This window comes from Stenotrophomonas sp. AS012628 (assembly GCF_010608305.1).
GTDB classification, from domain to species: domain Bacteria; phylum Pseudomonadota; class Gammaproteobacteria; order Xanthomonadales; family Xanthomonadaceae; genus Stenotrophomonas; species Stenotrophomonas geniculata.
Map to the genome: position 1 here is coordinate 57672 of NZ_VMBJ01000011.1, position 44350 is coordinate 102021.

A 44350-nucleotide genomic window follows, 5' to 3' on the forward strand; every position below is an offset into this window, starting at 1 on the left:
GTAGCTGTCCAGCGCCGGGTCGTCCTTCAGGTACAGCTCCTGCTTGCCCTGCTTGATCTTGTACAGCGGCGGCAGGCCGATGTAGACGTAACCGCGCTCGATCAGCTCCGGCATCTGACGGTAGAAGAACGTCAGCAGCAGGGTGCGGATGTGGGCGCCGTCGACGTCGGCGTCGGTCATGATGATGATCTTGTGGTACCGCAGCTTGTCCGGGTTGTACTCGTCACGGCCGATGCCGGTGCCCAGCGCGGTGATCAGCGTACCGACCTGGTCGGAGGACAGCATGCGGTCGAAGCGCGCGCGTTCCACGTTGAGGATCTTGCCGCGCAGCGGCAGCACCGCCTGGTTCTTGCGGTTGCGGCCCTGCTTGGCCGAGCCACCTGCCGAGTCACCCTCGACGATGAACAGTTCGGACAGTGCCGGATCCTTTTCCTGGCAGTCGGCCAGCTTGCCCGGCAGGCCAGCGATATCCAGCGCACCCTTGCGGCGGGTCAGGTCGCGGGCCTTGCGCGCAGCTTCACGTGCACGGGCGGCATCGACGATCTTGCCGGCGATCGCCTTGGCTTCGTTCGGGTTTTCCTGCAGGAACTCTTCCAGGCGCGCACCGAAGGCATTTTCCACCGCCGGACGCACGTCGGAGCTGACCAGCTTTTCCTTGGTCTGGCTGGAGAAGCTCGGGTCCGGCACCTTCACCGACAGCACCGCGATCATGCCTTCGCGCATGTCGTCGCCGGTCAGGTTGATCTTGGCCTGCTTGGCGATGCCGTTCTGCTCGATGTAGTTGTTGAGCACCCGGGTCAACGCACCGCGGAAACCGGCCAGGTGGGTACCGCCGTCCTTCTGCGGAATGTTGTTGGTGAAGCAGTACATCGTCTCCTGATAGGAGTCGGTCCACTGCAGCGCCACGTCCACCACGATGCCGTTGTGCTCGCCGGTGACCGAGATGACGTTCGGGTGCAGCGGAGTCTTCAGCTGGGCCAGATGCTCCACGAAGCTGCGGATGCCGCCCTCGTAGTGGAAATCATCGCGACGGCCATCACCACGCTCGTCGGCAAGGACGATCTTGACGCCGGAGTTCAGGAACGACAGCTCGCGCAGGCGGCGGGCCAGGATGTCGTAGTGGAACTCCACGTTGTCGTGGAAGGCGACGGTGGACGGCCAGAAACGCACGGTGGTGCCACGCTTGGTGGTGGCTTCCAGCTTGGCCAGCGCGGTCACGGCTGCGCCGTTGCTGAATTCCTGCTGGTAATGGGAGCCGTTCTGGAACACGTCCACCAGCAGCTTCTGCGACAGCGCGTTGACCACGCTGACGCCGACGCCGTGCAGGCCGCCCGAAACCTTGTAGCTGTTGTCGTCGAACTTGCCGCCCGCGTGCAGGACGGTCATGACCACTTCGGCCGCAGACACTTCGCGGCCGAGCTTGGCGCTCATCTGCTCGTGCTTGCCGGTCGGAATGCCGCGGCCGTTGTCGGACACCGAGACCGAGCCGTCGGCGTGGATCGTCACTGCAACATGGTCGGCGTGGCCGGCCAGCGCTTCGTCGATCGAGTTGTCGACGACCTCGAACACCATGTGGTGCAGACCGGTACCGTCATGCACGTCGCCGATGTACATGCCTGGACGCTTGCGGACAGCCTCCAGGCCTTCCAGGGCGGTAATGCTGTTGGCGTCGTAATTGCCGTTGTTTGCCGGGGTGTTCTGTTCGTCGCTCATTGCGCTTGCCGTAGGCTCCGCAGGTCGGCCACCGCTTGGGGCGATGCGCCGAGAATGAAAGGATTCCAACCCGAATTATACCAGCCGGGGTCGAGCGGCCCTGGTGTGCCCACTATGGCACAGCCACGATCTGTGCATGTTCCACGTGGAACCGGGCGATGTGGGTCAGTTCCTGCAGCGCCGCCGGGGTTTCGGTGGCGGTGATGAAGATCTGTGCCGGGCCATTGAGCAGGCGCTCCAATACCCGCGCCTGGTGGGTGCGATCCAGTTCCGAAGCCAGATCATCCAGCGCGATCACCGGCCATTCGCCGCGCTGTTCCGCATAGTCCTCGGCCTGTGCCAGCAGGCACGCCAATGCCGTCAGCTTGGCCTGGCCGCGGGACAGTGCATCACGCCCCGGAATGCTGTGGAAATCCACACTCCAGTCCGCCCGGTGCGGGCCGACCGAGGTATACCCGGCCTGCCGGTCACGTTCCCGGGCCAGAAGCAAGGCATCGGCCAAGGGGAGCTCATGCCGCCGCCATCCAGGACTCAGGTCCAGTCCGTGGATGCCCAGTTGCGGCGCCAGGCTGGCGGCCAAAGCCACAGTGCGCTGCTGCAGACGCTCCAGGTAGTGCTGGCGGCGGCTGGTCAGCGGTTCTCCGGCCTCGGCCAGCTCGTGATCCCAGGTATCGAGCATCCGCGACGGCCCGCCCTGCTTGAGCAGGGCGTTGCGCTGCTTCAGCGCCCGGGAGTAGCGGCGCCACAAGGACAGAAAATCCGGTTCCACGTGGAACAAGCCCCAATCGAGGAAGCGGCGGCGGGGTTCGCCACCACCACTGACCAGTGCATGGCTCCCGGGCTCGAACGTCACCACGGCCAGTGCTGCGCAGAGATTACCCAGCTGCGCGACATCTTCGCCGTCCAATCGCCCCTTCCAATCCTGGCCACTGTGGCGCAGCCCGGCTTTTCGGCGGTGCGGCGGGTGATTGGCACGCTGTTCGTCCCATTCCACGAAGATTTCCAGCGCTTCCTGGCCCTGACGCACCAGACCGTCGCGCACTCGACCACGGAAGCTGCGCCCATAGGCCATCAGGTGCAGGGCTTCGAGCACGCTGGTCTTGCCGGCACCGTTGTCGCCGGTCAGCAGGTTCAATCCCGGCTGGGGCGACAGGTCCACCGCACTGAAGCGACGCAGTTGATGCAAGGCGAGGCGGCGGATCTGCATGGGGCGCGAAAGACCATCCGCACGAGGCGGTAGAGGGGCAGGGAATCCATCAGCTTACTGCATCGGTCAAGCCGGGCGCGGGGGCAGGCCGGTCGAGCCGAAGGTGCAGCTTCTGCACCCATCGATGGACGCGTTCCACGTGGAATGCGGGTGACGCGCCCGTTCCGGGCAGGAACGGCCCGAAATTTCTTCAAATCTGCGCGGGGTTCCAGAGTCAAGGCCCTCAGATTTCGCCGATTTCATGAGCACTGCAGGGCCATCGCGGGACACCTCGCGGGTGGTTCCGACGGATGACCCCGCCGATTCCTTCAAATCTGCGATCCGATGCCTTGGAGGGTTCCACAGATTTCAAGAAATCCAGGACGCTAGTTCCACACTGTCCACAGGAGGCATGTATGACTTATACACAAGGTATGGGCAATCTGTGGATAAAAAAGTCCTTTTGCTAAGCGCTGAAAACTATCCACAGGTTCCCCCCCAGCCCGAGGGCCCTCTATACAGGGGGTTTCAGGCTCATAAATCCCTTTAAAAACAAACAGATAATGTATTTCTCCACGAAATCTGGCTCTACCATCACCACCATGCTTTAGATTTATACCCAGATTTAGAAGCTAGGATTGCCCAAGTGTGCCCCCGAGCCGGCCAGTGGACAGTGCCGCTTGCAGAAGCGAAGGACCTCCTCCCGGGGAAGATGATCTGCTGCTTCCACCATTGAAGATCAGGACAACGAAGTGGGACATGCGAAGCGCTCGCTGCCAGAACCCAGATCGCATGGAGCCCGACGAGCACTGCAAGACGAATTCCCAACGTCCTGGATTCCGAGTTGCTTCGAGCAAGCGAGATCGAGTTGGTGTGGGGCCGAGCAGGGCACCTCCAGGATTTCTACGATCCGTTTCGACAATGCTCCACGTGGAACATAAAAAAACGCCCGGGAGGTCCCGGGCGCTTCTGGGTTCCACGTGAAACAGCGTTTCCGTCAGAGACGCAGCGGCATCACCACGTGGCGCGACTTCTCGCTGCTGGATTCACGCACCAGCGCCGAGGAGTTGGAGTCGCGCAGCTGGATGATCACTTCCTCGTCGCGCAGGGCGGAGAGGGCATCCAACAGGTAGTTCACGTTGAAGCCGATGGCCAGATCGCTGACCGTGGTGTCGGCCTCGATCTCTTCCTGGGCTTCTTCCTGTTCCGGGTTGTGCGCGCTGATCTTCAGGTTGCCCGGCGAGACTTCCACGCGAATGCCGCGGTACTTCTCGTTGGACAGGATCGCGGCGCGCTGCAGCGAGGCACGCAGTGCTTCACGATCCACCTTCACTTCGCGGTCGGCACCGATCGGGATCACCGCTTCGTAGTCCGGGAAACGGCCATCGATCAGCTTCGACGTGAAGGTGACATCGTCGCGCTTGACGCGGACGTGGCTGCGGCCGACTTCCAGCTCGATCTCGCGATCGCCGCTTTCCAGCAGGCGCTGCAGCTCGGTCACGCCCTTGCGCGGCACGATGATCTGGCGCTTCGAACCGCTGGGCTTGGCCAGGTCGGTTTCGCAAAGGGCCAGACGGTGGCCGTCGGTGGCAACGGTGCGCAGTGCATCGCCACGCAGGTCGAACAGCAGACCGTTGAGGTAGTAGCGCACGTCCTGCTGGGCCATCGCGAACGCGGTGCGCTCGATCAGCTCCTTCAGGGTCGCTTCGCCGATGGCCACGCGCTCGGTGGCTTCCACTTCGTCCACCGACGGGAAGTCATTGGACGGCAGGGTGGCCAGGGTGAAGCGGCTGCGACCGGCCTGCACGGTGATCTTGTCACCGGTCTGCGAGACGGTAATCCGGCTGCCGTCGGGCAGGGCGCGGATGATCTCGAACAGCTTGCGGGCGGGAATGGTGGTTTCGCCGTCCTGGGCGTCTTCAACCGCGATCCGCGACACCATCTCCACTTCCAGGTCGGTACCGGTCAGCGACAGCTGGCCGTTCTGCACCTGGACCAGGAAATTGGCCAGAACCGGAAGGGTCTGGCGGCGTTCGACCACGTTGACGACCTGTGCCAACGGCTTGAGAAAGGCTTCGCGCTGCAGTGTGAAACGCATGTGGTTCCGTGCCCCTATGCTTTAAAAAAATGTGGAATAAATCAAAAGCTTGGTGGTGCTGGTAGAGACAGAATCGCTGGAAAACAACGCTAAGTCTTTGTAAATAAAAGAATTTCAGACCTCGAAACCCTCTGTATTACCGACCCCCAGGGGGTGGGGAAAGCTGTGGATAAATTCGGAGCGATTTCAAACGCCATTTTTATCCACAACGTGTCCCGCGCTTGCTACCGGATTCTGCACCGTTTTGTGCGATGACGCCTCATCGGCATCCGTGCATCATTCGCTCAGCTTCCGGATCAGCTTGTCCCAGTCCTCGCGGAGCTTGCCGTCGGTTTCCATCAGGGTCCGGATCTGGCGGCAGGCATGCAGCACCGTGGTGTGATCGCGACCGGCAAAGGCGTCGCCGATCTCGGGCAAGCTGTGCTCGGTCAGTTCCTTGGTCAGGGCCATGGCGACCTGGCGCGGACGTGCCAGCGAACGGGTCCGACGCTTCGACAGCAGATCCTTGATCTGCAGCCCGTAGTAGTCGGCCACGGTTTTCTGGATGTTGGGAATGCTGATCGCCTGCTGCTGGGCGCGCAGCAGGTCGCGCAGGGTTTCCTGGGCGAATTCGGTGGTGATCGCGCGGCCGGTGAAATTGGCGCGGGCGGTCAGGGTATTCAGCGCACCCTCGAGGTCGCGCACGTTGGAGCGCATCTTCTTGGCGATCAGGAACGCAACATCATCGGGAATCTCGGCACCGCGTTCGCGTGCCTTGGCCAGCACGATCGCGGCGCGGGTCTCGAAGTCCGGCGGTTCGATCGCGACCGACAGGCCCCAGGCAAGCCGCGACTTCAGGCGCGCTTCCAGGCCCTCGACTTCGCGCGGATAGCGGTCACAGGTCAGGATGATCTGCTGCTTGCCATCGAACAACGCGTTGAAGGTGTGGAAGAACTCTTCCTGGGTGCGGTCCTTGCCGGCGAAGAACTGGATGTCATCGATCAGCAGCGCGTCGACCTGCTGGAACTGGCGCTTGAACTGATCCATGGTCTTTTCCTGCAGGGCCCGGATCATCGCGCTGAAGAACTGTTCAGAACGCAGGTACAGCACCTTCGCGCCCGGATTGGCCTGGCGCATGGCGTTGCCGGCAGCGAACATCAGGTGCGTCTTGCCCAGGCCGGTGCCTCCGTACAGCAGCAGCGGATTGTGCGCGCGGTCGCCCGGCTTCTGCGCTGCCTGGAAGGCGGCGGCCAGGCCCAGCTGGTTGCTGCGGCCTTCCACGAAGTTGGCGAACGTGTAGTGATTGTCCAGGTTGCCGGCGAAGGGCACCTGCGGTTCGCTGGACACATGCGCCGATGACGCGGAAACCGGCGCGTTCTGCGCCTCCACAGGGCGCGGGCGCGAGCCGATTTCAAGAAAAACGTCGCTGAAGCCGGCGAAATGCGCCAGCAGTTCGCGGATCCGGGCCAGATACAGCTCGCGGACCTGGTCGACGATGAAGGCATTCGGTGCATACAGCACCAGGCTGTCCACGCGCAGATCGGCCTGCAGCGGCTTCAACCAGGTATGAACGTCTTCCGGCGGGAACTCCGCTTCGAGGCGCTCGAGACTACGGGACCAAGCATCCATCAGCAATAATCGTCCGGTGGCCGGGGCATGGACGCGACAAGGCGCCCAAACACAGGCCGGAAAGGGGGGAAATGGATGGCTCAGACTACCACCGAGCGCCCGCCTTCGGAATGCTTGTCCCCTACTTATTCACAAAAACATCCACAGCTATTGCACAGCCCAGTGAATTCGCGTAGCTGCCAGGGGTTGACTTGGGGCGGGGTACCTCTCTAGAATTTCCGGTTCTTTCCGTCCCATTCATACGAGAGGCCCCCAATGGCCACGAAGCGCACCTACCAGCCCAGCAACCTCAAGCGTAAGCGCGACCACGGCTTCCGTGCCCGTATGAAGACCGCTGACGGCCGCAAGATCCTGTCGCGTCGCCGCGCCAAGGGCCGCAAAGTCCTGAGCGCCTGATTGCCATGCCGCACATCGCGGCAGACGCAATCCCTTCGACAGTGAATACTGCAGACCCGCGCAAGCGATTCCCTCGCTCTGCGCGGGTTCGCACGCGTGCCGAATACTCAACGGTCTTCAACGGCGCCCGCCGTGTGTCCGATCCGCTGATGACCCTGCACTGGCTGCCGGCTGACCGGCCGGCCAGGCTGGGTCTGGCGGTTTCCCGCAAGGTTGATCCGAACGCCGTTGGGCGTAACCGGATCAAGCGCGTCCTGCGCGACATCCTGCGTCAGACACGTACCGACATCCAGCCAGGCGACTTTGTCGTCGTGGCTCGTAGTGCTGCGCGTTCCGCCAGCAACGACGAGATCCGCCAGGCCTTCCTGCGCCTGCTGCGTCGCCTGCGTGCATTGCCCACGCCGGGCGTGGACGGCACAATGCCGCCGCCTGATGGCATCGCAACTCCTTCTTTGACCGAGCCGGCATCGCGTCCCGGCCCCGCCGAGCCTGTCCGCTGATGAACCAGACCCGCGTATTCCTCATTTTTGCCTGGCTGATGGTGGCCGTGCTGCTGTGGATGGAGTGGAGCCGTGAAAAGGCTGCTCCGACCCCGGCACCGACGACCACGTCGGCCCCGGCCGCTGCACAGAGCGTTCCGGGCGCAACCCCGGGCGCCATCCCCAGCGCCCAGGTTCCGGGTGCGCCCGGCCAGGCCGCCGTGCAGGCGCAGGCCAGCGCCACCCCGGCCAGCCAGCGCGTGACCGTCACCACCGACGTCCTGCGCCTGGTGCTCGATGGCGGCCGCGTGCTCGACGCCGAGCTGCTGCAGTTCCCGCAGACCAAGGACGAAGGCAGCCCGCCGGTCCGCCTGCTGACCGAAGACCCCGCGCATCCGTACAGCGCGATCAGTGGCTGGGCCAGCGAAGACAAGAACACCCCGGTCCCCGGCGCTGACGGCTTCAAGCTGGTGGGTGACACCAAGGACTTCGTGCTGGCCAAGGGCCAGAACGAGCTGCAGATCCCGTTTGTGTGGACCGCCGACAACGGCGTGACCATCAAGCGCACCCTGACCGTCTCGCGCAACGAGTACGCCGTGCGCTTCAAGGACGAAGTCAGCAACACTGGTGCCGCTCCCTGGAACGGCTACGTCTACCGCACCCTGGACCGCACCCCGACCATCCTGTCGCGGAGCATGACCAACCCGGATTCCTTCAGCTTCAACGGTGCCACCTGGTACGACAACGACAAGAAGTACCAGCGTCGTGCGTTCAAGGACTACCTGGAAGACGGCACGCTGAACCAGAACATCACCGGTGGCTGGCTGGCGATGCTGCAGCACCACTTCTTCACTGCCTGGATCCCGCAGAAGGACCAGACCGCACACTACGTGCTGTCGCAGGTGGCCGGTCGTGACCTGATCGAGGCGCGTGGCCCGGCCTTCACCGTGGCCCCGGGCCAGTCCACCAGCACCGAAGCCCGCCTGTGGGTCGGCCCGAAGCTGGTCAACCTGATCGCCAAGGAAGACGTGCCGGGCCTGGACCGCGTGGTCGACTACAGCCGCTTCTCGATGATGGCGGTGATCGGCCAGGGCCTGTTCTGGGTGTTGAACCAGGTGCACAAGCTGGTTGGCAACTGGGGCTGGGCGATCGTCGGCCTGGTGGTGCTGCTGAAGCTGGTGCTGTACCCGCTGTCGGCGACCCAGTACAAGAGCGGTGCGAAGATGCGTCGCTTCCAGCCGCGCATCGCGCAGCTGAAGGAACGCTATGGCGACGACCGCCAGAAGTTCCAGACCGCGATGATGGAGCTGTACAAGAAGGAAAAGATCAATCCGATGGGCGGCTGCCTGCCGATCCTCATCCAGATGCCGATCTTCTTCGCCCTGTACTGGGTGCTGGTGGAATCGGTCGAACTGCGCCAGGCGCCCTGGTTCGGCTGGATCCAGGACCTGACCGCACGCGACCCGTACTTCATCCTGCCGGTGATCAACGTGGCGGTGATGTGGTTCACCCAGAAGCTGACCCCGGCACCGGGCATGGACCCGATGCAGCAGAAGATGATGCAGTTCATGCCGCTGGTGTTCGGCGTCATGATGGCCTTCATGCCGTCCGGCCTGGTCCTGTACTGGGTAGTCAACGGCGGCCTGGGCCTGCTGCAGCAGTGGTGGATGACCAAGCGCCATGGCGGCGAGCCGGTCCCGGCCACCACCGCTCCGGCCCCGGTCAAAAAGAAGTAATCGGTAGAGCCGGCCGCTGGCCGGCTGACCCCAGCAGAAGCCCGCCGCAAGGCGGGCTTTTCGCATCCGGCGTTAGAATCGCCGGCACACCGATCCCGCATCCATCGAGTCCGCCATGCCGCGTGCGTCGTCGTTCCGCCTGTTCCTGCCCTCGCTGTTGTTGACCCTGGTCGTTGCCGGTTGTGGTGACAAGGATGCGAAGGCGCCGGCGACCACCGTCACCCAGCCCAGCGCGCAGGCCGCGGCCGCCGCCGATCCGGCCGCGGCGCCGTTGCTGGCCGCGCTGCAGAAGCAGCTCGATGGCTATCGCCGGATCGTCGTGCTGCTGGCCGATGAGGAACAGCAGTCGGCGGCCGATCGCAGCACCTCCACCCGCATCGGCCAGCAGCTGTTCCACGACGGCCTGGAACAGCGCAGCGCCATTGCCGCGCAGTTCGACACGCTGCTGCGTGGTAGCAGCCCGCAGCGCTTCGCCACCCTCGGCACTGTGCTGGACTACATCGAGTCGGCGCCGGAGCTGTTCGACGCCGACCGCTTGGCCTTCCGAGAAGTGCTGCGCGATCTGCATGAGCGCGTCGGCGCCGATTCGTCGCTGCCGGCAGTGAAGCTGCACCAGCGCATCGGCGAAGACCTGGAGGCGCTGGACGAGATCGAGCGCAACTACAACCAGGAACTGACCCGCATCTTCAGCCGCTTCGAGCGCACCCGTGCCATCGAACTGAAGCGCGAGAAGTGGGACGACTACATCGCGCACCTGCACAAGCACTACAGCCGCGAAGCGATCCTGCGCGACTACGGCGTGATCGAGCCGTACCCGATGTCGATGAAGGACAGCGAACGCGAGATCTTCGGCCGCGACCTGCCGCCGAAGACGGTGGTGCTGACCTTCGACGATGGCCCGCACAAGGCCTATACCGATGAAGTGGTGGCCATCCTCAAGCGCTACGACGTACCGGCCGTGTTCTTCGAGGTCGGCCGCAACCTCGGCAAGGTCGAGACCGACGGCAAGGTCAGCCTCGGGCCGATGGCGAAGATCAGCCGCAACCTGATGGAAGAGGGCTACGCCGTCGGCAACCACAGCCTGACCCATGCGCAGCTGTCGCGTACCACCGGCGATGCGCTGCGCCAGCAGGTGCTGGACACCGACACGCTGCTGAAGGATGTCGACAGCAAGCGCGCGCCGCTGTTCCGCTTCCCCTATGGCGCGCGTAATGCCGAAGGCCTGCAGCTGCTCAACGAAGCCGGGTTGAAGTCGATCATGTGGAACATCGATTCGATGGACTGGGCCGACCCAGTGCCGGAATCGATCGTGCAGCGCGTGCTCGACCAGGTGAACAAGGAACAGCGCGGCATCATCCTGTTCCATGACATCCACGACCGTGCGGTGAAGGCGTTGCCGCAGATCCTCGACCGGCTGATCGCTGATGGCTACCAGTTCGCCGGGTGGAATGGCCGCGACTTCACCGTCGCCCGCGCGCGCAAGGGTGACACCAGCCCCGCCACCGTCACCACCGGCTACGAGAAGTCGTGGGCGATCGTGGTCGGCATCGACAACTACGCCAAGTGGCCAAAGCTGGAATACGCCAGCCACGATGCGCAGGCGGTGGCCGATACCCTGACCGGGCAGTTCGGCTTCCCGTCTTCGCAGGTGATCGTACTGAAGAACGAGCAGGCCTCGCGCAACAACATCCTGGCCGCCTTCCACGACCGCCTGGCCGATGACCGCACCGGAAAGAACGACCGCGTGTTCGTGTTCTTTGCCGGCCACGGCGCCACCCGCCAGCTCGCCTCCGGGCGTGACCTGGGCTACATCATTCCGGTCGATTCGGACCCGAAGGAGTTCGCCACCGACGCCATCGCAATGACCGACATCCAGAACATTGCCGAGAGCATGCAGGCCAAGCACGTGATGTTCGTGATGGATGCCTGCTACAGCGGCCTGGGCCTGACCCGTGGTGGCCCTTCTTCGTCGTCGTTCCTGCGCGAGAACGCTCGTCGCAGCGCACGGCAGATGCTGACCGCCGGCGGCGCCGACCAGCAGGTGGCCGATGCCGGCCCGAACGGCCACTCGGTGTTCACCTGGGTGCTGTTGCAGGCGCTGGCTGGCAAGGGCGATCTCAACGGCGATGGCCTGATCACCGGTACCGAACTGGCCGCCTACGTGGCGCCGGCCGTCTCAGCCGTTTCGCACCAGACCCCGGCCTTCGGCAGCCTGCCGGGTTCGCAGGGTGGTGAGTTCGTGTTCCAGGTGCCCGACAGCCAGGAATTCCTCAACGCCGATACGCGCCAGCTGACCGCCGATGCAATCGCACTGAACAACAAGGTTGAAGCCGCCAGCGAAGCCAAGGGCAGCCAGGCGCCGGTGACGGTGGCCGACCTGCAGGGCGGCAAGGCCAAGCTGGTGGTGCCCACCGCCGGCCCGGCCTCCGACCGCCAGCGCGCGCAGCAGGCCAATGACCGCGGCCTGCAGCTGTACCGCGAGAAGCAGTACGACGAAGCGGTAGCCCAGTTCACCGAGGCACTGAAGCTGCGTCCGGACTTCGCCCAGGCCGCCAACAACCTCGGCTTCGTCTACTACCGCCAGCAGCGCTATGCCGAAGCGGCGCGCTGGCTGGAGAACACACTGAAGATCGACCCCTCGCGCGCCGTGGCCTATCTCAACCTGGGCGATGCCTACTTCAACGCAGGCGACAAGGCGAAGGCGAAGCAGGCCTACACCACCTACCTGGCGCTGCAGCCGCAGGGCAGTGGTGCCGCGCAGGCACGGGCGCAGCTGGAGAAACTCTGAGCCATGAATGATGCAATCCGCGCCGATACCATCGTGGCCATCGCCAGTGCCCCCGGCGCGGGCGGTGTCGGCCTGCTGCGCCTGTCCGGTCCGCGCGCAGCGGCCATCGCCAACGCGTTGGGTGCGCCTGCACTGCGCCCGCGCCATGCGCACTACGCACGCCTGCGCGACGCCGATGGCGAGGTCATCGACGATGGCATCGTGCTGTGGTTCCCGGCACCGAACAGCTTCACCGGCGAAGAGGTGGTGGAACTGCAGGGCCACGGCAGTCCGGTCCTGCTGCAGCAACTGGTCGCGCGCTGCATCGCGCTCGGTGCGCGCCAGGCGCGGCCGGGCGAGTTCAGCGAACGCGCGTTCCTCAACGGCAAGCTCGACCTGGCCCAGGCCGAAGCCATCGCCGACCTGATCGCGGCCGGCGACAACCGCGCGGCGCGCGCGGCACGTCGCTCGCTGGACGGCGTGTTCTCGCGCCGCATCGACGCCGTGGTCGAGCAGCTGGTGCTGCTGCGCATCCATGTGGAAGCGGCCATCGACTTCGCCGACGAACCGCTGGATACCCTCGGCGGCGCGCAGGTGCGGCGTGGCCTGGAACAGGCGCGCAGCGACCTGGCCCTGCTGCGCCGCGACGCCGAACGTGGCCGCCGCCTGCGCGATGGCCTGCATGCCGTGCTGATCGGTCCGCCGAATGCCGGCAAGAGCTCACTGCTGAACGCACTGGCCGGCAGCGAACGCGCCATCGTTACCGACATCGCCGGCACCACCCGCGACACCCTGCGCGAGACCATCCGCCTGGATGGCCTGGAACTGACCCTGGTCGACACCGCCGGCCTGCGCGACGGCGGTGACGCCATCGAACGCGAAGGCATGCGCCGCGCCCATGTGGAGATCGAGCGCACCGACCTGGCCCTGATCGTGCTGGATGCGCGCGATCCGGCGGCGGGTGAAGCCGCGCTGGGCGAGGCCGTGGCAGCGGTGCCGCACAAGGTCTACATCCACAACAAATCGGATCTGCTCGATGTGCTGCCGGCGCTGGACGATCCGGACCGCGTGTTCGTCTCCGCTGCGACCGGTGCCGGCCTGGAGGATCTGCACGCGCGCCTGCGTTCGATCGCATCGGCCGGGGCAGGGGAGCAGGTGGATGGCGAGTTCTCGGCGCGCACGCGGCATGTGGATGCAATCGAGCGTGCGCAGGAACACGCGCAGCGCGCCGATGGCGAGCTGGCGCATGAGCACCTGGAACTGGCTGCTGAGGAACTACGGCTGGCGCATGACGCGCTGGGCGAGATCACCGGGCAGATGAGTGCCGATGACCTGCTTGGAAGGATCTTCTCCAGTTTCTGCATCGGGAAGTAACTGTAGAGCCGAGCCCATGCTCGGCTGCTTTAGGTCTCAGCAACTCGGGGTCAGATCCGCGAAGGGCCTCTGACCCCGTGAAATGACGTGATCAGCTCCAATACTCCGGAGTCTTGTCCGGTACGTCTTGAGTACCGGCGCCGACCGAGCTAGCGTGCAGGAAATTCAGGCAAAGGAATTGCGGATGCATCCGGACCATGTTTCCTACGTTCACTTCACAAGCCCGGCGCAGCTCACTCGTGCGTTGAACTCACTGGCGGGCATCATCGAAGGGATCTCCATTGACAGAGAGATCAACGCCGATGAGCGTCGCTTCTTGGCGCACTGGATCCAGGATCATTTGCATCAGCGCCAGCAGCATCCGTTCACTGAGCTGATGCCTGTGCTCGAGCGCTCACTTGGCGAAGGTCGCATGGATGAAGATGCGGCGGAGGATCTGCGATGGTTGATCGACCGGATGTGCTCAAGTGATCGGGTCAATGCCACCACAGCAGATCTCCAGCGACTTCATGCCGTACTGGGCGGAATAATCGCTGATGGCCAGATTTCAGAGGCCGAGCTGCGTGGTCTTTCGGACTGGATGGATGAGCATTCCCATCTACAGGGATGCTGGCCGTACGACGAAATCGGACACCTCGTAGCCAAGGTACTGGCTGATGGTGTGGTGGATGCGCAGGAACAAGATCTGCTTCGCCAGTTCTTCAGCGAGTTCGTCGTCCTCGGCGATGACCGCACCTTGACCGATCCGTCGTTGCAGATCGCCGGTAGTCTGGTCGGGCTTTGTGCGGTGGCTCCCGAGATCCATTTCGAGGAGAGGGGATTCTGCTTTACGGGTGCATCGTCCCGAGGGTCGCGTGCCGATATCCAGGCGCTGGTAACGGCGCGAGGAGGGCGGGTGCACAGTGCACCTTCGAAAAAGGTTGACTACCTGGTGATTGGCGCTGAGGGAAACCCTTGCTGGAGCTACGCCTGCTACGGCCGCAAGGTGGAACGCGCAGTGGAACTGCGCAAGGAAGGACTGCGGATCATGATCGTTCACGAACGCGATTTCCATGACGCCTTGGTCGATTGAAGACGCGGGATCGGAGCCCCTTCGGGGATCCGATCCCAGGTCCCCCACCTGTCACATTGCCGCCGCATACTGACGCCCATCACATACCGCTTGGGGAAGTCGCAGTGAAGTCGTGGGGTTGTGCGTTGCTGTTGTCGCTGGCCGTGGCACCATCGGTGGCCATGAGTGCTGAATCCTCCACCCCGGCCGCGCCCAAGGTGTCGGTCTACGGCCATCGCGGCGCAAGCGCGCTGTTGCCGGAGCACACCCTGGCGGCCTACGCCCAGGCGATCGCCGATGGCGCCGACTACATCGAACCGGACCTGGTGATGACCAAGGACGGGGTGATGGTGGCCCGCCACGAGAACGAGATCGGTGGCACCACCGACGTCGCCTCGCATCCGGAGTTCGCCAGCCGCCGCACCAGCAAGGTCATCGACGGGCAGAAGGTCGACGGCTGGTTCACCGAAGACTTCACCCTGGCCGAGCTGAAGACCCTGTACGCGCGCGAGCGCCTGCCGGAGCTGCGCAGCACCGCCTACGACGGCCAGTTCCGCATCGCCAGCCTGGACGAGATCCTGGCCTTCCTGGTCCAGCAGGCCGGCCGCGCCAACCGCGGCATCGGACTGGTGCCGGAGATCAAGCACCCGACCTACTTCCAGTCGATCGGCCTGCCGATGGAAGACAAGCTGCTGGCCGCGCTGCGCGGCAACGCCTATACCAACGTCGGCCCGGTCACCATCCAGTCGTTCGAGACCGCCAACCTGCGTTACCTGCGCGGCAAGATCCCGCGTGGCAGCAACATCCGCCTGCTGCAGCTGCTGTGGAAGGGCGACACCCAGCCGGCCGACATCGCCAAGGCCGGTGGCACGCTGACCTACGCGCAGATGATAACGCCGGCCGGATTGAAGGATATCGCCAGCTACGCCGACAGCATCGGCCCGGAGCTGCGCTCGATCATTCCGCTGGATGACAAGGGCGCACTGGGCACGCCGACCACGCTGGTGCGCGATGCGCATGCGGTGGGCCTGATGGTGATTCCGTACACCTTCCGCCCGGAGAACCGCTTCCAGGCCAGCAACCTGCGCAAGGGGGCCGACAACGCGCGCAATGCAGAGGGATCGATCGCCGAAATGCGTGCCTACCTGGCCACCGGCATCGATGCCTTCTTCACCGACGACCCGGCACTGGGCAGGCAGGCGGTGGATGGCACGGGCGCGGCAGGGAACTGAGCGATCAACGCCGCCGGGCATGGGCCGGCGCTACCCGGGGTGCCGGTGTGCTCCGGTAGGTGCCAACCTTGGTTGGCACACAACAACCGCGCCGACCAAGGTCGGCCACTACTGGGTCATGAGGTTGCCGGCCAGCGGCCGGCACTACCGTCACCTAGCTGCGCGGCTCGTCCGGCCGGCGGAACGGGATCACCACGTAGTCCTGGCCTTCGCGCGGCTGCCACAGCACCGGCACGCGCTGCGGTGACGGCGGCTCCAGCTCGTCGTCGGGCAGCGGTTCGATGTCTTCTTCCTCGTCTTCCCAGCTGTAGCGCGGGCGCGGCGGCAGCGGGTCGGCATTGCGGAACAGCAGCGCGGCGATGATGCCGGCGAAGGCGCCGCCCATGTGCGACTGCCAGGACACGCCGTCGGCGTGCGGCAGGATGGTCATCAGCATGCCGCCGTAGAACAGCATGCCGATCAGGCCGGTGGCAATCGCCGCGCGATCGCGGCGCAGCAGGCCCAGGCTGGCCAGCAGGAACATCAGGCCATGGGTCACGCCACTGGCGCCCAGGTGCACGCTGCCCGGATTGCCAAGCATCCACGCGCCGATGCCCGAGCCCAGCCACAGCAGGGGCAGCGCGCGAACGGTGGCTTTCGGGTAGACGCTGCCGGCCAGCGTGCCGAGGATCAGGATCGCAATGCTGTTGGCGACGATGTGCTCGACCGAGGCATGCAGCATCGGGCCGCCGATCAGGCCAAGCAGGCCCTTGGCTTCCAGCGGCGCGACCGCCCACGGTCGCCAGTCGAACGTGCCCTGCAGCGCGAACACGGCCACCAGCACCAGCACGGCGGCCAGGCTGGCATTGAACGCCCGCAGGATGCGCGAGCGGTCATTGCGGGGGGCCGGCACGTCGCCAGCGGGCAGGGGCGCGTTGTTGTCCATACCTCAGCAATGGCGGTGGTTGGCGTGAAACCAAGGCCACCGCAGCGGGAGAGTGGAAACGGCCGGCGGGACAATCCCACCGGCCGCGTCATCCAGCGGCTCAGGCTCAGGCCTGGCCTTCGCCTTCCTTCGGCGGGTACTTCAGGCTCAGCACCACGGTGGCGGCGATGATCACCGCGACCACGCCCAGCGACACCGGGGTCGGGATCTTGAACAGGTCGATGATCATCATCTTGATGCCGATGAAGCCCAGCACCAGCGCCAGGCCATACGGCAGCAGGTGGAAGCGGTCGGCCATGCCGGCCAGCAGGAAGAACATCGCACGCAGGCCCAGCACCGCGAACACGTTGGAGGTGAGCACGATGAACGGGTCGGTGGTGATCGCGAAGATCGCCGGGATGCTGTCCACCGCGAAGATCACGTCGGTGACCGCGATCAGGATCAGCACCGCGAACAGCGGGGTGAACCAGCGCACGCCATCACGCTTCACGCTCAGCGCGTTGCCCGCGTAGTCCGGCAGCAGGCGCAGGTGCTTACGCATCCAGCGCAGGGCCGGGTTGGTCTCCAGGTCCGGCTCCTGGCCGGCGGCGAACCACATCTTCCAGCCGGTGAACAGCAGGAAGGCACCGAACACGTAGAGCAGCCAATGGAACTGGCTGATCAGCACGCTGCCGGCGAAGATCATGATCGTACGCAGCACGATCGCGCCCAGGATGCCGATGATCAGCACCTTCTGGCGCTGTTCCTCCGGCACCGCGAAGTAGCTCATGATCATCAGGAAGACAAAGATGTTGTCGACCGCCAGCGCCTTTTCGACCAGGTAGCCGGTCAGGAACTCGAGGCCGACCTTGTTGGCCACTACCTGGCCGGCAGTCTCATTCAGGTAGTACCAGAGGCCCGCATTGAACAGCAGGGCCAGCGCAACCCAGCCGATGGACCACCACAGGGCCTCCTTGAAGGTGACCTTGTGCGGTCCACCATGGCGCATCAACACGAGGTCGACCAGCAGGGCGATGACCACCACCGCTGCGAAGCCGCCCCACAACCACACGTTACCGATCGTCTGCATTGGGAATGTCCGTTGGAAAGATGAATGCCAGGCCGGACGGCGAGGATCTGCAACGGAGGATCGGGAGGGGGATCCAGGGACAGAGCTTCGCCAGTACGGCGAAGGTCTCGCTCGCAGTTCCAGTCGGCTGGAACTGCCGTTGCACCGGAGCCTGCGGGCTCGAAATGACGGCGACAACGTCTGGGAGCTACTCCCCTTCTGACGCCGATTCTGCGGCCTGGCCGGGCCGCCGTCAAATGCCCCTGCACTGGGGTCGAGTCCCCAACCGGGCTCCGCACCCCCGCTCTGGTAGATGCCAACCTTGGTTGGCATACCGGCCGGGGGCAGAGCCCCTACGGGAATCTGACCCCGGCGCCCGGTTTACAATAGGTGGATGAATACCCCCCTTCCGATTGTCCGCCTCAAGAATGCGTGGCGTTCCAGCCACCCGTGGATCTTCCAGAAACTGGTCGAGAAGCCGACCGTCCGGCCCAAGCCCGGTTCCATCGTCGACGTGGTCGGCATCGATGGTGAGTTCATTGGCCGCGGGTTCTACAACGGGCACTCGCGCATCGCCGTGCGCATCCTCGAAACCGATCAGAACGTGCCGGTCGATGCCGGCTGGTTCTCGCGCAAGATCGCCCAGGCGGTGTCGCTGCGCCGTGAGGTGCTCAAGCTCGATGCGGTCTCCGATGCCTGGCGCGTGGTGCACAGCGAAGGCGACGGCCTGTCCGGCCTGGTGGTCGATCGCTATGGCGATCTGGTGGTGGTCGAGTTCTTCGCCGCCGGCATGTTCCGCCATCGCGAGTGGATCTACGACGCCCTGCGCGAGCAGTTCCCGGGTTGCCGCTTCCACAGCTTCGCCGACGAGCACGTGCAGAAGCAGGAAAGTTTCGACTTCCACGGCAACACCACCACCGAAGCGTCGGTGATCACCGAGTACGGCATCAAGTTCCGCGCCGATCCGGCCGGTGCGCACAAGACCGGTTTCTTTGCCGACCAGCGCGAGAACCGCGAATGGCTGAGCCAGCAGGTGGAAGGCAAGAGCGTGCTGGACCTGTGCTGCAACACCGGCGGTTTCGCCGTGTATGCGGCGGCGCGTGGCGCTTCGGAAGTGGTCGGCATCGACATCGATGAAGACGTCATCCAGATCGCCAAGGGCAATTCGCGCCTGAACAACGTGCGCCCGAAGTTCGTCCAGTCCGACATCTTCCCGTGGCTGCGCGATGCCGCCAACCGCGGCGAGCAGTACGACGTGGTGATCCTGGACCCGGCGAAGATGACCCGCGACCGCGACCAGGTCATCACCGCGCTGAAGAAGTACCTAGACATGAACAAGCTGGCGCTGGGCGTGGTGAAGCCGGGCGGCCTGTTCGCCACGTTCTCGTGCACCGGCCTGGTGGCCGAGGACCAGTTCCTCGACATGCTGCGCCGCGCGGCCTACTTCTCTGGCCGCACGATCCAGATCCTGAAGGTCGCTGGTGCGGGTCCGGACCATCCGTTCATGGCCCACGTGCAGGAATCGCGTTACCTGAAGGCTGTGTTCTGCCGCGTGGTGGATTGACCGCGGGACGCTGTAGAGCCGAGCCCATGCTCGGCTGATCTGCCTGACAGCCTCAAGATCCGCCGGGCGTGGCCCGGCGCTACCCAATGCGCGGCCGCAGCGCTATGGTCGGGCTCTTCCCATTGCCGGTGAGAGCCCATGCCATCGTTGCGCCACCTGTCCGTCGTGCTTGCCCTGGCGCTCTGCGCGCCGCTGTCGGCTCATGCCATCGAGTTCAGCGCACAGGAACTGGCCCGCGCCAAGGCCCTGCAGCAGCGCCTGGTCACCCTCGACAGCCATCTGGATACGCCGGCCAATTTCGGCCGCAGCGGCTTCGACATCGAGCAGCGCCACGACCGCAACGCGCTCTCGCAGGTGGACTACCCGCGCATGGTCGAAGGCGCGCTGGACGGCGGTTTCTGGGCGATCTACACCGACCAGGGCGACCGCACCGCCGCCGCCCATCTGGCCGAGCGTGACCACGGCCTGCAGCGGCTGCTGGAGATCCGCGAAATGCTGGCCGCCAATCCCGAGCGTTTCGCGCTGGCATTGACCGCCGATGACGCGGCGCGGATCAAGGCTGCCGGCAAGCGCGTGGTCTACATCAGCATGGAAAATGCCAGCCCGCTGGTTGCCGATTCCAGCCTGCTCTCGTTCTACCACCGCGCCGGCCTGCGCCTGCTCAGCACCGTGCATTTCGCCAACAACGAGTTCGCCGATTCGGCCACCGACCCCAAGGGCGCGGAATGGAAAGGACTTAGCCCGGCCGGCAAGGAGCTGGTGCGGCAGGCGGTGAAGCTGGGCATCGTGATCGACCAGTCACATGCGTCGGACGCGGTGTTCGATGACCTGCTGGCAATGATGCCGGTACCGTTCGTGCTGTCGCACAGCTCGGCCAAGGCGGTCTACGACCACCCGCGCAATCTCGACGACGCGCGCCTGCGCAAGCTGGCCAAGGCCGGCGGCGTGATCCAGGTGAATGCCTATGGCGGTTACCTGATCGACACCGCAAAGACGCCCGAGCGCAAGCAGGCCGAGGAAGCGCTGAGCAAACAGCTGGGTGGCTGGGAAGGCATGGGCATCGAACAGGGCGTTGCCCTGCTGAAGGCCGAGCAGGCGCTGGACCACGAGCATCCAGTGCGCCATGCCAGCCTGGACGATTTCTTCGCCCACTTCGAGCACATCCTCAAGGTGGTCGGCCCCGAGCACGTGGGCATTGGCCTGGACTGGGATGGCGGCGGTGGCCTGAGTGACCTGCCCGATGTCAGCCAGCTGCCGAAGATCACCGCGTGGCTGCTGCGCAAGGGCTATACCGAGAAGCAGATTGCCGGCATCTGGGGCGGCAACCTGCTGCGGGTGATGCGCCAGGCGCAGGAGTACGCCGCTGCTCCGTAGAGTCGAGTGGTGCTCGACTCTACAGAGGGGCGCCGGGCCATGCCCGGCGGCGCCCTTATTTCGCGATCAACGCATGGCGACGGCTGTACAGGAAGTACAGCACCAGGCCGGCCACGTTCCACAGCAGGAAGTACAGCTGGGTGGTATGCGGCAGGCTGATGAACAGGTAGATGCAGCCCAGCGCGGCCAGCGGGCCGACCACGAAGGCCAGCGGCGTACGGAACGTGCGTTCGCGGTTGGGCTCGCGCAGGCGCAGCACCACCAGGCAGATGCCTACCGCAGTGAACGCGGCCAGGGTACCGGCGTTGGCCAGTGCGGCGATCTCGTCCAGGCGGGCGACACCGGCCAGCGCCGACACCACCACCGCAGTGAACAGCGTGGTCGCCACCGGCGTGCCGGTACGTGCGTTCACCTTGGACAGGCGACGCGGCAGCAGGCCATCGCGGCTCATCACGAAGAAGATGCGGCTCTGGCCGTACAGGAAGGCCAACAGCACGGTCGGCAGGGCGATGATCGCAATCACGCCGATCACCATCGCCGCGGTCGGATGGCCCAGCTGGCGCATGATCAGGGCCAGCGGCTCGGCGCTGTGGCCGAACACCGCGTAGCTCATCGCACCCACGGCGGCCAGCGCCACCAGCACGTAGACGATGGTGCAGCCGATCATCGAACCGATGATGCCGATCGACAGGTCGCGGCCCGGGTTCTTGGTTTCCTCGGCGGCGGTGGAGATCGCATCGAAGCCGTAGAAGGCGAAGAAGATGATGGCCGCTGCCGCCATCACGCCGTGCTCGACGCCATCAGGGCCCATCGACTTGGCGAAACCGTAGGGCATGAACGGCTGCAGGTTGGCGCTGTCGAACGCAGGCAGGGCCACGGCCACGAAGATGGCCAGCGCGATCAGCTTGAACACCACCAGGATGGCGTTGAGCGTCGCGCTCTCCTTGGTGCCGGCCATCAGCATGCCGGCCACCAGCCAGGTGATGATGATCGCCGGCAGATTGATCATGCCGCCTTCCACATGCGGGCCGGCCGCCAGCCAGGCCGGCAGGTGCACGTTCCAGCCGAACTGGGTATGGACCCATTCGAGGAAGCCGACGAAGTAGCCGGACCAGCCCACCGCCACCGTACTCACCACCAGCGAGTACTCCAGGATCAGGCTCCAGCCCACCACCCAGGCGAACACTTCGCCCAGCGCGCTGTAGCTGTAGGTGTAGGCACTGCCGGCGGCCGGCATCATCGTCGACAGCTCGGCGTAGGACAGCGCCGCACAGGCGCAGACCGCACCGGCGATGGCGAAGGAGATCAGCACGGCCGGGCCGGCCAGGTTGGCACCCACGCCGATCAGCGTATAGATGCCGGTACCGACGATGGCGCCGATGCCCAACGCGATCAGGTGCGGCCAGCTGAGCGTGGGGATCAGGCGCCTGCCGGCTTCGTGGACGGTGACGGAATCTAGGGACTTGCGCCGGAACAGGGACATGCAGGCCTCGGAAGGGGTGACTAAGAACGACAAGTTCCCGAGTGTGACCGAACGCAGCGCAGCATTACCACTGACGGGGGTCATGCAGGGCGGGGCGCGCGCTGCGCCCCGGCCAGGCTGCCGGAATCGGCACAATCCGGCGGCAGCCACCGGTGTGCATTGGTCCCGGCCGCTGCTACGACTGGATGTTGGCCATGCCGCTGACCGAATAGCGCTCACCGGCCGCGGCATGCGGCGGGAAGGCCGCATCCAGTGCGTCCAGCGTGGCCGCATCCAGTTCCACCTGCAGCGCACCGAGGTTCTCGTCCAGCCGTACCCGCCGCGTCGTGCCCGGAATCGGCACGATGTGCTCGCCGCGCGACAGCACCCAGGCCAGCGCCAGCTGCGAGGCGGCGATGCCGCGCTCGGCGGCCAGCGTCTGTACGGTGTCCACCAGTGCAAGGTTGCGCTGGAAGTTTTCGCCTTCGAAGCGGGGCGAGGTGCGCCGGTAATCGTCGGCGTCGAAGTCGTCCGGGCTGCGGATGGCGCCGGTCAGGAAGCCACGGCCCAGCGGCGAATACGGCACGAAGCCGATGCCCAGTTCCGCCGTGGTGGCCAGCACTCCGTTCTGCTCCGGATCGCGCGACCACAGCGAGTACTCGCTCTGCACCGCCGTGATCGGGTGGACCGCATGGGCACGGCGGAGGGTGGCCGCCGAGGCCTCGGACAGGCCCAGCCAGCGCACCTTGCCCTGTTCCACCAGGCGTGCCATCGCACCTACGGTGTCCTCGATCGGCACGGTCGGGTCGACGCGGTGCTGATAGTACAGGTCGATGTGGTCCACGCCCAGGCGGCGCAGGCTGGCCTCGCAGGCGGCCTGCACATAGTCCGGGTGGCCGTTGACCGGCCGCCCCTTCGGGTCGGTCGGGTCCAGGCCGATACCGAACTTGCTGGCCAGGAACACCTGGTTGCGGCGGCCGGCAATCGCGCGGCCGACCAGCACCTCGTTGGTGTGCGGGCCATACACATCGGCGGTGTCGAGCAGGGTCACGCCCCGGTCCAGCGCGTGCCGGATGACGGCAATGCCGTCATCGTCACTGCCGCGGCCGCCCTAGTAGGCGCTCATGCCCATGCAGCCCAGGCCGAGGGTGGACACGGTGGGGCCGGCGCGGCCGAGAGTACGGGTCTTCATGCGGATCTCCTTGGGGAAGGCGCCACGCCTGGATGGGCAGTGACGAGGGGCACAGCATCCCTCCACGTCATCATGTGGATAAACTGCGTGCCACCGGACTTACCTTGAAGACTGGCTTCACAATGGATGCCTCCGTCCCCCTCACCGCTGTGGTCGCCTTCGTCCACGTGGCCGAGCACGCCAGCTTTACCCGCGCCGCCGATGCCCTGGGCGTGTCGACCTCGGCGCTGTCACAGAGCGTGCGCGCGCTGGAAGCGCGGATGGGCGTGCGCCTGCTGCAGCGGACCACACGGCGGGTCAGCCTGACCGAACACGGCGCGCGCTTCCTGCAGCGCGTGCGCGGCGGCCTGGACCAGATCGACCAGGCCTTTGCCGAACTGGACAGCGCGCGCTCGGTGCCTGCCGGGCGGCTGCGTGTGACCCTGCCGCGCATCGTCGCCGATCGCATGGTCCTGCCGCGGCTGCCCGATTTCCTTGCGCGCTACCCGCAGGTGCAGGTGGAACTGTGCGTCGACCCGGCGCTGACCGATCTGGTGGCCGAGGGCTTCGACGCCGGCATCCGCCTCGGCGAATCACTCGCACAGGGCATGATCGCGGTGCCGGTCGGGCCACCTGAGCGCCAGGTGGTGGTGGCCACGCCGGCCTATTTCGAACGCCATGGCGTGCCGCAGACCCCGCATGACCTGCAGGGCCACGCCTGCATCGTGCACCGCCTGGCCAATGGCCGGCTGATGCCCTGGGAGTTCAGCCGCGAAGGCCACGACCTGGACGTGGAAGTGAGCGGGCGGCTGGTGTTCAACGATGCCGGCGTCGCCCATCACGCTGTGCTGGCGGGGCTGGGCATGGCCCAAGGCTTCGCTTCGCTGATGGCCGACGACATCGCCGCTGGGCGACTGCAGAGCGTGCTGCAGGACTGGCAGCCGCCGTTCCCCGGCTTCCACCTGTACTACCCCGCGCGTGAGCAGATGGCGCCCAAGCTGCGGGTGTTCATCGACCACCTGCGCGCGGAGATGCACCACCGGTAGATGCCAACCTTGGTTGGCATGCTTCAATCGACCACGCGCGCCGCTACGCCTCCCGGCCAATGGCAGCCATCCGCGTGCCACGCCTCGACGTCCTCGTTGAACTCGGTACGTCGCCCGTCGCGGGCGCGCTCGTAGCTGAAACCGTAGACGTGCGCGCCCTGGGTGCTCAGGTAGTAGCGCCCATTGAGGCGGCCACCGATGCGTTCTTCCCACACGCTGTCGAACTGGTATGGGCGGTCTTCGTCCAGCACCGTCGTTTCCTGCGACACCTGTTGCACCTGCAGGCGGCCGCGCTGCCCGGCGTACTGCACGTCGGCGCTGCCATCGTCCAGCCAGCGCCACAGCAGGTGGATGCCGTCGTTGCGGCCCCCGGTGAGGCAGCGATGGTCCTGCGCGCTGGCCGCTGCGGTGTCGGCCAGCAGACCCGTGAACCCCACCAGCAGCAGCCACCGGATCATCCGTTCAGCCCCAACCGGATGCCGAACCCCACCAGGAACAGGCCGGCCACGCGGCGCAGCGCATCGCTGATGCGCGGGTGCTGGATCAACCGGCGACGGGCCAGGTTGCCCACGCCGATCAGCATCGAGCAGTAGCCGATGCTGACCACCAGGATGATGCCGGCCAGTGCCGCGAAGGTCGCGATGCCCTGGTGTGCCTTCGGGTCGATGAACAGCGGCAGGAAGGCCATGTAGAACAGGATCGCCTTCGGATTGAGCAGGCTGACCAGGATCGCCTGCTGGAAGTAGCGGCCCGGCTGCATGCGGATCGGGCCGGCGTCATCAGCCTCGTGCTTCGGCGTGCGCAGCAGGCTGATCCCCACCCACACCAGGTAGGCCGCACCCAGGTACTGCACGGCGTGGAACACCAGCGGGTTGGCCTTGAGCAGTGCGGCCACGCCGGCCAGCGCCAGCCACATCAGGATCTGGTCGCCGACCAGCAGGCCGGCCAATGCGGTGTAGCCGCCACGCACGCCGCCACGGCCAGTGGCGGTCAGCAGGGTGAAGGTGCCGGGGCCGGGCAGGGCGAGAAACACCAGCACGGCGACCAGAAACGTCCACAGGTCCTGGATGCCCATCCACGGCATGGCAGTGTTCTCTCTTACGGGGGGCCGCCATTGTCGGCCAGCGCCGGGACTGGCGACAGGGGGCCGGCAGGACCTTCGGGCATGCCAGACAGCAGAGGTTGCAGGTGCTGGCGCAGCTGCGCGTGCAGCTGCCGCACCGCTGGCGAGAACTGCTTGCGGTGTGGGCACACCAGATGCAGTGGAATGTGGCTGCCGACGCCGTCGAGCAGCAGCTGCAGGCGCCCGGCCAGCACGTCTTCGCGCAGGTCCAGCCAGGATTTGTAGGTGATGCCTTCGCCGGCCACCGCCCAGCGTCGCACTACATCGGCGTCGTCGCAGACCAGCGGACCGCGCACCGGAATCACGCTGCGGCGCCCGTCGACCTCGAACGACCAGCGATCGTAGGCGCGGCCACTGAGCTGGTAGACCAGGCAGTCGTGCTCACGCAGCTCGTCCAGGCGCGTGGGCGTACCGCGCCGCTGCAGGTAGCCGGGCGAGGCCGCGAGTACGCGCCGGTTGCCTTCCAGCAGGGGCAGGGCGACGTAGTTGGCGTCGTCGAAGTGGCCGATGCGGATGGCCACGTCGACCGGGTCGCGGAACACATCAGCCACTTCGTCGGACAGGCGCAGGTGCAGGCGCAGCCGCGGGTGCGCGGCGCGGAAGGCGCTCAGCCAGGGCAGCAGCAGGTTGCGGCCGAGGTCCGAGGGCGCCGACAGCTGCAGGGTGCCGTGCAGCTCGGTGTCCTCGCCCTGCACGCGCGCCTGGCCCTCGCGCAGGGTGGCCAGCACCTCCTGCGCATACGGCAGGTACAGCGCGCCCTCGCCGGTCAGGCGCAGGCTGCGGGTGGTGCGCACGAACAGGCGCAGGTCCAGCTCGCGTTCCAGCCGCGCTACGGCAGCAGCGACCTGGCCGGGTAACAGATCAGCTTCGCGGGCGGCCTGCGAGAAGCTGCCCAGCGCGGCCGTGCGGACGAACAACTGCAGGTCGTCGAAGCGGATCATCTTCATTGCCGGAGTGAAAGTGCTGCCTGATTCTGCGCCTTTCTGAGCGGCCGTGCGCAGCGCAACCTGTCCACTCCTTCCCCACTGGACCGCTGCCATGCGCGCCATTGCCTACACCCACGCCGGCCTGCCGATCGACGACGCCCGGGCCCTGATCGACATCGAACTGGAACTGCCGCAGCCCGGCCCGCGCGACCTGCGGGTGGCGGTGCGTGCCGTGGCGGTGAACCCGGTCGACACCAAGGTCCGCCGCGGCGTGGCCACCGACGGCCCGCGCGTGCTGGGCTGGGATGCGGTCGGCATCGTCGATGCGGTGGGCAGCGAGGTGACCCTGTTCCAGCCTGGCGATGCGGTCTACTACGCCGGCGTGATCGACCGGCCGGGCAGCAATGCCGAATACCAGCTGGTGGACGAGCGCAGCGTCGGCCGCAAGCCGGCCAGTCTCGACGATGCGGCCGCCGCAGCGTTGCCGCTGACCGCGATCACCGCCTGGGAGCTGCTGTTCGACCGTCTGCGTATTCCCGAGGGCGGTGGCGAGGGCCAGGCCCTGCTGGTGATCGGTGCTGCCGGTGGTGTCGGTTCGATCCTGGTGCAGCTGGCGCGGAAGCTGACCAAGCTGACCGTGATCGGCACCGCTTCGCGTCCGGATACCCAGGACTGGGTCTACGCGATGGGCGCGCACCACGTGATCGACCACAGCCTGCCGCTGGCCGAGGGCCTGGCACGGCTCGGCATCAGCGAGGTGCAGCACGTGGCCAGCCTGACCCACTCCGACCAGCACTACGCGCAGATCGTGGAGCTGCTGGCGCCGCAGGGCCAGCTCGGCCTGATCGATGACCCGGGCCAGGTGGATGTGATGGCGCTCAAGCGCAAGGCGCTGTCACTGCACTGGGAATCGATGTTCACCCGGCCGCTGTACCGCACCGCCGACATGCAGCGCCAGCACGATCTGTTGAACCGGGTGGCCGAGCTGATCGACACGGGCGTGCTGCAGACCACCCTGGGCGAGCATTTCGGACGCATCGACGCAGCCAACCTGCGCCGTGCCCATGCGCTGCTGGAGAGCCATCGCGCCAAGGGCAAGATCGTGCTGGAAGGCTGGTAGGAGCAGACGCTGTCTGTAGAGCCGGGCCCACGCTCGGCTGCCGTTCGCGCGTGGGCGTCAGCCGAGCATAGGCTCGGCTCTACGGAGCTTCATCCACGCATGGCGTGGATCAGCCGTGTCGACCAGGGTCGACACCTACCAACAGCTGCGGGAACCACGGCTCACGCCACGCCGTTGTCGACGTGTTTGGCGAAACCGGGCTGCTCTCGCAGGCGCTCGAACCATGCGACGAGGTGGGGCAGCGCGGGCTTGCTGCCCGGCGTGCTGCGCCAGCGTTGGGTCGACAGCCCCAGCACGATATCTGCAAGGGTGAAGGTGCTGCCCGCCACGTAGGCATCGGTGGCGGCCAGCTGGGCTTCAAGCACACCCATCAGCCGGTTCCACTGCGCCAGGCTGGCCTCGGCGCGGGCATCGTCCGGGTAGTCCGGATGCTGGCGTACGCGCGCCATGAACACGTGGCGCCAGGCGCTGTTGAGGTCGCTGGCCTGCCAGTCCATCCACTGCTCCACCCGGGCCCGGTCCTTCGCTGCAGGTGGCAGCAGATCCTCGCGACCGGCGCGTGCGGCCAGGTAGCGGCAGATGCTGTTGGATTCCCACAGCACGAAGTCGCCATCGCGCAGCACCGGCACCTGCCGGTTGGGGTTCAGCGCGGCCAGCAGGTCCGGCGGGGGGGCCGGTTCGTGGTGCAGGGGCAAGTCCAGACCGGCGCACAGCCACAGCACCTTGCGCACATTGATGGAGGTGGGCTTTCCGTACAGAGCGAGCATGGTCCTGACGCAGCAGCTGAGACTCGGCCAGCCTACACTTGTCCCATGCAAACCGAATATCTGCTCATTGGCGGTCTTCTATTGGCCGTGCTCATCCTGCAGCTGGTCGCCCTGCTGCGCCGCCCGCCGCACGACCGCCTGGAGCAGGCGGTGCGGGAGGAGGCGCGCGCCGGGCGCAGCGAACTGCGCGAACAGCTCGATGGCTTCGCCCGCGCGCTGACCGATCTGTCCACCCGCACCGACCAGCGCCTGGACCTGCTGCGCGAAGCGCTGGGCGAAGATGCCCGCAAGGCGCGCGCCGAAGCGGCCGAGAGCCAGCAGAGGGGCGCGGCGTTGATGGGACAGCGGCTGCAGGAACTGCGCGGCCAGCTGGAGACCTTCGGCCAGCAGCAGGAAGCGCGCATCCATGCGTTTGGCCAGCAGCTGCAGGAGCTCACCGGGCGTACCGATACCCAGCTCGGCGCGCTGCGCCAGACCCTGGTGGACGATGCACGCAAGGGCCGCGAGGAGGGCGCGCAGTCGCAGCAGCGCCTGACCGAAAGCCTTGGCCTGCGCCTGCAGGAACTGACCCAGCGCAACGAGCAGCGCATCGCCGAGATGCGCACGACGCTGGAAGAACAGCTGCGCGCGCTGCAGAACGACAACGCGCAGAAGCTGGAGCAGATGCGCCACACCGTGGACGAGAAGCTGCAGTCCACGCTGGAAACGCGGCTCGGCAATTCCTTCAAGCTGGTCTCCGAGCGCCTGGAACAGGTGCAGCGTGGCCTCGGCGAAATGCAGCAGCTGGCCACCGGCGTCGGCGACCTCAAGCGCGTGCTGACCAACGTCAAGAACCGTGGCAGCTGGGGTGAAGTGCAGCTGGAGAACATCCTCGAGCAGACGCTTACCCAGGAGCAGTACGCGCGAGCGGTGAAGGTGCGGCCGGACAGCGGTGAAATGGTCGACATCGCCGTGCGCTTGCCGGGCCGCAGCAGCGACGACACGCCGGTGTGGCTGCCGATCGACTCCAAGTTCCCGCGCGAGGACTACGAGCGCCTGCTGGACGCGCAGGAACAGGGTGACGCCGAGGGTGTGCGCCTGCAGGGCATCCAGCTTGAACGCGCGGTGCGCGTGCAGGCCAAGTCGATCTGCGACAAGTACATCGCGCCGCCGCACACCACCGACTTCGCGGTGATGTTCCTGCCCACCGAAGGCCTGTATGCCGAAGTGATCCGGCGCCCGGGCCTGGTCGACCTGCTGCAGCGCGAGCACCGCGTGGTGGTGGCAGGCCCGACCACGGTCACCGCGCTGCTCAACAGCTTGCAGATGGGCTTCCGCACGCTGGCCATCGAGCAGCGTTCCAGCGAGGTGTGGAGCCTGCTGGGTGCGGTGAAGAGCGAGTTCGGCAAGTTCGCCGGCATCCTCGAAAAGGCCGAGAAGCAGATCACCACGGTGGGTCGCAGCATCGGCGAGGCCAGCCGCAAGACCCGCACCATCGAACGGCGCCTGCGTGGCGTGGAGTCGCTGGCGTCCGAACAGGCACAGTCGTTGCTCGGCGATCTGGCCGAGGGTGATGCGGCCACCGAGGACGAGGGCAGTGAAGGCGACGGCGACGAGGCCTGAGCCACGCTGACACGCCGCCTGCATCGCCGATGCGTATGCTGGCGGCCTGTCCGCTTCGATCAGGTATCGTCATGCGCCTGCGCCGCTTCACCAACCTAGTCCTGACCGCGCTGCTTGCCGCCTGCAGCAGCACACCACCGGCTGCCGATACGGCGGCGGCATCCGCCGCAGCCACCAGCCCCGAAGCGGCCGAGGCGTACCGCGAAGCGCGCGACGTCGACTGCCAGGCCGCTGGCGGCACCCTGCAGCGGCTGGGCCGGCTGCAGCGCGAACAGTGCGTGATTCCTTACGCCGACGCCGGCAAGGCCTGCAGCCGCAAGAGCGACTGCATGGGCCAGTGCCTGGCCGGCGGCGAGGTGACTGTCGGCAGCGTCGCCACCGGGACCTGCCAGCGTGATGTGCGCCAGAACTTCGGATGCCGCCAGCGCATTGATGAGGGCAAGGCGCTGGGCACGATCTGCGTGGATTGAATCCTGCCTGTAGAGCCGAGCCCACGCTCGGCTGCTGTGGCATCAGCCGAGCGTGGGCTCGGCTCTACAAGAGCGCGCGCGGCGCTATGCTGGTGGGCCATTCCCCGCTGTTGCCGGAGCCCCCGCGTGAGCACCCCGATCCAGGACATTTCCCTCACCACCATCGACGGCAAGCCGTCCTCGCTTGCCGACTACCAGGGCAAGGTGCTGCTGCTGGTCAACGTCGCCTCCAAGTGCGGCCTCACTCCGCAGTACGAAGGCCTGCAGGCGCTGTATGCGGAAAAGCACGCGCAGGGCCTGGAAGTGCTGGGCTTCCCCGCCAACAACTTCCTCGGCCAGGAGCCGGGCAGCGAGGCGGAGATCCAGCAGTTCTGCCAGCTCACCTACGACGTCAGTTTCCCGATGTTCTCCAAGATCAGTGTGGCCGGTGATGACACCCACCCGCTGTACCAGCAGCTGACCGCCGCCCAGCCGCAGTCGATCGGCGAAGGCCCGCTGCGTGAGCGCCTGGCGAGCAAGGAGATTCCGATCCACGCAGCACCGGCGGTGCTGTGGAACTTCGAGAAGTTCCTGGTTGGCCGCGACGGCAAGGTCATCGCGCGCTTCGCCCCGGACGTGGCTGCCGATGACGCGCGCCTGCGCGAAGCCATCGAGGCCGCGCTGGCGGCCTGAGGAAAGCGTGCCAACCGAGGTTGGCACCTACCGGAAAAGAAAAACCCCGCCGAGGCGGGGTTTTTTCATGCACGGGCTGCAGCGATCAGTTGCTCCAGTTCGGCATCGGCATGGCATCGACCGGGATCGGCGAATTGGCATCGTCGTGGCCACGGTCGCGCTTGCTGCGCAGATCGTTCTCGATCTGGTAGTTGCGGCGCTGCATCCACGCATCGCGTACCAGCGAGTACTCGTCCACGGCGGTGTCACGCAGGTTGTCGATCGCCAGCAGCTGCGCGCGGGTATCGACCAGCTGCAGGCCCTGCAGGCCGATGCGGATCTTGTCCTCTTCGATACGGCGGATCGGCGACAGCGGAATGTCACCGGCCAGGCCGAACACATCACGCACAGTACGCGGGCCGAAGAACGGCAGTTCCACGTAGCGCGAACGACGCCAGCCCCAGGCACCCAGGGTCTGGCCGAAGTCCTCATTGCGACGCGGTACCATCGCCTTGCTGGCCGGATCGAACAGGCCGCCGATACCCAGCGTGCTGTTCATCAGGAAGCGGCCGAGGCTGTCCCACGCATCGGCGCCGCGGCCCTGCAGCAGCTGGTTGGTGATGGTCACCGGTGCGCGCAGGTTGCTGAAGAAGTTGCTGACGCCGGTGCGGGCGAAGCGCGGCACCACGTGGGTGTAGGCGGTGGCCAGCGGGCGCGCGATGCCGCGGTCAACCGCGTTGTTGAAGGTGTGCACCTTGCGGTTGAACGGTTCCCACGGATCGTAGGCCGCCGCGCTGCCGGTGTTGCCGGCACCACCATAGAGGGCATCGAAGTCGTCATCACCACCGGGGGCGGTCGCCGCTGCGGCCCTGGCCGCATCGGTGTCGGCGCTGCGGGCCGGTGCGGATGGTGGCGTGGCCGGTGCAGGTGCGGCAACCACGGCTGCGGCCGGCGCGGCATCGACCGTAGCGGCATCGGCGGTGGGGGCGGAGGCCTCGGCGATGGTACTGGCCGGGACCACGGTGCTGGCCGCCGGCGCATCGCTGCGTGCGGGCTTGCCGGCGCAGGCGGTCAGGGCGGTGGCCAGGACGATCAGGGGGAAAGTGCGTACGACGTTCATGTCAGCTCGCAGCAGAAGTAGCGTTGAAATCCAGGTCGGGCGACAGCCGGTAGGCTGCGCTCAGCTCGTTGTAGCCGGCCGGCGCGCCGGAGACTGCCAGCGGGTGACCGCTCTTGCGCGCGCGTGAGGCAAGTTCGGCCAGCAGCGCCAGGCCGGCGCTGTCCACGCGTTCGACCTCACCCAGCTCCAGCCGTGACAGCTTCGCCGGCAGGGCCTGCAGCTGCGGCCACAGCGCGATCACCGCGGCACGGTCGAGCACCCCGCGCAGGCGCAGGGTGTCGCCTTCCAGCAGCGCCAGTGCGTTACTTGCCATTGCCCGCGGGCCCGGCCTGCATGCTGCCGCTGTGCAGTTCGTTGGCCACCTGCTTGATGCCCTTCTGGCGCAGCGGGGTATCGAACTGGTTGCGGAAGGTCTGCACGTAGGAAATGCCTTCGATGTTGACGTCGAAGATCTTCCACTGGCCATTCACGTTGCGCATCCAGTACTCGACCGGGGTCGGCTCGTTGCCGGCACGCACCAGTTCGGTGCTCACGCGCACGCCACGATTGCCCGGCAGCGGGCTTTCACCCTTCAGGCGGAAGCTCGGCTTGCCCTGGATGTTGAGCAGGGTCGAGCCGTAGCGCTGCATCAGGCTGTCGGCCATGGCATCGGCAAACAGCTTGATGTCGGCGTCGGAGGCGCCGCGGGCGTGCGGGCCCAGCACCAGGCGCGCGGCGTAGTCGCGGTCGAAGGTGCGGGTCAGCTCGCTGTCAATGTAGCTGCGCAGGCTGGCCGGGTTGCTGGTGAACTCGCTCTTGCGCTGCTGCAGCGTGGACAGGATGCGGCTGCTGGCATCGATCACCACCTTGCCGGCCTGGCTCTGCGTTGCGGCAGCGGCAGGCGCGGCGGCCTGGGCCTGGGCCAGGAACGGGGTGGCCGCCAGCAGCGCCGAGGCGAGCAGGGCCGGGATCAGTTTCATCTTCATGGTTGCGGTTCCGTTGCAGGCGCCTGCGCGCCATCGTTGGGCTTCTGAGCAGCGCCGCCGCCGGCGCCGCCACTGAACATGTACTTGCCGACCAGCTGGATCAGGTCCACTGCCGGCTGGGTGAAGACGATCTCGTCGCCGGCCTTCAGCACGTCCGGATCACCGCCCGGCTGCAGACCGATATAGCTCTCGCCGAGCAAACCACTGGTGAAGATGCCGGCCGAGGTGTCCGCCGGCAGGTCCTTGACCTTGCTGTCCATGCGCAGGGTCACGATCGATTCGAACTTCACCGGGTCCAGGTCGATCGACGCGACCTGGCCGACGGTGACGCCGCCGATCTTCACCGGCGCCTGCTTGCGCAGCTGGCCGACCTGGGAGAAGCGCGCCTTCAGGTCATAGCCTTCACTGCCCCAGCTCCAGCGCTGGTTGGTCGAGGCCACGGCCAGCACCATCAGCGAGGCCAGGGCCAGCAGCAGGAAAGCGCCGACGGAGAATTCGAGTCTGGGACCGCGGATGGCCATGTGGATTACCTGATCGAGTCGTGGTGGCCGCGCGCGCCTGCGCACCGCCGGTGGAGGGGTTAGGTGAACAACATTGCCGACAGCACGAAGTTGAACATCAGTACCAGCAGCGAGGCGTTGACCACCGCACGGGTGGTCGCCACCGACGTGCCTTCAATGGTCGGCTCGGCATGGAAACCAACGTAGGCAGCGACCAGCGCGGCAGTGCCGCCAAAGATCGCCGACTTCAGCATTGCCACGCCGAAGTCGTCCCAGAAGTCCACGCTGTTGCGCAGCGCCGACCAGAACACGCCGTTGTCCAGGCCCAGCACGTGCACGGCTTCGAAGTAGCTGGCGCTGATCGCCAGCGAACAGAAGATGCCGGTCAGCAACGGCACAGTCAGCACCGCCGCCCAGAAGCGCGGCGCCACCGCCTTGGCTACCGGATCGATCGCCATCAGCTCCAGCGCCTTGATCTGGTCGGTGGCACGCATCAGGCCCAGTTCGGCGGCGATCGAACTGCCGGCGCGGCCGATGAACAGCAACGCGGTCAGCACCGGTGCCAGCTCGCGGTACAGCGAAAGGCCGAGCAGGGTCGACAGCGCGTCGGCCGCACCGAAGGTGGTCAGCGTGCGGTAGCCCTGCAGGGTCAGCACCAGGCCGACGAAGGCACCGCCGACGGCGATGATCGGCAGCGAGCGCGCGCCGATCTTGTAGATCTCGCGGGTCAGCTCGGCCAGGAAATCACGCGTGGGCAGCGAACCGCGCAGCACGGTCAGAGAGAACAGGCCGGCGCGGCCAAGCGAGCGGGTGGCTTGGACGAACGGCATCAGGCAACCCTCGCGCGTGGCGCGGCATCGAACGGAATCGGGCCATCCGGCTGGCCGTGCAGGAACTGCCGCAGCAGCGGGTCCTGGCTGGACTGCAGTGCCTCGGGCGTGCCCTGGAACACGATGCCGCCATTGGCGATCGCGATCACCTGGTCGCAGATCGGCAGGGTCTCGTGCACGTGGTGGCTGACGATGATGCTGGTCAGGCCCAGGCTGTGGTTGAGGCGCTGGATCAGGCTCATGATCACCCCCGAGGCGATCGGGTCCAGCCCGGTCAGCGGCTCGTCGTAGATCATCAGCGGCGGGTCCAGCGCCAGTGCACGGGCCAGCGCCACACGGCGCGCCATGCCACCGGACAGCTCGCGCGGCCAGGCATCGGCGGCGGCCAGCAGACCCACCGCATGCAGCTTCATCTGCACCAGCCGGCGCAGCACGGCGGTCGGCAGGCGGGTGTGCGTACGCAGCGGCAGGGCGACGTTCTCGGCCACGGTGAGGTCGGTCAGCAGGCCGTTGCCCTGCAGCAGCACGCCCACGCTCTTGCGCATTTCCAGCAGCGCGCCGCTGTCATGCGGGATCGGCTTGCCGAACAGGGTGACCTCGCCGGCGACCGGGCGCAGTTCGCCGGTCAGCGCCGCCAGCAGGGTCGACTTGCCGCTGCCGGACGGACCGAGCACCGCGGTGATGCTGCCCTCGGGCACCTGCAGCGACACGTCGCGCAGGATCGTGCGTCCGCTCCGGTCGATGCGGACGTTGGATAACTGCACCAGACTGGAGGTGGAAGCCGACATGGGCACCATTAACGTTTTTTAGACATCGAAGGATCGGGCCCGTCGGCTGAACATAAGCAGACTGGACGGTCCAGTATTGTTGCACGGCAAGGCCTCGCGCAGGCCGGGACAATCACCCGGCAGCCCGGAACAATCCGTACCGGCGATGGGCTGACCATTGAATACTGCCTGCCGTCCTGCACACTGTGCATGATGAGTGACCCAGGCAGCGATTTCCGCCTCTACCATTCCAACTCCCTGGACGTGCTGGCCGCGCTGCTGGCGCGCAACGTGCGTGCGCCGGTACCGGGCCAGCCGCTGCTGGCGCCGGAAGTGGTGCTGATCCCGCAGGTGGCGATGCGGCGTTGGCTGCAGGCGACACTGGCGGCCGAGTTCGGTGTGGCTGCCAACCTCGAATTCCTGACCCCGGGTGAGTTCGTGGCGCGCGCGCTGAAGGCCAATGTCAGCGGTGAGCAGGACGATCTGGACGCCGCCGGCCTGCACTGGAAGCTGTACCAGGCGCTACGCGATCCGTTGCTGCTGGCGCAGCCACCGATGCGCGCGCTGCAGTCCTATCTTGCCGGCGATGATGCTCTGAAGCCGTGGGCGCTGGCCGGCGAGCTGGCCTCGGTGTTCGAGAAGTACCAGGCCTGGCGGCGTGACTGGCTGTTGCGCTGGGCGGCCGGGGCCGATCCGGCCGATCCGCAGGCAATCCTGTGGCGCACCATCACCCGGGGCCACGACTATCGCGCCCGCCGCATCCAGGAGTACCTGGACCGCTTCGAAGGCGCCGGCCAGCCGCTGCCGCAAGGCCTGCCGCCGCGCATGTCTGCGTTTGCGACGCTCAACATCTCGCCCGACGTGCTGCGGGTGATGGCCACCCAGGCCCGGGTGGGCGAGCTGCACTTCTACATGCCCACCCCGGTTCAGTCTTACTGGGGCGACCTGCAGACGCTGGCCGAGCGCCTGCGCAGCGGCGCGCCCGATCCCTTCGGTGAAGCGGCCGGCGAGAACCGCCTGCTGGAAGCCTGGGGTGCGGCCGGCCGCGACTTCATGGCGGTGCTCGGCAGTTACGAGGTGGTGCATCCGGCCGGCGAGATCGCCGCCTATTCCGATCCGGAGGAGGACACCCGGCCGACCCTGGACGAAGGCGGCCTGTCCGACAGCCTGCTGCATCGCCTGCAGCGCGATCTGTTCCACCGCCGCGCACTGCCCTCGGGCGAGCTGCGCGAAGGCCTGCGCAGTGACGACCCCAGCCTGCAGGTGCACGCCTGCCATACCCGGCTGCGCGAGCTGCAGGTGCTGCACGACCAGCTGCGCAGCCTGCTGCAGGATCCGCGCTTCGACCCGCCGCTGCAGGCGCGCGAGATCGCGGTGCTGGCGCCGGACATCGATCCCTATGTGCCGTACCTGGAAGCAGTGTTCGGCGGTCGCGGCGGCGAGGAGGAGCACATTCCGTATGCGCTGGCCGACAGCAGTCCACTGGCGGGCGAGCCGCTGGCCGATGTGTTCGTGCATCTGCTGGGCCTGCCGGTCTCGCGCTTTGGCTTGAACGAAGTGCTGGACCTGCTGGCCAGCGCGCCGCTGGCCGAAGCGGCCGGGCTGGAAGCGGTGGACTTCGATCGCCTGCATGGCTGGCTGCAGCAGGCCGGTGCACGCTGGGGCCTGGATGCGAAGCACCGCAACCAGCACCAGGCACCGGCCGACGACGCCTACACCTGGCAGTTCGCGCTGGATCGCCTGGTACTCGGCCATGCCACCGGCAGTGAGGCTGACCTGGCCGGTGTGGCGCCGTGGATCGAACTGGAAGGCGGCGCGCTGGACGCGCTGGACCGGCTGCTGCGCCTGTTGCGCGTGCTGGCGATCTATCAGCGTCGCCTCGGCGAGCTGCTGACCCCGGCGCAGTGGCGGCAGCGCCTGCTGTCGCTGCTGGATGCACTGCTGCCCACCGCGCCCAGCTCGCCCAACAGCCAGCGCGCGCTGGAGCGCCTGCGCAAGCTGCTCAACCAGTTCGCCGACGATGCCGCCAAGGCCGGTTTCGAAGACGGCGTGCCGCCGGAGGTGGTGCGTTCGCACTTCGCCGGCGTACTGGGGGAGGCCGATACGCGCGCACCGCTGCTGACCGGTGGCATCAGTTTCGGCCGCATGGTGCCGATGCGGCTGCTGCCGTTCCGGGTGATCTGCGTGCTCGGTCTCAATGATGGCGATTTCCCCCGCCGTGACCCTGCCGCCGGTCTCAACCAGCTCACCGCCGAGCTGGATACGCCGCGCCGCCGTCCGGGCGACCGCTCCACCCGCGAGGATGACCGCTTCCTGTTCCTGCAGCTGTTCGCGGCCGCGCAGGAGGTGTTCTATCTCAGCTATCTCGGCGCCGATCCGCGCGATGGCAGCGTGCGTGAGCCGTCGGTACTGGTCAGCGAACTGATCGATGCCGCCGCCGCGTATCACCTCGATCCGACTGCGGCGGTCCGCGACTTCACCGTGCGTCACGCCTTGCAGCCGTTCTCGCCAGCCGCGTTCGGTGATGGCGATCCACGCCGCTTCAGCTATCGCCGCCAGTGGCATCCGGCCGCCGGTCGCCTGACCGGCCAGCGCGGTGGCCTGCAGCCATGGTTCGATGCACCGTTGCCGCCGCCGCTCGACGATGCGGTGGAAGAGGAGGTCGCGCTCGATACCCTGCGCCGCTTCCTGTGCGACCCGGCCGGGCAGTTCCTCGCACAGTCGCTGGGCCTGCGCCTGGCCGACGATGTCGAGGAGGTCGATGACCTGGAACCGCTGGTGCTGTCGTCGCGCGGGCCGGAAAAGCGCAGCGTGCAGGCGGCGGTGGTACGCGCCACGCTCAGCGGCGATACCGAGCCCTTGTACCCGCGGCTGCGCGCGCGTGGCCTGCTGCCGTCAGGTCCATTGGGCCAGCGCCAGTTCGAGGTGGAGCAGTTGAAGACACGCCCGTATGCCAGTGCGCTGCTGGGCTGGATGCAGGGCGATCCACTGGAAAGCCGCCGCTACGAAGTGGACATCGATGGCGTGCGCCTGCATGGCCGCGTGGCCGATCGGCATCCCGAAGGGCTGGTGCGCCTGCGTGCCGGCACGCTCAATGGCAATGCAGTGATCCGCCAGGGCCTGGACTGGCTGCTGGCCAACGCCGCTGGCGACGCGCTGCCCCTCGTGCAGTTCCACGATGGCGGCGATGCCGGCCCCGGCCCGCATGTGCTGCCGGCATTGAGCGTTCCGGCGGCGCGCGCGGCGCTGCGTGCGCTGCTGCAGCTGCGCCAGCGTGGCCTGCGCGAGCCGCTGCGCTTTGCCCCGTATACCGGCTGGGTGCTGTACAACGCGCCGACAGAAAAACAGCGCAGCGAAGGCTGGAAGCAATGGCACGGCAGCGACCGCACCTGGGGTGAATCCAGCAGCGACGCCTGGCAGCTGCTGCTGCGCGGCGCAGACCCGTTCGCCACCGATGCCAGTTATGCCGACCTGCTGCGCAACAGCCAGGTGGTCTTCAGCGCGGTGCGCGAAGGCCGCACCCTCGGCGCCGAAGCACGCCAGGAGGGCAACGCATGAGCACCGCCATCGCCGAAGACGGCATCGAATCCCTCAGCCGTGATCCCTACCTGGCCCTGCCGCTGGACGGCATCCGCCTCATCGAAGCCAGCGCCGGCACCGGTAAGACCTTCACCCTGGCCACGCTGTTCACCCGCCTGGTGGTGGAGCAGGGCCTGCGCATCGGCCAGATCCTGGCAGTGACCTTCACCGACACCGCCACCCAGGAACTGCGCAAGCGCATACGCCAGCGCCTGGCGCTGGCCGCACACCTGGTCGATCTGGAACCGGCCGAGGGAGAAGCACCGGATGTATGCCTGACCCGCGAAGTCCTGCAGCGCCATCTGCAGAGCGGCTCCGAGAGTGCCACCGCACTGAAGCGCCGCCTGCAGGTGGCCGCAGACGAGATCGATCTGGCGTCCATCTTCACCATCCACGGCTTCTGCACCCGCGTGCTGCGCGAGCATGCGCTGGAAAGCGGCCATACCTTCGACCCGCCGGAACTGCTGGCCAGTGACCGCGAGCTGCTGGAGGAACTGGCAGCGGATCTATGGCGCGTGCATGCCAATGACCCGGCCACGCTGGAGCCGCTGACCTGGCTGTGGTCCAACCCGGACGCGCTGGCCGCCGATCTGCGCGCGCTGCTGACCGCGCCGCCACTGCATCCGTTGCCGCAGCCGGTGGCGTTGCCCGATCCGCATGTGGCCCTGCAGGGCGCGGCGGAAGAGCTGTCTGCACGCGTGCGCGAACACGGCGAGCAGTTCTTCATCGACCTCTGCGATGCGGTCGACAACAAGTGGCTCAACGGCGTGTCCTACAAGCTGGGCTGGCTGCATCCGCTGGGCCGGCAGCTACTGGCCTGGGCCGAGCGCGCCGACCCGCGCGAGCTGCTGATCAGCGAACGCCTGCCGGCGCTGCTGCCGGAGGCGTTGGCCGCCAAGACCAACAAGAAATTCGCCGAGCGCACGCCGTCGTCGCCATTGCAGGCACCGTTGGCGCGCTATGTCGTGCTGCTGGCCGAACGCGATGCCTGGTTGCGTGCCACCGCATTGAATTTCCTGCACGCGCTTCGCGCCGACGCCACGCAGCGGCTGCAGGCACTGAAGCGCATCCGCCGGGTGCAGACCTACGACGATCTGATCGATGGCGTAGCGCTCGCCCTGGAAGGCCCGCAGCGACTGACGCTGGTCAGGCAGCTGCGCGCGCAGTACCGCATCGCGCTGGTTGATGAGTTCCAGGATACCGACGATCGCCAGTGGGGCATCTTCCACACCGTGTTCGGTGATTCGCCGGAGGTGCTCGAGCTGGGCCTGGCACCGGCGTTGTTCCTGATCGGCGACCCCAAGCAGGCGATCTACGGTTTCCGCGGCGGTGATATCCACACTTACCTGAAGGCCAAGCAGGTGGCGCAGCAGGCGCCGGTGCTGGACCAGAACTTCCGCTCGCGACCCGCTGTGCTGCGCGCGCTGCAGGCGCTGTACGACAATGCCGGCGAAGACGCCTTCCTCGAACGCGACATCCAGTTCGAGCCGGTGCGGCCCGGTGGCGTGCGCAGCGATGCGGACTACCAGCGCGACGGCCATGCCGCCGCGGCGCTCACCCTGCGCGTGCTGCGCAGTGGCGGTGACAAGGCGATGAGCGCCGATGCCTCGCGCGATGCGGCGACCCAGGCCTGCGTGGCCGCGATTCACCAGATCCTGGTCGAGGCGCGTGCGGGCAATGCCGTGTTGCGTGGGCGCCCGGTGCAGCCCGGTGACATCGCGGTGCTGGTGCGCTCGCATCGCGAGGCCACCCTGGTGCAGCGCGCACTGGCCGCGGTCGGCATTCCGGCAGTGGCAGCCGGCAAACAGAGCCTGTTTTCCACGCCTGAAGCGCGTGATCTGCGTGCGCTGCTGCTGGCACTGCTGCAACCGGCCGACGAGGGCCGCCTGCGCGCAGCGCTGGCCACGGTACTGCTCGGCCAGCGCGCAAGTGCGATTGCGGCGATGGAACGCGAGGGCGACCTGCAACGTGGGTTCCAGGCGCAGCTGCTGCACTGGCGAGAGCGCTGGCAGCGCGGCGGGCCGTTCGCGGTGATCGCCGATGTCTGTGCCGCGCAGGGCGAGCGCCTGCTGGCGCTGATCGATGGCGAGCGCCGCCTCACCAATTACCTGCAGCTGGGTGAACTGCTGCAGGAAGCCTCCGCGCAGGCGCTGGGCATGCACGGGCTGCTGGACTGGTTGCAGGGGCAGATGGCCAGCGCCGACCAGGATGACGAGCAGCAGCTGCTGCGCCTGGAATCGGACGCGCGCCGTGTGCAGATCATCACCCTGCACAAGAGCAAGGGCCTGGAGTATCCGCTGGTGTTCCTGCCCTTCGTCGGCATCGACGGCGGCGCACCGAACACGGCCTCGCACTGCACCGTGCACGTCGGCGGCCAGCGCCAGTTGCACTGGAAGCTGGACAAGGACGAGGCCTGGGAAGCGGCCACCACGCAGCGCGAACGCGAGCAGCGCGCCGAGGATGCGCGCCTGCTGTATGTGGGACTGACCCGCGCCGAGCATGCGCTGTGGATCGCCGTGGGTGATCTGGCCGGGCTCGGCAAGACGCGGCTGGCGCCGCTGCTGGGTGACCTGCAGGCGCTGCGCGCGCTCGCCGATGTGCACATCGATGACAGCGAGGCGCCGGCCACGCTGCCGCAGCTGGCGGCCGAAGTGGAAGGTGAGCTTCCAGCCGTGCGTGCACTGACCCGGCGCGTGCCGCACGACTGGTGGGTGTACAGCTTTACCCAGCTGGCCCACGCAGATGCCGGCGTTGGCAGCGATATCGAAGCGGCCGCCACCGAGCTGCCGGCACCGGCCGCCGACGAACCGGCCGGCCCGGAACTGCCATTGGAACCGGCGCTGCCTGAACCCACCGCGGCCGCCGAGGACAACGCCCCGCTCGATCCGCGCTTCATGGGCAGTCGCTTCGGCAACGTGCTGCATGAGGCGATGGAGAACGTCGACTTTGCTGCATGGGCTGACTGGCAGCCGGGCCTGGAAGCCCCTGAGGGGCAGGCCGAGGTGCTGCGCAAGGCGCTGCACGACGAAGGCTATGCCGATGTCGATCTGGACGACGGCGTGGCCGTGCTGGTGCCGCTGGTTGGCCACACGCTGACCGTGCCGCTACCCGAAGGCGGTGCGCTGCACAGCCTGGGTGAAGGCGAGCGCCGCGCAGAAATCGACTTCTATTTCGCCATCGAACCGACCACGGTGCCGGCGCTGCTGCAGGTCCTTCATGCGCACGGCGTTTCCAGTGGTCGTCGAGGCTTCGGCCAGCGTCGCCGCCTGGAAGGGCTGATGACCGGCATGATCGACCTCACCTACGTGCGCGACGGGCGCTGGTACGTGCTCGACTACAAGTCCAACCGCCTGCCCGGCTACAGCCCGGACCTGCTGGCCATTGCCATGCGGCACAGCGAGTACGACCTGCAGGCGCTGATCTACACCGTGGCCCTGCATCGCTGGTTGCGCTTCCGCCTGGGCGCGGCCTACGACTACGAACGTGACATGGGCGGCATCCGCTACCTGTTCTGCCGCGGCCTGGATGGCACCGGCAATGGCGTGCATGTGGACCGTTTCCCGCTGGCGTTGGTGGATGCACTGGATGCGTTGTTCGCCGGTGGCGAGCAGGCCCAGGCCGAACTGGCCGCACGTGCACGCGGAGCCAGCGCATGAGCCTGCTGAAAGAACTGCACCAGAAGGGCCAGCTGCGCACCCTTGATCACGCGTTGGCGACCAGCCTGCAGCGGCTGCGCGACGACACGCCCGAGAGTGTGGCGCTGGCGGCGGCGCTGGCCTCGCTGGCGGTATCGCAGGGCCACGCCGCGTTCGATCCGGCACAACCGCAGCGGTTGCTGGAAGGCGTGCCCGAGTGGCCTGCCGCGCACGACTGGATGGCACAGTTGCGTGCGTCGCCGTGGGTGGCGACACCCGAGCAGTCCGACGCCATCGCCGAGGATGCGCCACTGGTGCTGGAGAACGGCCTGCTCTACCTGCGCCGTTATCGCGAGTACGAGCGTCAGTTGGCAGCCGGGCTGCAGCGCATCGGCCGGCATCCGCTGCCGGCGCCGGACATGACGGCGTTGGCGCCGCTGTTCGCGCAGCTGTTCCCGCAGGCATTGAACAGTGAAGATCACCAGGCACGCGCAGCCGGCGTCACCCTGCGCCATCCGCTGGCACTGGTCACCGGCGGCCCCGGCACCGGCAAGACCACCACCATCGCGCGCCTGTTGCTGCTGCTGGCGGCGCAGGCCCGGCATGCCGGCCAGCCGCTGCCCGAGGTGGCGTTGGCCGCGCCGACCGGTCGCGCTGCCGAGCGCATGGCCGAGAGCCTTCGCGTAGCCGTGCAACGGCTGCAGGAACAAGGAGTGGATGCGACGCTGTGCGCGGCATTGCCCAGTACCGGCACCACCCTGCATCGCCTGCTCGGCGTGATTCCCGATTCACCGCGCTTCCGCCACCACGCTGATAATCCACTGCCGGTGGATGTGGTGGTGGTCGACGAAGCGTCGATGATCGATCTGCCGATGATGGCCAAGCTGGTCGACGCGATCGCCAGCGGCACCCGGCTGATCCTGCTCGGCGATCCCGATCAGTTGCCCTCGGTCGAAGCCGGTGACGTGCTCAGCGCGATCCTGCGCGCCAGCGGCGATGGCATCGGCACCCGCGCCGACGACGCGCAGGCACTGCATGGACTGCTGGCACCGGCCACCTTGCAGCCGCAGGCCGCACCACGCGCCTTCGCCGGCCGTCGCGTACAGCTGCAACGCGGCTACCGGCAGAGTGATGCGCTGGACCTGGCACCGCTGGCGCATGCCGTGCGTGAAGGCGACAGCGGCACCGCGCTGCAGCTGCTGCGCAGTGGTGAACTGGCCGGCGTGCACTTCCACGAAGGCGAAGCCGATCCATTGCGCGGTCAGCGCGAGCACCTGCTGGGCCACTGGCGTGCACTGGCCGAGGCCGCTGATCCGGTAAGTGCCCTGCAGCAGGCCGGGCGCCTGCGCGTGCTGACCGCATTGCGCGAAGGCCCGCAGGGCGCGCGCGGGCTCAACAGCCGTATCGAACAGCTGCTGGCCGGCAACACCCCGGGCTACTTCCAGGGCCGCCTGCTGCTGGTCACCGAGAACAGCTACCGGCACCGCCTGTTCAACGGCGATATCGGCATCTGCCTGCGCGATGGCAGCGGCGCGATGGTGGCCTGGTTTCCCGGCGATACCGTCGAGCAGCCACGCGCCTTCCACCCGGCCGCACTGCCCGCGCACGAAAGCGCGTTCGCGATGACCGTACACAAGGCACAGGGCTCGGAGTTCGACGAAGTGTGGTTGCAGCTGCCACGCCAGGACGGCCGCGTGCTGTCGCGCGAGCTGGTCTACACCGGCCTGACCCGTGCCCGCCAACGCCTGCACGTAGCAGGCAGCGCAGAGGTGCTGCAGGCCGCATTGAAACGCCACGCCAGTCGATTGGGTGGCCTGGCCTGGCGGTTGGGTGCGGAAGCGGTGGCCGAAGCACCGGCGCGCATCGAACAGCCTACCGTGCAGGGCACCTTGTTCTGAACGGGGGTCGGATCCCGTTCCCATCGGGAACGGGCTCTGACCCCTTCACCTGATCGCCAGGCAGAAGCAGTCGAGCATGACTCGACTCTACAACAGCGTACTTCGATCATTCCGACGTTCATCCACGCATGCCGTGGATCTACCGTGTCGACCAAGGTCGACACCCA

The 44350-nt window shown here is 66.9% G+C and carries 33 protein-coding genes and 2 pseudogenes (1 of these 35 running past the window's edge); 17 read left to right on the forward strand and 18 right to left on the reverse strand.

Annotation, left to right across the window (positions count from 1 at the left end; genetic code table 11):
* From gyrB to dnaA, 4 genes are all read right to left on the reverse strand, one after another.
* Positions 1-1713, reverse strand: partial view of a DNA topoisomerase (ATP-hydrolyzing) subunit B gene (gene gyrB / locus G5A07_RS07490; protein WP_010487426.1) — the 5' portion only. It extends 747 nt beyond the left edge of the window; only the first 1713 of its 2460 coding nucleotides appear in the window; its start codon is at positions 1711-1713; its stop codon lies beyond the left edge, outside the window.
* A gap of 112 nt (positions 1714-1825) precedes the next feature.
* Positions 1826-2920 carry a DNA replication/repair protein RecF gene (gene recF / locus G5A07_RS07495; protein ID WP_043397711.1) on the reverse strand — a complete coding sequence of 365 codons (1095 nt, stop codon included), beginning with the start codon at positions 2918-2920 and terminating at the stop codon, positions 1826-1828.
* Between the two features lie 976 nt (positions 2921-3896).
* On the reverse strand, positions 3897-4997 hold the full coding sequence (dnaN, locus tag G5A07_RS07500) for a DNA polymerase III subunit beta (RefSeq protein ID WP_005411731.1): 1101 nt from the start codon (positions 4995-4997) through the stop codon (positions 3897-3899).
* 276 nt (positions 4998-5273) lie between these two features.
* Positions 5274-6605 (reverse strand): chromosomal replication initiator protein DnaA, encoded by a 1332-nt coding sequence (gene dnaA, locus G5A07_RS07505; protein ID WP_049453872.1) that lies wholly within the window; start codon positions 6603-6605, stop codon positions 5274-5276.
* Between the two features lie 255 nt (positions 6606-6860).
* On the opposite strand from dnaA, the gene rpmH reads away from it, so the two are divergent.
* The 7 genes from rpmH (at position 6861) to G5A07_RS07540 (ending at position 15640) form a co-directional block, all read left to right on the forward strand.
* Entirely contained in the window at positions 6861-7001 is a 141-nt protein-coding gene (gene rpmH / locus G5A07_RS07510) for a 50S ribosomal protein L34 (RefSeq protein ID WP_005411729.1), read from the forward strand.
* Between the two features lie 5 nt (positions 7002-7006).
* On the forward strand, positions 7007-7501 hold the full coding sequence (gene rnpA, locus G5A07_RS07515; RefSeq protein WP_021203275.1) for a ribonuclease P protein component: 495 nt from the start codon (positions 7007-7009) through the stop codon (positions 7499-7501).
* Positions 7501-9216 carry a membrane protein insertase YidC gene (gene yidC / locus G5A07_RS07520; RefSeq protein ID WP_043397705.1) on the forward strand — a complete coding sequence of 572 codons (1716 nt, stop codon included), beginning with the start codon at positions 7501-7503 and terminating at the stop codon, positions 9214-9216. Before rnpA ends, yidC begins: the two co-directional genes overlap by 1 nt.
* Positions 9217-9331: 115 nt before the next feature.
* Positions 9332-12004 carry a polysaccharide deacetylase family protein gene (locus G5A07_RS07525; RefSeq protein ID WP_191863106.1) on the forward strand — a complete coding sequence of 891 codons (2673 nt, stop codon included), beginning with the start codon at positions 9332-9334 and terminating at the stop codon, positions 12002-12004.
* Positions 12005-12007: 3 nt separating this feature from the next.
* The gene (gene mnmE / locus G5A07_RS07530; protein WP_010487439.1) at positions 12008-13357 is read left to right on the forward strand and encodes a tRNA uridine-5-carboxymethylaminomethyl(34) synthesis GTPase MnmE; all 1350 of its coding nucleotides are present in this window, start codon (positions 12008-12010) and stop codon (positions 13355-13357) included.
* Between the two features lie 154 nt (positions 13358-13511).
* A complete protein-coding gene (locus G5A07_RS07535) occupies positions 13512-14429 on the forward strand; it encodes a BRCT domain-containing protein (RefSeq protein ID WP_227199920.1) in 918 nt (305 codons plus the stop codon).
* A 104-nt stretch (positions 14430-14533) separates the two neighbouring features.
* Positions 14534-15640 (forward strand): glycerophosphodiester phosphodiesterase, encoded by a 1107-nt coding sequence (locus tag G5A07_RS07540; protein WP_019336828.1) that lies wholly within the window; start codon positions 14534-14536, stop codon positions 15638-15640.
* A gap of 154 nt (positions 15641-15794) precedes the next feature.
* Here G5A07_RS07540 and G5A07_RS07545 read toward each other — a convergent pair whose 3' ends face one another.
* Positions 15795-16565: a rhomboid family intramembrane serine protease gene (locus G5A07_RS07545; protein ID WP_019336827.1), complete on the reverse strand. Its 771-nt coding sequence runs from the start codon at positions 16563-16565 to the stop codon at positions 15795-15797.
* Positions 16566-16671: 106 nt separating this feature from the next.
* A complete protein-coding gene (locus G5A07_RS07550) occupies positions 16672-17634 on the reverse strand; it encodes a TerC family protein (protein ID WP_010487446.1) in 963 nt (320 codons plus the stop codon).
* 373 nt (positions 17635-18007) lie between these two features.
* Between G5A07_RS07550 and G5A07_RS07555 the strand changes: the two genes are divergently transcribed.
* Both G5A07_RS07555 and G5A07_RS07560 read left to right on the forward strand, forming a co-directional pair.
* Positions 18008-19177, forward strand: a complete 1170-nt coding sequence (locus G5A07_RS07555) for a class I SAM-dependent rRNA methyltransferase (RefSeq protein ID WP_010487449.1) — start codon at positions 18008-18010, stop codon at positions 19175-19177.
* Between the two features lie 138 nt (positions 19178-19315).
* On the forward strand, positions 19316-20551 hold the full coding sequence (locus tag G5A07_RS07560) for a dipeptidase (protein ID WP_019336826.1): 1236 nt from the start codon (positions 19316-19318) through the stop codon (positions 20549-20551).
* 55 nt (positions 20552-20606) lie between these two features.
* Here the strand turns inward: G5A07_RS07560 and G5A07_RS07565 are convergent, their stop codons facing one another.
* Both G5A07_RS07565 and G5A07_RS07570 read right to left on the reverse strand, forming a co-directional pair.
* Entirely contained in the window at positions 20607-22034 is a 1428-nt protein-coding gene (locus G5A07_RS07565) for an amino acid permease (protein ID WP_010487453.1), read from the reverse strand.
* Positions 22035-22209: 175 nt separating this feature from the next.
* A pseudogene (locus tag G5A07_RS07570) lies at positions 22210-23205 on the reverse strand (aldo/keto reductase).
* Positions 23206-23327: 122 nt separating this feature from the next.
* Here G5A07_RS07570 and G5A07_RS07575 point away from each other — a divergent pair.
* Positions 23328-24230, forward strand: a complete 903-nt coding sequence (locus G5A07_RS07575) for a LysR family transcriptional regulator (RefSeq protein WP_029380155.1) — start codon at positions 23328-23330, stop codon at positions 24228-24230.
* A gap of 23 nt (positions 24231-24253) precedes the next feature.
* Here the strand turns inward: G5A07_RS07575 and G5A07_RS07580 are convergent, their stop codons facing one another.
* The 3 genes from G5A07_RS07580 to G5A07_RS07590 are packed head-to-tail and all read right to left on the reverse strand — an operon-like array spanning position 24254 to position 26300.
* Entirely contained in the window at positions 24254-24688 is a 435-nt protein-coding gene (locus G5A07_RS07580) for a hypothetical protein (RefSeq protein WP_191863107.1), read from the reverse strand.
* Complete coding sequence (gene leuE, locus G5A07_RS07585) at positions 24685-25314, reverse strand: leucine efflux protein LeuE (RefSeq protein WP_191863108.1); 630 nt, start codon at positions 25312-25314, stop codon at positions 24685-24687. Before leuE ends, G5A07_RS07580 begins: the two co-directional genes overlap by 4 nt.
* A 14-nt stretch (positions 25315-25328) precedes the next feature.
* Complete coding sequence (locus tag G5A07_RS07590) at positions 25329-26300, reverse strand: LysR family transcriptional regulator (protein ID WP_049412868.1); 972 nt, start codon at positions 26298-26300, stop codon at positions 25329-25331.
* 91 nt (positions 26301-26391) lie between these two features.
* Here G5A07_RS07590 and G5A07_RS07595 point away from each other — a divergent pair, with 91 nt between their 5' ends.
* A complete protein-coding gene (locus G5A07_RS07595; protein ID WP_010487464.1) occupies positions 26392-27399 on the forward strand; it encodes a zinc-binding alcohol dehydrogenase family protein in 1008 nt (335 codons plus the stop codon).
* A 161-nt stretch (positions 27400-27560) separates the two neighbouring features.
* Here the strand turns inward: G5A07_RS07595 and G5A07_RS07600 are convergent, their stop codons facing one another.
* A complete protein-coding gene (locus tag G5A07_RS07600; RefSeq protein WP_191863109.1) occupies positions 27561-28166 on the reverse strand; it encodes a glutathione S-transferase N-terminal domain-containing protein in 606 nt (201 codons plus the stop codon).
* A 45-nt stretch (positions 28167-28211) separates the two neighbouring features.
* Here G5A07_RS07600 and rmuC point away from each other — a divergent pair, with 45 nt between their 5' ends.
* The 3 genes from rmuC to G5A07_RS07615 all read left to right on the forward strand — a co-directional run bounded on the left by rmuC (position 28212) and on the right by G5A07_RS07615 (position 30910).
* Complete coding sequence (rmuC, locus tag G5A07_RS07605) at positions 28212-29768, forward strand: DNA recombination protein RmuC (RefSeq protein WP_143993791.1); 1557 nt, start codon at positions 28212-28214, stop codon at positions 29766-29768.
* A 71-nt stretch (positions 29769-29839) separates the two neighbouring features.
* The gene (locus tag G5A07_RS07610; RefSeq protein ID WP_191863110.1) at positions 29840-30238 is read left to right on the forward strand and encodes a hypothetical protein; all 399 of its coding nucleotides are present in this window, start codon (positions 29840-29842) and stop codon (positions 30236-30238) included.
* 126 nt (positions 30239-30364) lie between these two features.
* Positions 30365-30910, forward strand: coding sequence for a glutathione peroxidase (locus G5A07_RS07615; RefSeq protein WP_053443763.1), 546 nt, complete (start codon positions 30365-30367; stop codon positions 30908-30910).
* 85 nt (positions 30911-30995) lie between these two features.
* Here G5A07_RS07615 and G5A07_RS07620 read toward each other — a convergent pair whose 3' ends face one another.
* From G5A07_RS07620 to G5A07_RS07645, 6 genes and pseudogenes are all read right to left on the reverse strand, one after another.
* Positions 30996-32009 carry a VacJ family lipoprotein gene (locus G5A07_RS07620; RefSeq protein ID WP_010487475.1) on the reverse strand — a complete coding sequence of 338 codons (1014 nt, stop codon included), beginning with the start codon at positions 32007-32009 and terminating at the stop codon, positions 30996-30998.
* Between the two features lies 1 nt (position 32010).
* Positions 32011-32322, reverse strand: coding sequence for an STAS domain-containing protein (locus G5A07_RS07625; RefSeq protein ID WP_010487477.1), 312 nt, complete (start codon positions 32320-32322; stop codon positions 32011-32013).
* A complete protein-coding gene (locus G5A07_RS07630) occupies positions 32312-32974 on the reverse strand; it encodes an ABC transporter substrate-binding protein (RefSeq protein WP_010487479.1) in 663 nt (220 codons plus the stop codon). Before G5A07_RS07630 ends, G5A07_RS07625 begins: the two co-directional genes overlap by 11 nt.
* Before the next feature lie 56 nt (positions 32975-33030).
* Positions 33031-33495, reverse strand: a pseudogene (gene mlaD, locus G5A07_RS07635) (outer membrane lipid asymmetry maintenance protein MlaD); the annotation flags it as partial.
* A 59-nt stretch (positions 33496-33554) separates the two neighbouring features.
* Positions 33555-34304: an MlaE family lipid ABC transporter permease subunit gene (locus tag G5A07_RS07640; protein ID WP_005414955.1), complete on the reverse strand. Its 750-nt coding sequence runs from the start codon at positions 34302-34304 to the stop codon at positions 33555-33557.
* Entirely contained in the window at positions 34304-35092 is a 789-nt protein-coding gene (locus G5A07_RS07645; RefSeq protein WP_164192810.1) for an ATP-binding cassette domain-containing protein, read from the reverse strand. Before G5A07_RS07645 ends, G5A07_RS07640 begins: the two co-directional genes overlap by 1 nt.
* A 189-nt stretch (positions 35093-35281) precedes the next feature.
* Here G5A07_RS07645 and recC point away from each other — a divergent pair, with 189 nt between their 5' ends.
* Genes recC through recD form a run of 3 tightly spaced genes read left to right on the forward strand, consistent with a single transcriptional unit; the run spans position 35282 to position 44183 of the window.
* On the forward strand, positions 35282-38629 hold the full coding sequence (recC, locus tag G5A07_RS07650; protein ID WP_191863111.1) for an exodeoxyribonuclease V subunit gamma: 3348 nt from the start codon (positions 35282-35284) through the stop codon (positions 38627-38629).
* Positions 38626-42306 carry an exodeoxyribonuclease V subunit beta gene (recB, locus tag G5A07_RS07655; RefSeq protein WP_191863112.1) on the forward strand — a complete coding sequence of 1227 codons (3681 nt, stop codon included), beginning with the start codon at positions 38626-38628 and terminating at the stop codon, positions 42304-42306. The genes recC and recB overlap by 4 nt, the downstream gene beginning before the upstream one ends.
* Complete coding sequence (gene recD / locus G5A07_RS07660) at positions 42303-44183, forward strand: exodeoxyribonuclease V subunit alpha (protein ID WP_191863113.1); 1881 nt, start codon at positions 42303-42305, stop codon at positions 44181-44183. Before recB ends, recD begins: the two co-directional genes overlap by 4 nt.
* Positions 44184-44350: the final 167 nt, after the last annotated feature.

Excerpts from the sequence above, each read along its gene's own strand:
- recF (WP_043397711.1), bottom strand. The coding sequence starts at position 2,920 with ATGCAGATCCGCCGCCTCGCCTTGCATCAACTGCGTCGCTTCAGTGCG.
- dnaN (WP_005411731.1), bottom strand. The coding sequence starts at position 4,997 with ATGCGTTTCACACTGCAGCGCGAAGCCTTTCTCAAGCCGTTGGCACAG.
- dnaA (WP_049453872.1), bottom strand. The coding sequence starts at position 6,605 with ATGGATGCTTGGTCCCGTAGTCTCGAGCGCCTCGAAGCGGAGTTCCCG.
- rpmH (WP_005411729.1), top strand. The coding sequence starts at position 6,861 with ATGGCCACGAAGCGCACCTACCAGCCCAGCAACCTCAAGCGTAAGCGC.
- rnpA (WP_021203275.1), top strand. The coding sequence starts at position 7,007 with ATGCCGCACATCGCGGCAGACGCAATCCCTTCGACAGTGAATACTGCA.
- yidC (WP_043397705.1), top strand. The coding sequence starts at position 7,501 with ATGAACCAGACCCGCGTATTCCTCATTTTTGCCTGGCTGATGGTGGCC.
- G5A07_RS07525 (WP_191863106.1), top strand. The coding sequence starts at position 9,332 with ATGCCGCGTGCGTCGTCGTTCCGCCTGTTCCTGCCCTCGCTGTTGTTG.
- mnmE (WP_010487439.1), top strand. The coding sequence starts at position 12,008 with ATGAATGATGCAATCCGCGCCGATACCATCGTGGCCATCGCCAGTGCC.
- G5A07_RS07545 (WP_019336827.1), bottom strand. The coding sequence starts at position 16,565 with ATGGACAACAACGCGCCCCTGCCCGCTGGCGACGTGCCGGCCCCCCGC.
- G5A07_RS07550 (WP_010487446.1), bottom strand. The coding sequence starts at position 17,634 with ATGCAGACGATCGGTAACGTGTGGTTGTGGGGCGGCTTCGCAGCGGTG.
- G5A07_RS07555 (WP_010487449.1), top strand. The coding sequence starts at position 18,008 with ATGAATACCCCCCTTCCGATTGTCCGCCTCAAGAATGCGTGGCGTTCC.
- G5A07_RS07560 (WP_019336826.1), top strand. The coding sequence starts at position 19,316 with ATGCCATCGTTGCGCCACCTGTCCGTCGTGCTTGCCCTGGCGCTCTGC.
- G5A07_RS07565 (WP_010487453.1), bottom strand. The coding sequence starts at position 22,034 with ATGTCCCTGTTCCGGCGCAAGTCCCTAGATTCCGTCACCGTCCACGAA.
- G5A07_RS07575 (WP_029380155.1), top strand. The coding sequence starts at position 23,328 with ATGGATGCCTCCGTCCCCCTCACCGCTGTGGTCGCCTTCGTCCACGTG.
- G5A07_RS07580 (WP_191863107.1), bottom strand. The coding sequence starts at position 24,688 with ATGATCCGGTGGCTGCTGCTGGTGGGGTTCACGGGTCTGCTGGCCGAC.
- leuE (WP_191863108.1), bottom strand. The coding sequence starts at position 25,314 with ATGCCGTGGATGGGCATCCAGGACCTGTGGACGTTTCTGGTCGCCGTG.
- G5A07_RS07590 (WP_049412868.1), bottom strand. The coding sequence starts at position 26,300 with ATGAAGATGATCCGCTTCGACGACCTGCAGTTGTTCGTCCGCACGGCC.
- G5A07_RS07595 (WP_010487464.1), top strand. The coding sequence starts at position 26,392 with ATGCGCGCCATTGCCTACACCCACGCCGGCCTGCCGATCGACGACGCC.
- G5A07_RS07600 (WP_191863109.1), bottom strand. The coding sequence starts at position 28,166 with ATGCTCGCTCTGTACGGAAAGCCCACCTCCATCAATGTGCGCAAGGTG.
- rmuC (WP_143993791.1), top strand. The coding sequence starts at position 28,212 with ATGCAAACCGAATATCTGCTCATTGGCGGTCTTCTATTGGCCGTGCTC.
- G5A07_RS07610 (WP_191863110.1), top strand. The coding sequence starts at position 29,840 with ATGCGCCTGCGCCGCTTCACCAACCTAGTCCTGACCGCGCTGCTTGCC.
- G5A07_RS07620 (WP_010487475.1), bottom strand. The coding sequence starts at position 32,009 with ATGAACGTCGTACGCACTTTCCCCCTGATCGTCCTGGCCACCGCCCTG.
- G5A07_RS07625 (WP_010487477.1), bottom strand. The coding sequence starts at position 32,322 with ATGGCAAGTAACGCACTGGCGCTGCTGGAAGGCGACACCCTGCGCCTG.
- G5A07_RS07630 (WP_010487479.1), bottom strand. The coding sequence starts at position 32,974 with ATGAAGATGAAACTGATCCCGGCCCTGCTCGCCTCGGCGCTGCTGGCG.
- G5A07_RS07640 (WP_005414955.1), bottom strand. The coding sequence starts at position 34,304 with ATGCCGTTCGTCCAAGCCACCCGCTCGCTTGGCCGCGCCGGCCTGTTC.
- G5A07_RS07645 (WP_164192810.1), bottom strand. The coding sequence starts at position 35,092 with ATGTCGGCTTCCACCTCCAGTCTGGTGCAGTTATCCAACGTCCGCATC.
- recC (WP_191863111.1), top strand. The coding sequence starts at position 35,282 with ATGATGAGTGACCCAGGCAGCGATTTCCGCCTCTACCATTCCAACTCC.
- recB (WP_191863112.1), top strand. The coding sequence starts at position 38,626 with ATGAGCACCGCCATCGCCGAAGACGGCATCGAATCCCTCAGCCGTGAT.
- recD (WP_191863113.1), top strand. The coding sequence starts at position 42,303 with ATGAGCCTGCTGAAAGAACTGCACCAGAAGGGCCAGCTGCGCACCCTT.